Annotated in this window: 50 protein-coding genes and 1 pseudogene (1 of these 51 running past the window's edge); 37 read left to right on the forward strand and 14 right to left on the reverse strand. The window is 72.6% G+C overall.

The features are described from left to right. Together Q7L65_RS00005 and Q7L65_RS00010 are read right to left on the reverse strand one after the other, a co-directional pair. Positions 1-223: hypothetical protein (locus Q7L65_RS00005; protein WP_304718149.1), on the reverse strand; the 223-nt coding region annotated here is incomplete at its 3' end. A 3-nt stretch (positions 224-226) separates the two neighbouring features. Next, positions 227-2,137 (reverse strand): HtaA domain-containing protein, encoded by a 1,911-nt coding sequence (locus Q7L65_RS00010; RefSeq protein WP_304718150.1) that lies wholly within the window; start codon positions 2,135-2,137, stop codon positions 227-229. A 117-nt stretch (positions 2,138-2,254) separates the two neighbouring features. Between Q7L65_RS00010 and Q7L65_RS00015 the strand changes: the two genes are divergently transcribed. Continuing rightward, positions 2,255-2,686 (forward strand): SRPBCC family protein, encoded by a 432-nt coding sequence (locus tag Q7L65_RS00015; RefSeq protein ID WP_304718151.1) that lies wholly within the window; start codon positions 2,255-2,257, stop codon positions 2,684-2,686. 77 nt (positions 2,687-2,763) lie between these two features. Next, positions 2,764-3,447 carry a TetR/AcrR family transcriptional regulator gene (locus Q7L65_RS00020; RefSeq protein ID WP_304718152.1) on the forward strand — a complete coding sequence of 228 codons (684 nt, stop codon included), beginning with the start codon at positions 2,764-2,766 and terminating at the stop codon, positions 3,445-3,447. Between the two features lie 73 nt (positions 3,448-3,520). Here the strand turns inward: Q7L65_RS00020 and Q7L65_RS00025 are convergent, their stop codons facing one another. Beyond that, the gene (locus Q7L65_RS00025; RefSeq protein WP_304718153.1) at positions 3,521-6,451 is read right to left on the reverse strand and encodes an HtaA domain-containing protein; all 2,931 of its coding nucleotides are present in this window, start codon (positions 6,449-6,451) and stop codon (positions 3,521-3,523) included. 119 nt (positions 6,452-6,570) lie between these two features. Here Q7L65_RS00025 and Q7L65_RS00030 point away from each other — a divergent pair, with 119 nt between their 5' ends. After that, positions 6,571-7,227, forward strand: coding sequence for an HtaA domain-containing protein (locus Q7L65_RS00030; protein WP_304718154.1), 657 nt, complete (start codon positions 6,571-6,573; stop codon positions 7,225-7,227). A 92-nt stretch (positions 7,228-7,319) separates the two neighbouring features. On the opposite strand, the gene Q7L65_RS00035 is transcribed toward Q7L65_RS00030, so the two are convergent. Further along, positions 7,320-7,901, reverse strand: coding sequence for a TetR/AcrR family transcriptional regulator (locus tag Q7L65_RS00035; RefSeq protein WP_304718155.1), 582 nt, complete (start codon positions 7,899-7,901; stop codon positions 7,320-7,322). A gap of 178 nt (positions 7,902-8,079) precedes the next feature. Between Q7L65_RS00035 and Q7L65_RS00040 the strand changes: the two genes are divergently transcribed. The 21 genes and pseudogenes from Q7L65_RS00040 (at position 8,080) to Q7L65_RS00140 (ending at position 30,861) form a co-directional block, all read left to right on the forward strand. Beyond that, positions 8,080-9,636, forward strand: a complete 1,557-nt coding sequence (locus Q7L65_RS00040; protein ID WP_370552495.1) for a sugar ABC transporter ATP-binding protein — start codon at positions 8,080-8,082, stop codon at positions 9,634-9,636. Continuing rightward, positions 9,626-10,696, forward strand: coding sequence for an ABC transporter permease (locus Q7L65_RS00045; protein WP_304718156.1), 1,071 nt, complete (start codon positions 9,626-9,628; stop codon positions 10,694-10,696). The genes Q7L65_RS00040 and Q7L65_RS00045 overlap by 11 nt, the downstream gene beginning before the upstream one ends. Further along, positions 10,693-11,688, forward strand: a complete 996-nt coding sequence (locus Q7L65_RS00050) for an ABC transporter permease (RefSeq protein WP_304718157.1) — start codon at positions 10,693-10,695, stop codon at positions 11,686-11,688. The genes Q7L65_RS00045 and Q7L65_RS00050 overlap by 4 nt, the downstream gene beginning before the upstream one ends. Before the next feature lie 37 nt (positions 11,689-11,725). Beyond that, positions 11,726-12,751: a substrate-binding domain-containing protein gene (locus Q7L65_RS00055; RefSeq protein WP_304718158.1), complete on the forward strand. Its 1,026-nt coding sequence runs from the start codon at positions 11,726-11,728 to the stop codon at positions 12,749-12,751. 8 nt (positions 12,752-12,759) lie between these two features. Next, the gene (locus tag Q7L65_RS00060; protein ID WP_304718159.1) at positions 12,760-13,734 is read left to right on the forward strand and encodes an MBL fold metallo-hydrolase; all 975 of its coding nucleotides are present in this window, start codon (positions 12,760-12,762) and stop codon (positions 13,732-13,734) included. 34 nt (positions 13,735-13,768) lie between these two features. Continuing rightward, positions 13,769-14,662 (forward strand): sugar phosphate isomerase/epimerase, encoded by an 894-nt coding sequence (locus Q7L65_RS00065; protein ID WP_304718160.1) that lies wholly within the window; start codon positions 13,769-13,771, stop codon positions 14,660-14,662. Continuing rightward, a complete protein-coding gene (locus Q7L65_RS00070; RefSeq protein WP_304718161.1) occupies positions 14,659-15,681 on the forward strand; it encodes a mannonate dehydratase in 1,023 nt (340 codons plus the stop codon). Before Q7L65_RS00065 ends, Q7L65_RS00070 begins: the two co-directional genes overlap by 4 nt. Then, positions 15,678-16,337, forward strand: coding sequence for a hypothetical protein (locus Q7L65_RS00075; RefSeq protein WP_304718162.1), 660 nt, complete (start codon positions 15,678-15,680; stop codon positions 16,335-16,337). The genes Q7L65_RS00070 and Q7L65_RS00075 overlap by 4 nt, the downstream gene beginning before the upstream one ends. Continuing rightward, the gene (locus Q7L65_RS00080) at positions 16,324-17,220 is read left to right on the forward strand and encodes a fumarylacetoacetate hydrolase family protein (RefSeq protein ID WP_304718163.1); all 897 of its coding nucleotides are present in this window, start codon (positions 16,324-16,326) and stop codon (positions 17,218-17,220) included. The genes Q7L65_RS00075 and Q7L65_RS00080 overlap by 14 nt, the downstream gene beginning before the upstream one ends. Further along, complete coding sequence (locus tag Q7L65_RS00085) at positions 17,217-18,482, forward strand: AGE family epimerase/isomerase (protein WP_304718164.1); 1,266 nt, start codon at positions 17,217-17,219, stop codon at positions 18,480-18,482. Before Q7L65_RS00080 ends, Q7L65_RS00085 begins: the two co-directional genes overlap by 4 nt. A gap of 12 nt (positions 18,483-18,494) precedes the next feature. Further along, the gene (locus tag Q7L65_RS00090; protein WP_304718165.1) at positions 18,495-19,568 is read left to right on the forward strand and encodes a LacI family DNA-binding transcriptional regulator; all 1,074 of its coding nucleotides are present in this window, start codon (positions 18,495-18,497) and stop codon (positions 19,566-19,568) included. Between the two features lie 81 nt (positions 19,569-19,649). Beyond that, positions 19,650-20,393 carry an SDR family NAD(P)-dependent oxidoreductase gene (locus tag Q7L65_RS00095; RefSeq protein ID WP_304718166.1) on the forward strand — a complete coding sequence of 248 codons (744 nt, stop codon included), beginning with the start codon at positions 19,650-19,652 and terminating at the stop codon, positions 20,391-20,393. A 57-nt stretch (positions 20,394-20,450) separates the two neighbouring features. Next, a complete protein-coding gene (locus Q7L65_RS00100; RefSeq protein ID WP_304718167.1) occupies positions 20,451-21,998 on the forward strand; it encodes an aldehyde dehydrogenase (NADP(+)) in 1,548 nt (515 codons plus the stop codon). A gap of 184 nt (positions 21,999-22,182) precedes the next feature. After that, positions 22,183-23,082 carry a hypothetical protein gene (locus tag Q7L65_RS00105; protein WP_304718168.1) on the forward strand — a complete coding sequence of 300 codons (900 nt, stop codon included), beginning with the start codon at positions 22,183-22,185 and terminating at the stop codon, positions 23,080-23,082. Between the two features lie 55 nt (positions 23,083-23,137). Next, positions 23,138-24,289, forward strand: coding sequence for an ATP-binding protein (locus Q7L65_RS00110; RefSeq protein ID WP_304718169.1), 1,152 nt, complete (start codon positions 23,138-23,140; stop codon positions 24,287-24,289). Between the two features lie 5 nt (positions 24,290-24,294). After that, positions 24,295-24,954, forward strand: coding sequence for a response regulator transcription factor (locus Q7L65_RS00115; protein WP_304718170.1), 660 nt, complete (start codon positions 24,295-24,297; stop codon positions 24,952-24,954). An 80-nt stretch (positions 24,955-25,034) separates the two neighbouring features. Then, positions 25,035-27,329, forward strand: coding sequence for a lysylphosphatidylglycerol synthase domain-containing protein (locus Q7L65_RS00120; RefSeq protein WP_304718171.1), 2,295 nt, complete (start codon positions 25,035-25,037; stop codon positions 27,327-27,329). A gap of 91 nt (positions 27,330-27,420) precedes the next feature. Then, positions 27,421-28,959 carry a calcium-binding protein gene (locus Q7L65_RS00125; RefSeq protein ID WP_304718172.1) on the forward strand — a complete coding sequence of 513 codons (1,539 nt, stop codon included), beginning with the start codon at positions 27,421-27,423 and terminating at the stop codon, positions 28,957-28,959. A 42-nt stretch (positions 28,960-29,001) separates the two neighbouring features. Further along, positions 29,002-29,559, forward strand: a pseudogene (locus Q7L65_RS00130) (thiamine pyrophosphate-requiring protein); the annotation flags it as partial. 88 nt (positions 29,560-29,647) lie between these two features. Beyond that, a complete protein-coding gene (locus Q7L65_RS00135) occupies positions 29,648-29,794 on the forward strand; it encodes a hypothetical protein (RefSeq protein ID WP_304718173.1) in 147 nt (48 codons plus the stop codon). Continuing rightward, positions 29,794-30,861 carry an NAD-dependent epimerase/dehydratase family protein gene (locus tag Q7L65_RS00140; protein WP_304718174.1) on the forward strand — a complete coding sequence of 356 codons (1,068 nt, stop codon included), beginning with the start codon at positions 29,794-29,796 and terminating at the stop codon, positions 30,859-30,861. Before Q7L65_RS00135 ends, Q7L65_RS00140 begins: the two co-directional genes overlap by 1 nt. A gap of 34 nt (positions 30,862-30,895) precedes the next feature. Here the strand turns inward: Q7L65_RS00140 and Q7L65_RS00145 are convergent, their stop codons facing one another. Continuing rightward, the gene (locus Q7L65_RS00145) at positions 30,896-31,489 is read right to left on the reverse strand and encodes a type 1 glutamine amidotransferase domain-containing protein (protein ID WP_304718175.1); all 594 of its coding nucleotides are present in this window, start codon (positions 31,487-31,489) and stop codon (positions 30,896-30,898) included. A gap of 121 nt (positions 31,490-31,610) precedes the next feature. Here Q7L65_RS00145 and Q7L65_RS00150 point away from each other — a divergent pair, with 121 nt between their 5' ends. Further along, a complete protein-coding gene (locus tag Q7L65_RS00150; protein WP_304718176.1) occupies positions 31,611-32,195 on the forward strand; it encodes a flavodoxin family protein in 585 nt (194 codons plus the stop codon). A gap of 15 nt (positions 32,196-32,210) precedes the next feature. Here the strand turns inward: Q7L65_RS00150 and Q7L65_RS00155 are convergent, their stop codons facing one another. The 6 genes from Q7L65_RS00155 to Q7L65_RS00175 form a co-directional block, all read right to left on the reverse strand. Next, positions 32,211-33,791: a carboxypeptidase-like regulatory domain-containing protein gene (locus Q7L65_RS00155; RefSeq protein WP_304718177.1), complete on the reverse strand. Its 1,581-nt coding sequence runs from the start codon at positions 33,789-33,791 to the stop codon at positions 32,211-32,213. Between the two features lie 271 nt (positions 33,792-34,062). Next, positions 34,063-34,176: a DUF6131 family protein gene (locus tag Q7L65_RS27625; RefSeq protein ID WP_370552496.1), complete on the reverse strand. Its 114-nt coding sequence runs from the start codon at positions 34,174-34,176 to the stop codon at positions 34,063-34,065. Positions 34,177-34,233: 57 nt separating this feature from the next. Next, on the reverse strand, positions 34,234-34,749 hold the full coding sequence (locus Q7L65_RS00160) for a hypothetical protein (RefSeq protein ID WP_304718178.1): 516 nt from the start codon (positions 34,747-34,749) through the stop codon (positions 34,234-34,236). A gap of 58 nt (positions 34,750-34,807) precedes the next feature. Further along, complete coding sequence (locus Q7L65_RS00165) at positions 34,808-37,012, reverse strand: Ig-like domain repeat protein (protein WP_304718179.1); 2,205 nt, start codon at positions 37,010-37,012, stop codon at positions 34,808-34,810. Positions 37,013-37,041: 29 nt separating this feature from the next. Continuing rightward, complete coding sequence (locus tag Q7L65_RS00170) at positions 37,042-38,757, reverse strand: hypothetical protein (protein WP_304718180.1); 1,716 nt, start codon at positions 38,755-38,757, stop codon at positions 37,042-37,044. Positions 38,758-39,157: 400 nt separating this feature from the next. Further along, on the reverse strand, positions 39,158-39,904 hold the full coding sequence (locus Q7L65_RS00175; RefSeq protein ID WP_304718181.1) for a GntR family transcriptional regulator: 747 nt from the start codon (positions 39,902-39,904) through the stop codon (positions 39,158-39,160). A 143-nt stretch (positions 39,905-40,047) separates the two neighbouring features. On the opposite strand from Q7L65_RS00175, the gene Q7L65_RS00180 reads away from it, so the two are divergent. The 12 genes from Q7L65_RS00180 to Q7L65_RS00235 all read left to right on the forward strand — a co-directional run bounded on the left by Q7L65_RS00180 (position 40,048) and on the right by Q7L65_RS00235 (position 55,394). Continuing rightward, positions 40,048-42,141 (forward strand): hydantoinase/oxoprolinase family protein, encoded by a 2,094-nt coding sequence (locus tag Q7L65_RS00180; RefSeq protein ID WP_304718182.1) that lies wholly within the window; start codon positions 40,048-40,050, stop codon positions 42,139-42,141. Next, positions 42,138-43,904, forward strand: coding sequence for a hydantoinase B/oxoprolinase family protein (locus tag Q7L65_RS00185; protein WP_304718183.1), 1,767 nt, complete (start codon positions 42,138-42,140; stop codon positions 43,902-43,904). The genes Q7L65_RS00180 and Q7L65_RS00185 overlap by 4 nt, the downstream gene beginning before the upstream one ends. A 93-nt stretch (positions 43,905-43,997) precedes the next feature. Then, positions 43,998-45,239, forward strand: a complete 1,242-nt coding sequence (locus tag Q7L65_RS00190; RefSeq protein ID WP_304718184.1) for an ABC transporter substrate-binding protein — start codon at positions 43,998-44,000, stop codon at positions 45,237-45,239. A gap of 11 nt (positions 45,240-45,250) precedes the next feature. After that, on the forward strand, positions 45,251-46,003 hold the full coding sequence (locus Q7L65_RS00195) for an ABC transporter ATP-binding protein (RefSeq protein ID WP_304718185.1): 753 nt from the start codon (positions 45,251-45,253) through the stop codon (positions 46,001-46,003). 37 nt (positions 46,004-46,040) lie between these two features. Continuing rightward, the gene (locus tag Q7L65_RS00200; RefSeq protein ID WP_304718186.1) at positions 46,041-46,721 is read left to right on the forward strand and encodes an ABC transporter ATP-binding protein; all 681 of its coding nucleotides are present in this window, start codon (positions 46,041-46,043) and stop codon (positions 46,719-46,721) included. Then, positions 46,718-47,611: a branched-chain amino acid ABC transporter permease gene (locus Q7L65_RS00205; protein ID WP_304718187.1), complete on the forward strand. Its 894-nt coding sequence runs from the start codon at positions 46,718-46,720 to the stop codon at positions 47,609-47,611. The genes Q7L65_RS00200 and Q7L65_RS00205 overlap by 4 nt, the downstream gene beginning before the upstream one ends. 41 nt (positions 47,612-47,652) lie before the next feature. Then, on the forward strand, positions 47,653-48,681 hold the full coding sequence (locus Q7L65_RS00210) for a branched-chain amino acid ABC transporter permease (protein WP_304718188.1): 1,029 nt from the start codon (positions 47,653-47,655) through the stop codon (positions 48,679-48,681). A 19-nt stretch (positions 48,682-48,700) separates the two neighbouring features. Further along, positions 48,701-50,785, forward strand: a complete 2,085-nt coding sequence (locus Q7L65_RS00215; protein ID WP_304718189.1) for a hydantoinase/oxoprolinase family protein — start codon at positions 48,701-48,703, stop codon at positions 50,783-50,785. Next, positions 50,782-52,782, forward strand: coding sequence for a hydantoinase B/oxoprolinase family protein (locus Q7L65_RS00220; RefSeq protein ID WP_304718190.1), 2,001 nt, complete (start codon positions 50,782-50,784; stop codon positions 52,780-52,782). The genes Q7L65_RS00215 and Q7L65_RS00220 overlap by 4 nt, the downstream gene beginning before the upstream one ends. Next, the gene (locus tag Q7L65_RS00225; protein WP_304718191.1) at positions 52,769-53,068 is read left to right on the forward strand and encodes an acetone carboxylase subunit gamma; all 300 of its coding nucleotides are present in this window, start codon (positions 52,769-52,771) and stop codon (positions 53,066-53,068) included. The genes Q7L65_RS00220 and Q7L65_RS00225 overlap by 14 nt, the downstream gene beginning before the upstream one ends. Continuing rightward, entirely contained in the window at positions 53,065-54,198 is a 1,134-nt protein-coding gene (locus Q7L65_RS00230; RefSeq protein ID WP_304718192.1) for a pyridoxal phosphate-dependent aminotransferase, read from the forward strand. Before Q7L65_RS00225 ends, Q7L65_RS00230 begins: the two co-directional genes overlap by 4 nt. Next, positions 54,195-55,394: a cysteine desulfurase-like protein gene (locus Q7L65_RS00235; RefSeq protein WP_304718193.1), complete on the forward strand. Its 1,200-nt coding sequence runs from the start codon at positions 54,195-54,197 to the stop codon at positions 55,392-55,394. Before Q7L65_RS00230 ends, Q7L65_RS00235 begins: the two co-directional genes overlap by 4 nt. Positions 55,395-55,584: 190 nt before the next feature. On the opposite strand, the gene Q7L65_RS00240 is transcribed toward Q7L65_RS00235, so the two are convergent. The 3 genes from Q7L65_RS00240 to Q7L65_RS00250 form a co-directional block, all read right to left on the reverse strand. Beyond that, positions 55,585-56,331, reverse strand: a complete 747-nt coding sequence (locus Q7L65_RS00240; RefSeq protein WP_304718194.1) for an ABC transporter permease — start codon at positions 56,329-56,331, stop codon at positions 55,585-55,587. A 97-nt stretch (positions 56,332-56,428) separates the two neighbouring features. Then, positions 56,429-57,235: an ABC transporter ATP-binding protein gene (locus Q7L65_RS00245; RefSeq protein WP_304718195.1), complete on the reverse strand. Its 807-nt coding sequence runs from the start codon at positions 57,233-57,235 to the stop codon at positions 56,429-56,431. A 4-nt stretch (positions 57,236-57,239) separates the two neighbouring features. Then, on the reverse strand, positions 57,240-57,671 hold the 3' end of the coding sequence (locus Q7L65_RS00250; protein WP_304718196.1) for an ABC transporter substrate-binding protein. Its footprint extends 645 nt past the window's final position; only the last 432 of its 1,077 coding nucleotides appear in the window; its start codon lies beyond the right edge, outside the window; it ends in the stop codon at positions 57,240-57,242.

Consider the following 57,671-nt stretch of genomic DNA (forward strand, 5'->3'; position numbering starts at 1 on the left):
GCAGCCGCCGCGCGACCGGCCCGCCCAGCGTGAGCGTGGCGCGGTTGGCGGTGGCGGCGGTCGCCGCCGCGGGCGCCGCCTGCGCCGCAGCCGCAGCCGCAGCCGCGACAGGCGCCGGCGTCGCGGTGAGCGAAGCGGGTGACGCGCCGGCGGGCGCGGTCGCCGGCGGCACGGCGAACGCGAGCGCGGCGGCGAGCGCGAGCGCGGCGGTTGGGCGGCGCATCGCTCAGCCTCCGATCCGGATCGACAGCGTCAGTGGGTCGAGCTGCGTGCCGGCCGTGAAGACGCCGAGCCCGAGCGGGGCGCCCTCGCCCGTCAGCGCCGCTCTCACGCCGCTCCAGGTCAGCGTCGTGCCATCGGCCGAGCGCGTCGGCGGCGGCAGCGTCAGCGCAGCGACCGCGCGCCGCGCGGAGGGCACGATTCTGCTCGCGCCGCCGGGCTCGTAGCCGGAGCCGGCCTCCGAGACGGCCGAGAGCGTGCCGCCGGCGCCGTCGATCGTGACGATCGGGTCGGCCAGCCGCAGCCAGGTGCCGCGGTTGCTGGCGGAGGCGAAGCTGCCGACCATGTAACCGATCCGCAGGCCGCCGCCCAGCTCGACCGTGCCGCTTGCGCGACCGGCGTCGTAGCTGCCGCCGGTCGCCGGGAAGCGGAAGCTCGCAGCGGAGGCGTTGCGCGTCGCGCCGTCGTGCGGGAACCAGTACGGATCGGCGTAGTCGCCGCCACCGCCGCTGCCCGGGTCCGCGGGATTGACGCCCGTGTTGGCACCGTCGAGCGGGAAGATCCCGCGCAGCGCCGCCGAGAACCCCCAGTCGGCGGCGCCGCCGAGGACCGGACGCGGGTTCGGCGCCGGCTGCTGCGGGGCGGACGGGCCGCCGCCCGCGTCGCCGCCCCCGCCCCCGCCGCTCCCGCCCGAGCCGTCGCCGGATCCGGTTCTGGCGCCACCGCCCGATCCACCGCCCCCTCCGGATCTCGCGCCTGTGCCGTTGCCGGTTCTTCTCGCGCCGCCGCTTCTCCGACCCCCGGTCGCTCCCCTGCCGCCGGCGCTCGCGCCGCGCAGCCGCGCCGTCACGGTCAGCGGGTCGAGCGCGAAGCCGGCGTGGTACATCCCCAGGCCCAGCGGCTCGCCCGCGCGTGTCAGCGTCGCTCTGATGCCGTTCCAGCTGACCGTCGCGCCGCCGGCCCCGAGTACGCGTCTGGCGGCGCGCAGGTCGAGGTCGGCGAAGACCCGGCGCTTGCGCACGACCGGCGCGCTGTCGTGGAAGCCAGCGTCGGTGACGCCGGAGAGCGTCCCGCGTGCGCCGTCGAGCTCGACGACGAGGTCGGACAGCGTCACCCAGATCCCGTGCGCTCTGCCGTCGTCGACGGCGCCGCCGACCTGGTAGCCGAGCCGCACCGAGCCGCGCGCGGCGATCGTCGCGCGCTCGCCGCCGGCCTCCCAGCTGCCGCGCCCGAGCGGGAAGCGGAACGTGTCGTCGGCGTTCTGGCTCGCTCCGCCGGAGAGGCGCCGAAACGGCTCGCCGGTGTTGTAGTTGGCGCCGGTCGCGCTGAAGGCGGCGCGCACCGGCGCCGCGAAGCCCCAGTCGAGCGTCCCGCCGACGATCGCGCGGCTGCGCGTCGCGGGTGCGTCGAGCGCGCCGAGCGGGCCGGCGACGAGGCCCGGCCGCGCCAGCGCGGCGCGCAGCGCACGGGCCGCGGCCGGCGGCAGCGTCAGGCGCCCGCCGCGCAGTGTCAGCCGCAGCGGCCCGCGAATCCCGCCGGCCGCGGCCGTCAGGCTGCCCGCGCGCAGCCGCAGCCCGCGCAGCACGACCGTCCGTCTGCCCGCGAGCAGGCGCAGCCCGCCGTTGTGGACGACCGTCCCGTCGTCCCTCACCGCGCGCACCGGCACCGTGAAGTGCCCGCCCGTGCGGCGCGCGGGCGCGAGCGGCCTGACCGTCACACCGGCCGCCTGCAGCGCTCTGGCCGCGGCGCCCGCGAATCTCAGCGTGGTCGGCTGAACGCCCGTTGCGGCGGGCGCCGCCGCGGGCGCGGGTCGCGCCGCGGCGTCGCGGATGACGAGCGCTCCCGCGAATGCGAAGAGCGCTGCGAAGAGCAGCGTGCTGAGCAGCAGGCGACGGGCCTGCGAGCGACGGAACGGCATCGGCGGGACGACCCCCTCGGGACGGGCAGCGCAATTAGTTACAGATGCATTAGGGTACCCGAATAGAGGGCTCGGCACCAGCTCGAGCGCCACTCCCACAGAAAGGCGGGGTCCCCGATGGCCAGCGCTCATGTCTCCCACTCCACCGAACTGCCGGCGACGCCTCAGGACGCCTGGAAGCGCTTCGCCGACTTCTCGGTGTACAGCGCCTGGAACGTCAACCACGTCGACTTCCCCGACGGCCCGCCGACGCTCGCCTCCGGCGCCGAGTTCCGCGAGCAGCTGCAGGTGCGCAGAGCGCCCGCCGAGGTCAAGTGGGTCGTCTCGACGTTCGCGCCGGATCGCGAGATCGTGCTCGACGGCAAAGGCCCGATGGGCATCAAGCTGCGCCAGACGTTCACGTTCGAGCCCGCCGGCGAGGGCAGTCGCTTCGCCAACACGCTCGAGTTCTCGGCCGTCGCGCTGAAGCCGATGATCTCCGCGCTGGAGAAGGAGGTCGGCAAGACCGTCGCGGAGTCCGTGCAGAGATTCCGCGCGCAGCTCGGCTGAGCCCGCGCGCCCGCCCCGTCGGCGCGGCCTGCGCCCCCGGGCAGTGGCCGAGCGGCGCATCTCGTAGGCTTGGGGCAGTGCCTCGTCCGACCGCTGCCGGCACCGCCCCCAATCGCCGCAAGCCGCCCCCCACGCGCGAGCAGATCGCCGCCGCCGCGATCAGGCTCGGCGTCGAGCGCTTCACGATGCAGGCGCTCGCGCGCGCGCTGAGCGTCCAACCGCAGGCGCTCTACCGCTGGGTCGCCGATCGCGACGACGTGCTCGACCTCGTCGCCGACGAGGTGCTGTTGCGCGTCGACCTTCCGGCCGCGCCCGACGACGGCGACTGGCGCGCCTGGCTGCGGCAGCTCGCACGCGGCCTGCGACGCGAGCTGCTGGCCGTTCCCGGCGTCGCGGCGCGCGCGCTGACGCGTCTGCAGACGACGCGGCCGTTCCTCGCGCTCCACCGCGAGAGCGTCGCCGCGCTGACCGCCGCCGGCTTCGACGGCACCGCGGCGGTCCGCGCCGCCGAGACCTTCGGCACGGGCGTGCTCGGCTGGATCGCGCGCGAGCAGAGCATCCGCTCGCAGCGCGGACAGGGCCGGCGGCTCGCCGAGGAGATCGCCGAGGCGAGGCGCAGCGCCGGCCTGCGCACGAGCCTGCCGAGCGGTGCACCGGCGTCGGGCCGCATCTCCGGCAGCACCGCCGAGGAGCGCTTCGACGCCTTCGTCAGCGTGCTGATCGACGGGCTCGCAGCGACGCTCCCGCGCGCACCCGCCTGACGCCCCGCCGCCGCTCGGCGCCGCGCGCGGTGCGCGCGGCGCGACGACGAGCCGGCGGACGGGGCGCAGGGGTTCAGCCGATCGCGACGGTCGCCCGCGAAAGGTGCGCGCCTCCCGCCGCCGGCCGCAGCGAGTAGCGGCCGCTCAGCCGCACGTAGACGACGCGGCCTCTGCGCGCGGCTCTGCGCGCGACGACGAGTCGCAGCCGCCGTCCCTGAAGCGTGCCGCGCGCAACGGTCGTGCGACCGCGCACGAGCACGACCCTCACAGCGCCTCTGCGCGTGCTCAGCGCGCGTCCCAGCTGCAGGACCACGACCCGTCTGCCGGCGCCGGAGCGGACGCGCGCGGCGATCGTTCTGGGTTGCGGCTTGGGATCGCGCGGCGTCGCGGGTCTGTCGGGACGCGGGGACGGGACGACCGGGACGACCGGCGGCGCGGGATCGACCGGCGGCGCGGGATCGACCGGCGGTCTCGGTGGGTCGACCGGCGGCTCCGGATCGACGGGCGGCTCCGGATCGACCGGCGGTCTGTTCCCCTCGGCCAGTCTGACCGTGATGTCGATCGGGTCGAGCACGGTGCCGGCCGGGAAGGCGCCGAGGCCGAGCGGCGCGCCGTCCGTCGTCAACGTCACCGGAACCCCGCTCCAGGTGACGGTGCGTGCCTCCTCGTCGCGCACGGGTCTGATCGCCGAGAGGTCGAGCGCGCCGAACGTCCGCCGCTGCTCGTCGACCGGCGGCTGGCCGTGCATGCCGGCGAAGCTGAGGCCGGTGATCGTCCCGCTCGTGCCGTCGAGAAGGATCTCGAGGTCGGAGAAGCCGACGTAGACGCCGAACGCGCCCGGCGGCGGTCTGGTCGCGGCCGGACACGCGATCGGCTGCGGGCCGGGCCGGAAGCCGCCGACGCAGTAGCCGATCCGCAGCCCGCCGGCATGGCGGATCGTCGCCGTCCCGGCACTGGCGTCGTAGCTGCCGCCGGTCGCCTCGAAGCGCCAGCTCGGCTGCCCGGCGACGCGGGTCGCGCCGTCGAACGGGTACCAGAACAGCTGGTCGGGATCGTCCGGATAGCTGGAGTTGTAGTTGTTCGGCGGGTCGACGGCGAACATCCCGCGCAGCGCCGCGGCGAACCCCCAGCTGGCGCCGCCGCCGACGATCGCGGTCGCGCCCTCAGGGTCGGAGGCGGCGGTCGTGAAGGTGCCGTCAGCACCCTCGACGAGCTCCGCTCCGCCCTCGCCGTCGCTGCTGAGCACGAGCCGGTAGTGGTACTCGGTGGCCGGCGCCAGCTGCTCGAGCGCGATCGCGACCGAGCGCGCCCCGGCGCCGCCGGTCAGCGCATGCGGCTCGCTCTCGCTGCCGTACGCGGTGCTCGTGCCGTACTGCACCGTCACCGCGCCGTCGCGGCTGCCGGGGTCGACGACGCCGCGGATCGTCGTACGGTCGACGCCGACGCGGGTCGCCGCGACTGTGCTGACGGTGCCCGGCACGACCGGCGCGCCGAGGTCGCGAACGTAGGAGTGATAGCGGCGGTTTCTGTTGACCGAGGTGACCGGAACCGGGCCGTCGGGGACGACCTCGCCGGCGTTGGTGACGAAGCTGACGAAGCGGCCGTCGGCGCTGAGCGAGCCGTCGTAGACGGTCGGGTTGGTCGTGCCACCGTACGAGGCTCTGTCGATCTGCCCGCCGGCCTGGCGCAGCGTCGCGCGCTCCGTCGTGCCGGCGGCGAGGTCGCGCACGAACGTGTCGTTGACCCCGTTGGTGTCGTCCGGGACGAGATTGGTGGCTCTGGAGGAGAACGCCACCCTGCGGCCGTCGGCGCTCATCCCGGTCGCCAGCGGAGCGGCCGAGCCGTCCGGCAGCGCGCCGTCGTGGCCGACGGAGACGCGCATCGTCGCGCCCGTCTGGACGTCGTGGCGGAAGACGCCGACTGCGCCGCGGTCGTCGACGGTCGTCGAGCTTCGCGTCGTCCACGTGACGTAGCGGCCGTCGGCGCTGAGGAGCGGCTCCTGGTAGGTCTCCGCGGCGGCTCCGGCGGCGTCTCTTGCGACCGCTCTGACGACCCCGCTGGAGAGGTCGCGCACGTAGGCGGTCGCGACACCCGGCGCGAAGCCTTCGACGACGTCGTCGACGTTGGTCGTGAAGACGACGTGTCTGCCGTCGGCGCTGATCGCGCCGTAGTCGGCCCCGACCGCCGTCGCGCCGTCGGCCGCCAGCGAGACCACTGTGGTCGTGCCGGCGATGCGGTCGCGCACGAACAGGTTGTCGTCGCCCGTGCCGCCCGGCAGGTTCGCGCCGGCGCTGACGAATGCGACGTAGCGGCCGTCGGCGCTCAGTGACGGCGCGCTGGCGCGGCTCTCGCTCGCCGCTGCCGCGGCGTCGACGCTGATCCGCTCGATCGCGCCGGTGGCGAGCACGCGCGCGTAGATCTGGCTCGGCTCGGCCGCGGCTTCGCCGACGAGGTTGGTCGCGCTCGACTCGAACGCGACGACGGCGCCGTCGGCGCTGATCCCGACGTCGTCGGATCTGGTGGTCTGCCCGCGGTTGCTGTCGGCGTCGGCGACCGCGCCGGCGGTGCCGGCGGCGCGGCTGACGAGTGTCGTCTGCCCGGCCGCGTAGTCGCGCACGTAGACGTGCACCGCTGTGCCTGCCGTCCCGGCGAGTTCGGCGACGAGGCTCGGCGCCGAGGACGCGAAGACGCCGCGGCGGCCGTCGGCGCTGAGCGCCGCCGGGCTGGAGTTGTCGACGTTCGTGACCGCCGTCGACTCGAACGGCCGGCTGGTCCAGGTCGTCGTCCCGGCGGCCTCGGCCGCGGTCGCCGCGAAGCCGCCGAACGCAGCCAGCACGGTGGCGGTCGCGGCGGCGCGACGGACCGGCCGCCCGCCCACGAGCCTCCCGCGCGTCCACGCGGCGGCGCCCGCAAGCCGCGCGCGGGCCGGCGTGGCGACCTCCGCCGCACGCCCGCTCGCACCACCCTCGGCACGCGGTCGTGCCGTCCTCGTCGCTGTCTTCATGCGCCCTTCCTCACTCGTGTTAGGTAGACCTAATACATGTGTCTCTTATTAGGGTAGCCTAACGCGCGGAACCCGGCCGGGTCCGCCTCGATAACGATCAACGGAAGGACGCACCGACCATGCATTCCGCCATTCGCCGTACCCGTCGCGGCGCACTCGCGCTCGGCGCGCTGCTGACGCTCGCCGCCGCCCCCGGCGTCGCGCAGGGCGCGACCGTCGAGGACGGCTGGGCCGACTGGGGCGTCGAGCAGGGCCTTCGCGACACGTTCGTGCCCGCCTCGCTTTACCACAGAATCTGGAGCCCCGCGACGGCCAGCCCGCTCGACGGCGACATCTTCCGCTTCCCGGTCGACGCCGCCGCCGCGACGAGCTACACCTACGACGCCAGAAGACCGACCGCGGACGCCGGCACGATCGAGACCGACGGCGGCGTCGAGATCGGCTACCACCTCGGCGCGCCGAGACCGGGCAACGCCTACGGGATCTGGGTCAACTTCCAGGATCTCGAGATCGCGCTCGACGGCAGAGGCGGCGGCACGCTGACCGCGGTCACCGAGGCCGGCTTCCACGGCTCCGACCCGACCCCGAGAGTCGAGCGCACGTTCGCGACGATCGACCTCACCGCGGGCACCCGCACCTACAACCCGGCGACGAGAACCGTCACCTGGTCCGACGTGCCCACGACGCTGACGGCCGCCGGCGAGGAGATCGGCAACGGCACGTACCTCAGCGGCGACCCGCTCGACCCGATCAGCTTCTCGGTCGAGCTCGGCTGAGCGGGCGGCCGCGCCGATCCGCCGACGCCGGCGGGCGGATCGGGCGGCGACGCTGGTGAACGGCGGCGGCACTCACAGCGGTGCCGCCGCCCTCATCCGTCGGGCGACGACCCGATTCCAGCCAGCAGCGTGGCGACGTAGGCGTCGAAGCGAGCGTCGGCGTCGGCGCGCGGACGCCCGCCGGCAGCCGCCGCGAGGCCCTGCTCGCGCGCGACCCAGGCGAGCGTGCCGGTGCCGACCACCTCCGCGACCCAAACCGCCCTGCCGCGCTCGACGCCGCCGGCGACGAGGCCGGCGATCACGCGCTCGTGCAGGTTCACGAACGCGACCGAGATCTGGAACCGCGTCAGGCCGCGCGCGGCGATGCCGGGCACGGTCAGCAGCTCGGCGCGCAGCGTCCGCGTGAAGTCGAACAGCCACGCGCGCCAGTCGCCCTCGAGCGGCATCCGCGGCGGCATGATCCGCGCCACGAAGCTGTCGGCGACGAGATCCAGCAGCTCGTCGCGATCGCCGACCCAGCGGTAGAGCGCCTGCGAGGAGACCCCCAGGCGCTTCGCCACGTCCTGCATCGTCAGCTGCTCGAGCCCGATCGCAAGCGCCGCCTCGACCAGCTCGTCGGGCTTCACCAGCGGCGGCCGGCCGCGTCTGCGCGCCGATGTCGATCTGCCCGTCACCGAACGGCACACCCTACCCCGCCGGCGACGCGATCGAAGTACGCACCCACGCGCTCAGCTCTCCTCGTCTCGATTTGACAAGCGCGGACCACTCGCTAAGGTAACCGGTTACCGAAGGCGATTACGTCGTCCTGGGTCGCCGGATCGCCGTTCGCAGACGAAAGAGGAGAGAGTGCCCATGCCACAGCCAGCAGGGAGGGGAAGTGCAGCGCGCGCGCCATCGGCGGACGGCGCTCACGCCCCCTTGCTCGAGGTGCGCGGGATCGCCAAGCGGTTTGGCGGCGTCCGCGCGCTGGAGGACGTCAGCCTGCGACTCGACGGCGGGCAGGTGCACGCGCTGCTGGGCGAGAACGGCGCGGGCAAGAGCACGCTCATCAAGGTGCTCGCCGGCGTCCACCGGCCCGACGAGGGCGAGCTGTCGATCGACGGCCGCAGCGTCGAGCTGCACAGTCCCAGAGCCGCGCAGGCGCAGGGGATCGCCACGATCTACCAGCATCCGGCCTTGTTCCCCGACCTCGACGTCGCGGAGAACGTCTTCCTCGGACACACGCGCAGCAACCGCGCGGGCCGGCTCGAGAAGGCCGCGATGCGACGGGAGGCCGACGAGATCCTGGCGACGCTCGGCGTGAGGCTGCGCGGCAAGGTGCCCGTACGCGGCCTCTCGCTCGCCGACCAGCAGGTCGTCGAGATCGCACGTGCGCTCTCGCTGCACGCACGGGTCCTGATCATGGACGAGCCGACCGCGTCGCTGTCGGCGCCCGAGGTCGCGCGCCTGTTCGAGGTCGTACGGCGCCTGCGCGACCGGGGCGTCGCGATCCTCTTCATCAGCCACCGGCTGGACGAGGTCGCCGCGCTCGCCGACCGCGTCACGATCCTGCGCGACGGACGCCACGTGCTGACGCGCCCCGCCGCCGAGCTCGAGCGCTCGGACCTGATCGCGGCGATGGTCGGGCGCAGACTCGACGCGCTCTATCCGAAGGCCGCGGCGGAGATCGGCGCGCCGGTCCTCACCGTGCGAGGCCTCGCACGCAGCGGCGCCTTCGAGGGGATCGACCTCGACGTCCGCGCCGGCGAGATCGTCGGTCTCGCCGGGCTCGTCGGCGCCGGTCGCACCGAGATCGCGCGCGCCATCTTCGGGATCGACCGGCTCGACGCCGGCACGATCGAAATCGACGGCACGCCCGTGCGGATCGGGTCGCCCGCCGACGCCGTCGCCCAGGGCATCGCGTACGTGCCCGAGGACCGCCCGCATCACGGCCTCATCCTCACGTTCGACATCACCGCCAACGCGTCGCTGCCGCTGCTGCGCCGGCTCGGTCGTCACGGCCTGCGCAACCGGCCGCGCGAGCGGCAGATCGCCGCCGAGGCGATCGCCGACCTGCGGATCCGCGCGGCGGGCGCGGGGCAGCTGACGGGCTCGCTGTCGGGCGGCAACCAGCAGAAGGTGGTGCTGGCGAAGTGGCTGGCGACCTCCCCCCGCGTCCTCATCCTCGACGAGCCGACGCAGGGCATCGACGTCGGCACCAAGGCCGAGGTCCACCGTCTCATCTCCGGCCTCGCGCAGCAGGGCCTGGCGATCCTGCTGATCTCGAGCGAACTGCCCGAGGTGCTCGCGATGTCCGACCGGATCGTGGTGATCCGCGAGGGCCGCGTCGGCGGGCGCCTGACGCGCGAGCAGGCGACGCAGGAGACGATCATGCACGCGGCGACCAGCGAGGTTCCCCTTGCGGCCTGACAGACGACTGCTCGCCGCGCCGGGCGCTGCCGCCGCGACCGCCGCGAGCGCCCCGCAGCCCGTCGGCGACGGCGAGCGCCCGCGCGCGGGCCTGCTGCGCCTCGCCGCCTCGCGTGACGCCGGCCTGCTGCTCGCGCTCGCGCTCGTCGTGCTCGTCGTGACCGTGCAGGAGCCGACGTTCCTGTCGGCCGGAAACCTGCGCGAGATGCTCTCGACGGTCGCGATCCTGGCGGTGCTCGCGGCCGGGCAGACGCTCGTCGTGCTGACGCGCAACATCGACCTCTCGGTCGGCGCGGTGCTCGGCCTGACGGCGTACCTCGCCGCCGACCTCGCGCATCGGCACCCCTCGACGTCGATCGTCGTCGTCGGACTCGTCGCGTGCGCCGCCGGCGCCGGCCTCGGCGCCGTCAACGGCCTGCTCGTGACGGTCGGCCGCGTGCCGGCGATCGTGGCGACGCTCGGCACGCTCTACATGTTCCGCGGACTGACGTCGACGATCGCCGGCAGCGAGCAGATCAACGCCGGCGACCTGCCCGACCGCTACCTGTCGTTCTCCGTCGACACCGTCGCCGGGATCCCCAACGTCGTCGTCGTCGCCGTCGTCGTGCTCGTGATCTGCGCCTACGTGCTGTCGCAGACGCGCGCCGGTCGCGAGCTGTACGCGGTCGGCAGCAGCCCGGAGAGCGCGCGCCTGGCCGGGCTGCGGCCGGGGCGCCTGGTGTTCGGCGCCTACGTCGCGGCGGGCCTGCTGGCGGGCCTCGGCGGTCTGCTCTGGAGCTCGCTCTACGCCGGCGCCGACGCGACGACCGGCACGGGCCTGGAGCTGCAGGTGATCGCGGCGGTCGTCGTCGGCGGGGTCGGCGTCTTCGGCGGGACCGGCACCGTCGGCGGCGCCGCGCTCGGCGCGCTGTTCCTCGGCGCCGTCCAGAACGGGCTGCTGCTGCTGCGGGTCTCGTCGCTGTGGCTGCAGGCCGTCTACGGCATCGTGATCCTGCTGGCGGTCGGGCTCGGCGCCTGGATCGCCTACCGCGCCCGCCGCGCGCCGGGAGCGCCGTCATGAGCGCCCGTCTCGCCCGGCTGGCCCGCTGGGAGACGGCGCTCGCCGCCTGCCTCGCCGCGGTCCTGCTGTACGGCTTCTTCGCGGTGCCCGGCTTCTGGTCGAGCTCGAACATGTCGCTGGCGCTGCAGGCGAGCATGCCGACGGCGATCGTCTGCCTCGGGCTCGCGCTCGTGCTGATGACCGGCCAGATCGACATCTCGGTCGCCTCCGTGCTGGCGCTCTCGAGCACGCTGCTGGGCAAGCTCTACGGGTCGGGCGCGCCGCTGTGGCTGGCGATCGCCGCGGCGCTCGCCGCCGGCGTCGCCGCCGGCTCGCTCAACGGGCTGCTGATCGCGCGCTTCGGGCTGCCGTCGCTGGTCGTCACGCTCGGGACGCTCGCGCTGTTCCGCGGCATCTGCTTCATCGTCCTCGGCGACCAGCAGGTCAGCGCGTGGCCGAGCGGCTTCACCTCGCTCAGCTCCGGCAGCGTCGCGGGCGGCTTCCTGACGTGGTCGGTGGTGCTGTTCGCCGTGCTGCTGGCGCTGCTGGCGCTCGTCTTCGAGGCCACCTGGGTCGGTCGCACGATCCAGGCGATCGGCCGCTCCGCGGATGCCTCGCGCTTCGCCGGCATCCGCGTCGGCCGCGTCACCTTCGCCGTGTTCGTGCTGTCGGGGCTGCTGGCGGCCGTGGCGGGCGTCGTCGAGACGGCGCGGCTCTCCAGCGCGAGCCCCGCCAACGGCACCGGGCTGGAGCTGGACGTGATCGCGATCGTGCTGCTCGGCGGCATCAGCATCTTCGGCGGGCGCGGCACGCTCGCCGGCGTCGTGCTGTCGCTCGGGCTCGTGATCGCGCTGCGCAACGTGCTCGGCCTCGAGGGCGTCGGCGGAGACGTCCAGCAGGTCGTGATCGGCGCGCTGCTGGTCGGATCGGTGCTGGTCACCAACGTCGCAGCGGGCGCACGCCGCGCCCGTGTCAGACCCCTGCCGCCCCCACCGGCCCAAGCGGCCGGCTGAGCAGGGCATCCGTCTCATCATCAGGAGGAGAACGCAAGTGCGCAATCGTTGTCTCTCGCTCGCCGCGATCGGCGCGGCGCTGCTGACCTTCGGCGGCTGCGGCGCCGGTAGCGGCGACGACGCCGCCGGAACCACCGGCGCCGCCGCCGGCCCCGACGTCGTCTTCATCCCCAAGGTCGTCAACGTCGACTACTTCGACACCGCCGCCGCGGGCGCCAGAGAGGCTGCCGCGGAGCTCGGCGGCAGATTCGAGATGGTCGGCCCGTCCGACGCGACGGCCGCCTCGCAGGTTCCGTTCATCAACACGCAGGCGCAGAAGCACGCGGGCGTGATCGCGATCTCCGGCAACGACGCCAACGCCGTCGCGCCGGCGCTCAAGCAGGCAGCCGCCGCCGGCTCGAAGGTGATGAGCTGGGACTCCGACGTCGCCCCCGACGCGCGCAGCGTCTACGTCGCCGACATCACCGCGGAAGCCGAGGCGCAGAACCAGCTCGACATGCTCGGCGAGCAGATGGACTACAGAGGCGAGTTCGCGATCCTCTCCTCCTCGCCGACGGCGACCGCGCAGAACGAGTGGATCGCGGCGATGAAGGAGCTGCTCAGAACGCCCAGATACAGCGGCATGAAGCTCGTCAAGATCGCCTACGGCGAGGAGAACGACCAGAAGACGCTGCAGGAGGCGCAGGGCCTGCTGCGCGCCTACCCGAACCTCAGAGGGATCACCGGCATCTTCTCGATCGCGCCGATGGCGATCGCCCGCGCCGTCGAGCGCGCCGACAAGGTCGGCGACGTCGCGGTGACCGGCGTGGCGCTTCCCAGCGCCCTTGCCAGCTACCTGAAGAGAGGGACGATCGAGAGAGCCTCGCTGTGGGACGTCACCGACCTCGGGTACCTGACGTACTACGCTGCCGCGGCCCTCGCGAGAGGGGACATCACGGGCAGAGCGGGCGAGACCTTCAGAGCCGGGCGGATGGGCGAGCGCGAGGTCGGCGAAGACGGCCAGATCGTGCTCGGCCCGCCGCTGGTCCTCACGAAGGACAACGTCGGCGACTACGACTTCTAGGAGCGACCGTGGAAGAGACCGTGAAGACGCCGGAGCGGCGGCCGTACGAGATCGCGCCGGGCATCTGGCGCCGTGACCTGCCGCTGGCGCCGGGCATCACGGTCGCCGTGCACGTCGTGCGAGGGCCGCTCGGCGCGGTCCTCGTCGACACCGGCTCGGCCGGCGACCACGAGGCGGTCCTGGAGCTGCTGGAGGCCGCCGGGGTGCGCCCGCGCGACGTGCGCGTCGTGCTCGACACGCACAAGCACCACGACCACATCGGCGGCAACCGCCAGGCGAAGGAGCGCACCGGCGCGCTGCTGGCCGCGCCCGCCGGCGCGGTCGCGTGGATCGAGGACCACGAGCGCCACCTGCGCGAGTTCGCCGAGCACCATCCGGAGCTGCTGCTCCCGACGGCGCAGGAGCGCGCGGAGCTGGCGGCGACGCTCGACGGCGAAGTCGCCGTCGAGCTGATCGCCGGCGAGGGCTTCACGCTCCGGCTCGGCGACGGGATCGAGCTGCGGGCGCTCGCGCTGCCGGGGCACGTCGAGGACGAGATCGGCCTCGTCGAGCGGCGCTCCGGCGCGCTGCTGATCGCCGACGCGGTGCCGAACGTCGACTGGCCGCTGTTCCACGGCCATGTCGAGCCGGCCGTGCTGCGCGCGACGCTGGCGCGCCTGCGCGGGCTGGCGCACGCGGCGCGCGGGCCCGTCAGCCTCGCGCACCGCCCGGTCACCGACGGCGCCGGCCTGCGCGAGACGATCGCCGCGTGCGAGGCGTTCGTCGACGCGGTCGACGAGCAGCTGCGCGCGCAGCTGCGCGCGGCGGGCGAGCAGTCGTGCACGCTGGGCCAGCTGTGGGAGTCGGCCTGCGAGACGTTCGGCCGCGCGCGCGAGTTCCGCGGGCTGGCGATGGTCGACGCGCATCTGCGCGGGCTGTCGGCGGACGGCCTGATCGCGCGCACCGCGCCCGACACCTACCGCTGGATCGCGCCGCGCGCATGAGCGGCGCCCGAGACTTCACCGAACGAGGCAGGAGATGACGAACATGGGCAACCCGATCGGAGTCCACTCGCAGGTCTTCGCGGCCGCGTGGGAGGGCGAGCAGCGCAGGGCGGTCGCCGAGCGGGCCGCCGCGGCCGGCTTCGGCTTCCTCGAGGTCACCGTGATGGATCCGCAGCGGTTCGACGTGCCCGGCACGCGCGCGGCGCTCGACGCCGCCGGCCTCGGGATCGCGTGCTCGACGGCGATGCGGCTGGAGACCGACCTCTCCAGCGCCGATCGCGCGATCAGCGCGCGCGGCGAGGCGCACATGCGGACGATGCTCGAGCTCGCCTCCGAGCTGGAGGCGCAGTGGCTCGTCGGCGTCACCTACGGCGCCTGGGCGAAGTACCCGGCGGCACCGACGCAGGCGGGCACGGCGAACGCGGTCGAGGCGCTCGGCCGCATCGCGGCGCGCGCCGACGAGCTCGGCGTGTCGATCGGGATGGAGGTCCTCAACCGCTTCGAGAACAACCTCGTCAACACGACGGCGCAGGCGCGCGCGATCGTCGAGCAGGTCGGGTCGCCGCGGCTGCGGGTGCAGCTCGACAGCTACCACGCGCACCTGGAGGAGAACAGCCAGGCCGACGCCGTCGCCGGCTGCGGCGAGCACCTCGGCTACCTGCACGTCGGCGAGAGCCACCGCGGACGCCTGGGGACCGGCAGCGTCGACTTCGCGCAGCTGTTCGCGGCCGTCGCCGCGCAGCGGTTCAGCGGCCCGATCGTCTACGAGGCGTTCTCGGCGAACGTCGTCGGCGCGGCCGCCGCGCCGCTGCTGTGCGTCTGGCGCGACCAGTGGGAGGACAGCGACGAGGTCGCCGCCGACGCCCGCCGGTTCATCGCCGCGCAGTTGCGGACGGCGCGTGCGGCGGCAGCCGGGAGCGCATCGTGATCGAGTTCGCCGAGTACCTGCATCCGCGGCCCGACGCCTTCTGGACGACGTTGCGCCAGGTCGGCGTCGAGCGCGCGGTCAGCACGCTCGACCGCAGCCCCAACCCGATGGGCCACCGCACCGCCGACCTGCCATGGGGCAGAGGCGCCGTGCGCCAGCTGAAGCAGCGCTACGAGGACATGGGCCTGGAGCTGGTCGGGATCGAGGACTCCCCGCCGCTGGACCGCACGCGGCTCGGCATCGCCGGCCGCGAGGAGGAGATCGAGCACTTCTGCACGCTCGTGCGCAGCATGGGCGACGCCGGCATTCCGATGCTCTGTTACAACTGGATGGCGGTGATCCCGTGGCTGCGGACGTCCGTCACGCTGCGCGGACGGGCCGGCGCGCTCGTCACGGGCTTCGACGCGGAGGCGCTGCGCGACAGCGGTCCGACGTGGGCTGGCACGGTGCCCGCGGAGCAGTTCTGGGACGCCTTCGAGCACTTCATCAAGCGCGTCGCACCGGTGGCCGAGGAGGCCGGTGTGCGGCTCGCGCTGCACCCGGACGATCCGCCGCTGGCGCCGCTGCGCGGAATGGGGCGGATCATGAACTCGCTCGACGCCTTCGAGCGTGTCCTGGAGTTCGTCGACACGCCCGCGAACTCGCTCACGCTGTGCCAGGGCAACTGGACCCTGATGACCGACGACGTGCCGGGAGCGATCCGCCACTTCGGCGGCATGGGCCGCATCGCCTTCGGCCACTTCCGCGACGTGCGCGGGACGGCGGAGCGGTTCGTCGAGACGTTCCACGACGAGGGCCAGACGGACATGCTGCAGGCGATGATCGCCTGGCACGAGATCGACTTCGACGGGGTCCTTCGCTGCGACCACGTCCCGACCCTGGAGGGCGACAGCAACATGGATCCGTCGTACTCGTTCCTCGCGCGGCTGCACGCGATCGGCTACATGACGGGCTTGCGCGAGGCAGCCGTGGCCGCGCTCGCCGCGAACGGGCCGACCGGGATGGAGGTGGCGGGATGACCGCGCCGGAGCCGATCGACCTCGGCCGCGTCCAGCGCGAGTGCTACGCGGCGGTCGTCTCCGACTGCTGCGACGCGCTCGGGCTGCGCGCGCAGACGCTCGAGAGCGGGATCGTCCCGCTCGTCGGCGAGGGCGTGCTGGCCGGCTTCGCGCGGCCGGTCCGCTCAGCCGCGGTCGAGCGGGCGCCGGAGCGCCACTACGGTCGCGAGATCGACTTCATCGACTCGCTGCTGCCGGGCGACGTGGTGATGGCGCGGTGCACGCCGCCGGCCGCGTTCTGGGGCGAGCTGTTCTCCGCCGCCGCGCGGGGACGCGGCTCCCATGGCGCGATCGTCGACGGACTGGTGCGCGATCGCGCCCGTGTCGGGAGCGTTGCCGGCTTCACGCTCTTCGGACGGGGGGCGCGGCCGACCGACAGCCTCGGCCGGATCTCGATCGCCGAGCACGACACGGCGGTCGTCGTCGGCGGGGTGACGGTCCGTCGCGGCGACCTCGTCGTCGCCGACGCCGACGGCGTCGTGGTCGTCCCGGGCGACGTCGCGCCGGAGGTCGTCGATCGAGCGCTGGAGAAGGCGAGCGCGGAGAGAAGCTCGTTCTCGATGCTGCTCGGCGGCGCGTACCTCAGAGAGGTGTGGGAGCGTCATGGCGTCCTCTGAGCGCACGACGGCGCTGTTTCGGGTCGAGCTGCCCGACGGCGCGGGCGCGCTCGCGCGCGGGCGTGCCGACACGGGTCCGGCCGAGCTGCTGGATCCTGCGCTGACGCTCGCCGACCTGCTCGCCGCGGGCGGCGGCGCGCTCGCGCGGGCGCTGGCAGGACCGGGCCACGGCCCGCTCCCCTCGGCCGCGCTGCTGCGCGCGCCCGTCGACGTGCAGGAGGTGTGGGCCTGCGGCGTGACCTACCTGCGCTCGCGCGACGCGCGGATGGAGGAGTCCGAGGCGCAGGCGGACGCCTACAGCCGCGTCTACGCCGCCGACCGTCCCGAGCTGTTCTTCAAGGCGACGGCGGCACGCGTGCGCGGCGACGGCGAGCCGATCGCCACACGCGCGGACTCGAGCTGGGACGTGCCCGAGCCGGAGCTCACGCTCGTGCTCGACGCGCGCGGCGAGATCGCCGGCTACACGATCGGCAACGACGTCTCCTCGCGCAGCATCGAGGGCGAGAACCCGCTCTACCTCCCCCAGGCCAAGTGCTTCGAGGGCGCGTGCGCGATCGGTCCGGGGATCGTGCCGACCGACGCGGCCGGCGGCCCCTTCGCGATCCGCCTGACGATCACTCGCGACGGGGCGGCGGTCTACGACGAGGCGACCTCGACGGCCGAGATGAAGCGGACGTTCGCCGAGCTGGCGCGATACGCGACGCGCGCGCTCGCCTTCCCGGCCGGCGTGCTGCTGATGACCGGAACGTCGCTGGTGCCCGACCCGCCGTTCACGCTGCTGCCGGGCGACGAGGTCGCGATCTCCGTGCCGGGCCTCGGACGACTGCGCAACACCGTCGGCGAGCCGGTCGGCCGTCGCGACGAGGAGAGGAGCCTCGCATGACCAGTCCGATCGCCGACGGCGACCTCGGCACGCGCTGGTCGCAGCGCCGCGCGCACCAGCGCTGGCTGCACGACCACGCGATCTCGCTGCTGGACTTCTACCAGCACCGCAGCATCGATCCGGATGGCGGCTTCTTCGAGCTGGAGGACGACGGCAGCCGGCGCCCGACGGCGGCGCGGCAGCTGTTCACCTCGACGCGGATGGTGCACGTCTTCGGGATCGCCGAGCTGCTCGGCAAGCCCGGCGCGCGCGCGATCGTCGACCACGGGATGCGCCACCTGCGCGAGGCGCTCGCCGATCGCGAGCACGGCGGCTGGTACTGGAGCGTGGGCGCCGACGGGCCGGTCGACGCGAGCAAGCAGCACTACGGGCACGCGTTCGCGATCCTCGCCGGGGCGACCGCGTCGCAGGCGGGCCATCCCGACGGCCCGGCGCTGCTGGAGGACGCGCTGGCGATCCACGAGCAGCGCTTCTGGGACGAGCGCGCCGGCGCCGCGCGCGAGTCCTTCGCGGCCGACTGGAGCGCGCCGGAGGCGTATCGCGGGCAGAACGGCAACATGCACCTGACCGAGGCGCTGATGGCCGCGTTCGAGGTGACCGGCGACGACGTGCTGCTGGAGCGCGCCCACCGCATCGCCGACAAGCTCGTCAACGGCGCCGCGCGCGCGAACGGCTGGCGCCTGGCCGAGCACTACACGCAGACGTGGGAGATCGACTTCGGCTACAACCGCGAGGACCCCTTCAACCTCTTCCGGCCGTACGGCTCGACGACCGGCCACTGGCTGGAGTGGGCGCGCCTGGTGCTGCAGCTGTGGGAGCTGCGCGGACGCGCCGACGCGTGGATGCCGGAGGCTGCGGCGCGCCTGTTCGACCGCGCGGTGCAGGACGGCTGGGACGCGCGCGCGGGCGGCTTCTGCTTCACCGTCGACTGGGACGGCAGACCGTTCAACCGCGACCGCTACTGGTGGACGGTGACGGAGGCGATCGGAGCCGCCTCGTTCCTCGCCCGGATCGACGGCGACGAGCGCTTCGAGCGGCAGTACCGGCGCTTCTGGGACTATGCCGACCGCTGCCTGATCGACCACGAGCACGGCAGCTGGTTCCACCAGCTGACGCCCGAGAACCGGCCGACGCGCGACCCGTGGTTCGGCAAGCCGGACGTCTACCATTCGTTTCAGGCCTGCCTGGTGCCGTTGATCCCGACCGACGTCGGACTCGCGCGCGGCGTGCGCGACGGCTGGTACGGACGCGACGAGAGATGACGAGGGGGGTCGATGGCGGATAGGGGGGCGGTGAGAGCGCCGGCGGCGGGCGGCAACGGCCCGCGCCGGGTGCGGCTCGCCGACGTGGCCGAGCTGGCCGGCACCTCGAAGCCGATCGCCTCGCGGATCCTCAACGAGGATCCGAGGCTGTCGGTCAGCGACGCGCTGCGCGCCCGCGTGAGGGACGCGGCCAAGCAGCTCAACTACCGGCCGCATGCGGCGGCGCGCGGGCTGCGCAGCCTGACCGCGGGCGCCCTCGGCCTGGTGATCCCGGACCTCACCAACACGATCTACGCGACGATGGTGCGCGGTGCGTTCAAGCGCGCCGCGCAGCGCGACTACGCGGTGCTGCTGACGGAGGACCTGGAGGACGGCACGGCGGGCGTCGAGCTGCCCGTGCTGGTCAGCTCCGGCCGGATCGACGGCCTCATGATCGCAACGGCGGCGAGCGGCAGCGACCTGCCCCGCGAGCTGGCGCGGACGGGCATCCCGCACGTCTTCCTCAACCGCGCGGTGCGCGGCAGCGGCCGCAACGCGGTGATGGACGACGCGGCCGCGACGCGGCTGGCGCTCGACCATCTCGCCGAGCTGGGGCACCGGCGCGTCGCGCACATCGCGGGCCCGCCGGGCATCGATCCCGCGACTCGCCGCCGGCGCGCCTTCGGCGCGCACGCGCGCAGACTCGGCCTCGACGCCGCTGTCATACGGTCGGCGAACCTCTTGCAGACGGGCGGCGCCGAGGCGACGCGCGCGCTGTTGCGCGACGATCCGGAGATCACCGCGATCTTCGCCAGCTCGGTGATGCAGGCCGCCGGTGTGTTGAGCGAGGCGTGGCGCAGCGGACGCGGCGTTCCGGAGGACCTGTCGGTGATCGCCTACGCCGACTCGCCGCTGGCCGCCGCGCTCGTGCCGCCGCTGACGGCGGTCGAGATGCCGCTCGAGCGGCTCGGGGGGATCGGCGTCGACCTGCTGCTGGAGCAGCTCGCCGGCGCGGCGCCCCACGACGCCGTCGTCGACGACGCGCCGCGCGTCGTGTTGCGCGCGTCGACGGGCCCGGCCCCCTCCGCCGACAGGGCGCGCGGATGAGCGCGCGCGCCGGACGCGGCTGACCGGAGCGCGGTCCTCGTGGCCGTGACGGACAGCAGATAACCGATTATGGAGAGAGTGATGACAGAGATCAGATGCGCCGTCGTGACCGGCGCGGCATCCGGCATCGGCCGCGCGATCGCGCAGCTGCTGGCGCAGCGCGGCTGGCACGTGCTGGCCGTCGACAAGGACGCCGCCGTCGAGGCGCTGGCCGACGCCTGGACCACGCCGCTGGTCGCCGACCTCACGCGCGCGTCCGACTGCGATCGCATCCCGGACGCGGCGCGGGCGATCGGACCGCTGCGGGGGATCGTCAACTGCGCCGGCGTCGAGCTGCACGGAACCGTCATCGACATGCCGGAGGCCGACTGGGACCTCGTGATGGCGACCAACCTCAAGTCGATCTTCCTGGTCGGGCGGGCCTGCCTGCCGCTGATGGAGCAGGCCGGCGGCGGAGCAGTCGTCAACATCGGCTCGATCCAGGGCATGGCGACGCAGCGGTCGGTCGCGGCGTACGCCGCGACGAAGGGCGCGATCATCGCGCTGACGCGAGCGATGGCGCTCGATCATGCGGCGCAGGGGATCCGCGTCGTCTGCGTCTGCCCGGGCACGATCGACACGCCGCTGGTACGCGCCAACGCGGAGTACTTCACGCCCGGCGACCCGGACAGGTCGCTGCGCGAATGGGGCGCGCTCCACGCGCTGAACCGCATCGGCACCACGCGCGAGGTCGCCACGGCGGTGGCCTTCATGCTGTCCGACGACGCCTCCTTCATCACCGGCTCCTCCCACCTCGTCGACGGCGGCCTGCTCGCCTCGTTCTGAACGGCGCGACGTCGCGCCGCCTCCTCCCCCGCCTCCGACCGAAGGACCGACACCCCGATGACCCCCTCCTCCACCCTGACCGCCGTCGACCCCCGCACCGGCGAGCCCGGCGAGTCGCGGCCGGCGACGCCGATCGCGGCGATCGACTCGCTCGCGGCCGCGGCGGCGGCCGCCTTCGCCGACCCCGCGCTGCGCGACGTCGCGCGGCGTGCCCACGCGCTGCGAGACGTCGCCGCGCGCCTGCGCGCCGACGGCGAGCGGCTGCGCGCGCGCTTCCAAGCCGAGTCGGGGCTGCCGGCCGGCCGCGCGGCGGGAGAGCTGGAGCGGACCAGCGGGCAGCTGGAGGCGTTCGCCGACGTGATCGAGGCCGGCGACCAGCTGGAGGCGATCATCGACCGCGCCGATCCGCAGGCGGTGCCGATCCCCCGTCCCGATCTGCGTCGCATGCTCGTGCCGATCGGACCGGTCGCGGTCTTCGGCGCGAGCAACTTCCCGTTCGCGTTCGGCGTCGCCGGCGGCGATGTCGCGGCGGCGCTCGCGGCCGGCTGTCCCGTCCTCGTCAAGGGTCACCCCTCGCAGCCGGGCGTCAACGCGCTCGTCGCCGAGCACGTCGCGGCGGGGATCGCCTCCGCGGGCCTTCCGAGCGCGACGTTCGCGCTCGTCCAGGGCGGCTCGGCCGAGCTCGGCGCGGCGCTCGTGCAGGCGGAGCCGGTGCGGGCAGTCGCGTTCACGGGCTCGACCGCCGGCGGACGGGCGCTGTTCGACGTCGCCGCGCGGCGACCGCTGCCGATCCCCGTCTACGCGGAGATGGGCAGCGTCAACCCGATCGTCGTGACGGCTGGTGCGATCGCCGCGCGCGGCGACGCGATCGCCGCATCGCTCGTGACCGCGGTGACCGGCGCCGCCGGCCAGCTCTGCACCAAGCCCGGCGTCGTGCTCGTGCCGGCCGGAGCGGAAGGCGACGCATGGTGCGCCGACGTCGCCGAGCGGCTCGCGGCGAGCGAGCCGCTGGTGATGCTCAACGAGCGGATGCGCGACGCGCTGGCGACGCAACTGGAGCAGCTGGCGAGGCAGGGCGGGGTCCGCGCCGACGGCGCGGCGCCGCGACCGCGAGGACCGGGCTTCCGCCTGTCCGCCGCGGCCTACCAGGTCGCCGCGTCGCAGCTGGCGCGGCGGGAGGAGCTGCGCGAGGAGCGCTTCGGGCCGTTCGTGCTGCTGGCCCGCTACGGATCGGACGAGGAGCTGCTCGCGACGATCGCGTCATTCGACGGGCAGCTGGCGACCGGCCTCCACGCCGACGCCGCGACCGAGCGCGAGCTGGCCGCCCGCGTCGCCGACGCGCTCGCCGGCCGCTGCGGACGGCTCGTCTTCGACGGCTTCCCGACCGGCGTCGCCGTCAGCTGGGCGATGCAGCACGGCGGTCCCTACCCGGCCACGACCGCCCCCGGCGAGACGTCGGTCGGCATGACCGCGACGCGGCGCTTCCTGCGACCCGTCTGCTGGCAGGACGCGCCGCAGGCGCTGCTCCCGCCGCCGCTGCGCGACGCCAACCCGGCCGGGATCTGGCGCCGCGTCGACGGACGCCTCACGAGAGACGGGATCTGACCGCCGCGGCGCGACGCTGCCGATCGACGGGACGGTCCGGGCGCTCGAGCGGTTCGCGATCTGCATTTTGTCGTAGCGGGAGTTCATGCCGTCCAGGATCGGCGTGGTCTTGACGGCGCATCTCAGGGCTCAATCAGGGTGCTCACGGATGGTGAGCCGGGCGGGCGGGACGGAGACTCGTCGCATGGACTTCTCGCTCGAACTCGGCGTACTTTTCGCACTGCTGTGCGCGTTCGTCACCAACCTCGCGTTCCTCTTCAAGCACCGCGGCGCGGCCGCTGCTCCGCCGGTGGACATGCGGCATCCGCTCGCGTCCGCCGCCGGGCTGTTCCGGTCGCGGTGGTTCATGATCGGATGGCTCGTCGCGGTCGTCGCGTGGATCTTCCACGTGCTGGCGCTGGCGCTGGCGCCGATCTCCGTCGTGCAGGTCGTGCTCGCCAGCGGCCTCGTGCTGCTGGCCGTGATGGCAGACCGCCTGTTCGGCTTCACCGTCAGCAAGCGCCAGTGGGCGGGGCTGATCGCCATGGCGGTGGGGCTGGGGCTGATCGTCATCACGCAGCCGGTCGTGCACGGGTCGCACTCCTCCTACTCGGTGCCCGCGATGGTCGCCTTCGAGGGTGCGCTGCTGGGCGTCGGTGCGCTGCTGATCATCGGGCCGCGCGTCGTCGGCGCCCACGCCAAGGGACAGGGGCTGGCGCTCGGCGCCGCCGCGGGCGTGCTGTTCGGCGTCTCGGACGTCGCGCTCAAGGCGCTCACCGGCCTGCTGGCCACCGACGGCGCCCTCGGCCTCGTGTCGCCCTGGGTGCTGGTCGCGGCCCTCGCCTCGGTCAGCGCGTTCTACGCTTCGGCGCGCGCGCTGCAGGACGGCGATGCCGTGCCGGTCATCGCCATCACGGGCACCGCGGCGAACATCGTGGGCATCGCCGGTGGAATCGTCGTGTTCGGTGACCCGGTGCCGGGCGACACCGTCGGCATCGTCCTGCAGGTCGTCGGCTTCCTCCTGGTCGTCGTCGCCGCCGCGCTCACGCCGGCTCCGGTCCGCGCCGCGGGCGTCGAGGCCGCTGCCGGATCGTGTGAGGGCTAACATCCCCACGCGTGCGGAAGATCGGCGCGAGCGGCTGGTCGGTCGAGGTGCGGACGTGAAGCTCCCGGCCGTGCAACGGGCCGCGGACGACCGCCTCGCGTTCGGCGTCTGCGCCGGCATCGCACGCGACCTCGGCGCAAACGTGCTCCTGGTCCGTCTGGCGTGCGCGGCGCTGCTCGTGGTGAGCGGCGGGGTCGGCCTCATCGTCTACGGGGCGCTCGTGCTGCTGGTGCCCGCCGAACCGGGACCGATCGTGCCATGGTCGGCGCGATCGCCCACCACGCTGGGCTTGCTGCTCCTGCTCGGCGCGGCGATGTACGCCCTCGGGCTGCAGGTCGTGACCGCACCGCTGAGCGTGCTGGTCCCGGCGGCGCTGCTGACTGCCGGCGTCGCGCTGGTGTGGCACGAGATGATCAGTGCCTGGGACGCCGGCAAGCGACTGGAGCGAGGCGAGCTCATGCGCGTCGGCGCGGGCCTGGCGCTGCTGGTCGGCGGCGCGGTCTCGTTCCTGACCGACAGCAACAAGCTGGCCGGGCTGTCGAGCGCGCTGATCGCCGCGGCCGTCGTCGCTGCCGGGCTGGGGCTGCTCGTCGGCCCGCGGCTCGCGCAGGCCCGGGCGGAGGCGGAGGAGGAGCGGCGCCGACGCATCCTCGCCGACGAGCGGGCTGACCTCGCCGCGCGGTTGCACGACTCGGTCCTGCAGACGCTGGCGCTGATCCAGCGCGAGAGCGACCCGCGCCGCGCCCAGGCGCTGGCGCGCCGCCAGGAACGCGAGCTGCGCGGCTGGCTGTACAGGGGCGAGGCGCCGGGCGAGGCGGCCACGCTGGCCAGCGCGCTGCGCACGGCGACCGCCGAGGTCGAGGAGCACTATGGCATCGAGGTGGATCTGGTGCAGCCGTCCGACGGGGCGCTGGACGAGGGCCTGGCCGCGCTGGCCGCCGCCGCACGGGAGGCGATGACCAACGCGGGGCGCCACGCCGGCGTCGAGAAGATCTCGGTCCTGGCGCGCGTGGCCGACGACGAGGCGTCGGTCTACGTGCGCGACTCCGGCCGCGGGTTCGACCCGGCCCGGGTGGCCGAGGACCGCCGGGGCGTGCGCGAGTCGATCGTCGGCCGCATGGAGCGCTGCGGTGGGCGGGCCACCGTTCTCACCGCGCCCGGGGCGGGCACGGAGGTGGAGCTGGTGTTGCCGCGAATGAGAAGCTGACCACCATGGCGCTCCCGCTGCTCAAGGTCGTCATCGTCGACGACCACGCGATCTTCCGGGCCGGCCTGCACGCCGGCCTCGGCCCCACCGTGCAGGTCGTCGGCGAGGCCGGCACCGTCGAGGAGGCTGTCCCGCTGATCCGCGCTCAGGACCCGGACGTCGTCCTGCTCGACGTCCACCTGCCCGACGGCGGCGGCGACGCGGTGATCGCGCCGGTCCATGCCGAGCGCCCGGGCGTGCGCTTCCTCGCGCTCTCGGTGTCCGACGCGCCCGAGGACGTCCTGGCGACGATCCGCTCCGGTGCCCGCGGGTACGTGACGAAGTCGATCACCCCCGAGGAGCTCGTCGCGGCGATCCACCGCGTGGCCAACGGCGACGCGGTCTTCTCGCCGTGGTTGGCCGGCTTCGTGCTCGACGCCTTCACGGGCAGATCGGCCTCGCCCGAGCCGGCGGCGCGGATCGACCCCGAACTCGACTCGCTGACCGCGCGCGAGCAGGAGGTCCTGCTGCTGATCGCCCGCGGCTACACCTACAAGGACATCGCCGCGCGGCTGCACCTGTCTGTCAAGACGATCGAGACCCACGTCTCCAACGTCCTGCGCAAGCTGCAGCTGACCAACCGCAACGAGCTCACCCGCTGGGCGGCTCAACGGCGGATGATCTAAAGCGCTCAGGGTCCGATCAGGGCGTTCACCGATGGTGGGAGGCGCCGTCGCAGCGGAGGCTGGGTCGCATGAGCTCTCGCATGCGTATCGCCCTCGTGTCGCCGTACTCCTGGACGTATCCGGGCGGCGTGAACCGGCACATCGAGGCGCTGGCCGGCCAGTACCTCGCCCGCGGGCACGACGTCCGGGTGCTCGCGCCTTTCGACCCCGACGATCAGCGCTCGGCGCGCCGGCACAGCGGCGCCCGTCCACTGGCGCGCGAGCTGCCGGACTACCTGGTCTCGCTGGGGCGCACCCTCGGCCTGCGGGCAAACGGTGCGATCTCCAACCTCGCGCTGACGCCCGCCGCCGCTCTCGTCGCGCGCCGCGAGCTGCGTAGCGGCGGCTACGACGTCGTCCACCTGCACGAGCCCGTCGCCCCGGCCGTTTGCTGGGACGCACTGCTCTCGACCGACGCCCCGCTCGTGGGCACCTTCCACGTCTACTCCGAGCATGCGGTGTCGCACGGGCTGGCCGCACTGGCCGGCGCCCGGCGACGCATGGACCGCCTGGCCGTACGCGTCGCGGTCTCTGAGGCGGCCGCCTGGACCGGGCGCCGCTTCTGGGGTGGGCGCTACCGGGTGATCCCCAACGGCGTCGACCTGTCCCCGCTGCGCCCACCTACCCCGCGGGCGCCGGGCCAGCCGCTGCGCATCGCCTTCGTCGGGCAGCCGGTGCAGCGCAAAGGGCTGCCGGTCCTGCTGCGCGCCTTCGCGGCGCTGCGCGAACAGGTCCCGGCGCACCTGACGATGGTCGGCGTGCGAACCGAAGACGCCCGGATGTGGCTGGACGACCTCCGCGGCATCGAGGCCTTGGGCCAAGTCGACGACGCCCGCAAGCGGCAGGTGCTCCAGGAGGCGGACGTGCTGTGCGCCCCCTCGCTGGGCGGCGAGTCGTTCGGGATGGTCCTGACCGAGGCGTTCGCTGCCGGTACGCCGGTCATCGCCTCGGACATCGCCGGCTACCGCGACGTCGTCCGGCACGAGGTCGACGGCCTGTTGATCCCGCGCGAGGACGCCACCGCGCTGGCCGAGACGCTGCGCGCCCTCGCCGTCGACCCGACCCGCGCGCAGGCGCTCAGCGGCAACGCCGCGCAGTCCGCCGAGCGCTTCGCTTGGCCTGGGATCGCCGAGCGCGTGCTGGAGGCCTACGACGACGCGATCGCCGCACCCGCTCCGGAGGGCGGGCTGCGCAGGCTCGGCCACAAGTACGGGCTCGTGCCCGCCGACGGCCAGCCGCACGTGCCCGCCCGACGACTGCCCAGCCTCGAGCCCGCCGCGGCCGGCCGGCAGCGCCGCGGCCGGCCCAGGATCGCCCGACGCGGCGCCGTCGTCGCTGCCGCCGCGGCCGGCATCGGCCTGTCCTGGCGAGCGCTGGAGCGCATCGGGGTCGACCCGCTCACCGACACGCTGTCCCGCGCGTCACCGACGTGGGTGGTCACGGGCCTGGCGCTGATGTGCCTGTCGATCGTCGTGCGCTCCGTGGCCTGGCGCGCAATCCTGCGCGCTGCGCTGCCCTCCTTGCGCATCCGGCGGGGCGACATACTGCTCGGCACGTCGGTCGGCGTGCTCTTGTCCGCCACGCTGCCCGCCCGCCTGGGCGAGCCCGCCCGTGCGCTCGTGGTGTCGCGGCGCATCGGCGGCCGCCGGCGCGACGTGCTCCCCACCGTGGCCGGCACGATCGTCTCCCAGACGCTGCTGAACGTCGTCGCGCTCGCACTGCTGGGCGGCGTGACGGTCGCCTCGCTCGGCCTCTCGGGCGGCCGTGGCGGCGTGCTGATCGCCGTCGTCGTCGCGCCGCTGGCGCTGGTGGCCGCCGTGCTCCTCGGGCCGGTGCTCCTGCGCGCAAGAGCGCCATGGCGACGCGTGCGCGGCGCCGAGGCGAGCCTCCGCGCCGCTGTCACCCGGGCGCGCGAGGGCCTGCGCGTGTTCCGCAACCCACGGCTGGGCGTGGAGGCCGCCGCGATGCAGCTGCTGGCTTGGGGGATCCAGTGGAGCTCCTGCTACGTGCTGCTCGTGGCCCTGGGCCTCGACGCCCACGTCGGCCCGGCCGCCGCCGCGGCCGTCCTGTTCGCGGTCAACGTCACCGCCGCCGTGCCGATCACACCATCGAACATCGGCGTCTTCCAGGCTGCCTGCGTCGCCGTGCTCACCGCCGGCTACGGCCTCTCGTACGCCGACGCACTCGCCTACGGGATCGTCCTCCAGGTCGTCGAGCTGGCCACCGCACTCGTGCTCGGCGTTCCGGCGCTGATCACGACGGGATTGTCCTGGAACGACGTCCGCCCGCGTGCGCCGCACGCCGCGCCCGGCCGCCCATCTCTCGGCGCCGAATGACGCGTGGCTGGGCATCGGCGGCGGGCGACGGTATATTCGCCCTCCCCCTCGGTCGATCCAGATCGGCCTCATCTCCGCGAAAGGACTCGCGATGCCGCTCAGATCGCCCGTCGTGCCCCGCATGCTGGCGTTGGGCGCCGGTGTCGCATGCGCAGCAGCCCTCTCCGCCCCGCCGGCATCCGCCGCGCTCTCCGACGCGCCGCGCCTGCAGGCGACGACCGTGACGAGAACGTTCACCTCCACCGGCGACACACAGCAGCTCGACCTGCCGGCCGGCGTCACCAGCGTCCGCATCGAGGCGGTCGGCGGCCGCGGCGGCGGCAACTACGGCCAAGGCCAGTGCGGCGGCGGCGGCATCGGCGGCGTCGGCGCGAAGGTGACCTCGACCGTGCCGCTGCCGTCCGGCACCCGCTCGCTGCAGATCTTCGTCGGCGGCAACGGCGACAACGGCCACACGCTCGGTCCCGCGACCGGCGGTTGGAACGGCGGCGGCGCCAGCGGCACCGGCCTCGGCGCCGGTGGTGGCGGCGGCGGCGCCTCGGAGATCCGCACCTCGCTCGCGATCTCCTCGCGGCTGGTCGTCGCGGCCGGCGGCGGCGGTGGCGGCGGCTGCGCCGAGGAGCACGTCGGCATCGGCGGCATCGGCGGCAGCAACGGCGGGGACGGCGGGACGTCGCACTTCTACCAGTCCTACGGCCGCGGCGGCGGGGCTGGCAGCAACACCAACGGCGGCGGTCGCGGCGGCGACAGCCCGGGCGCTGGCGACGGCGTCGGCGGCGCGGTGCTCGTCGGCGGGCGCGGCGGCTACACCGTCGTCGGCAGCTCCGGCGGCGGCGGTGGCGGCGGCTACTTCGGCGGCGGCGGCGGGGGCGGTGGCGGTGGCGGCGGCGCCGGCGGCGGAGGTGGCGGCAGCAGCTTCAGCGTCGCGGCCGCCAGCGTCGAGACCGACACGAACCCGCGGGTCTCGGTGAGCTGGGAGGAGGCGACGCCGCCGAGCCCGGCGAGGCTGGAGTGCAACCGCGGTGTCAGCGGCCGCGTCGGCGAGAGCTGGACGGGCGACAGAGTCCACATCTGCAACGCCTTCGGCTCTCCGGTCGTGCCGCTGTCGATCGTCGACGGCGCGCTGCCGCCCGGGATCTCCTACACCCGCTTCCCCGCCCCGGACGGCATCTGGATCGTCCTGCAGGGGACGCCGACGCGCGCCGGCACCTTCAACTGGACCTTCAACCTGCCGGTGCAGGGCGGCGGCGGCTACACGATCCCGATCGCGGCGACGATCGCCCCGGCGACGGCCAGCCGCCGCGGCGACACGCTGATCGGCTCGCCGCGCGGCGAGACGATCGACGGCAGGGGCGGCAACGACCTGATCGAAGGCCGCGGCGGCGACGACCGGCTGCTCGGCGGCGCCGGCAACGACCTCCTGCTCGGCGGCCCCGGCAACGACGTCCTGCTCGGCGGCCCCGGCAACGACCGGCTTGACGGCGGCCCTGGCGACGACCGCCTCGACGCCCGTGACGGCAGCAGCGGCCGCAAGGCCGACCAGATCGCGTGCGGCACCGGCCGCGACGTCGTCCTGGCCGATCGCGGCGACCGTGTCGGGCGCGACTGCGAGGTCGTCAAACGCGGCTGAGCGTCCCCGGCCTCACCCCTCCTCCCCGGGCGGCAACCGCGGCTCGGCGCCGGCATCGCGAAGGCGTTGCTCGGAAAGGCCGCGGCGCCCGACGAGCTGCCGTTCGTGACCGGCTCGATCGGGCTGCTCGGGACGAAGCCGAGCTGGGACCTGATGCAGGAGTGCGACACCCTGCTGATGGTCGGCACCGGCTTCCCCTACGCCGAGTTCCTGCCCGAGGAGGGCGCGGCGCGCGCCGTGCAGATCGACATCGACGGCCGCATGCTCGGCCTGCGCTACCCGACCGAGGTCGATCTCGTCGGCGATAGCGCCGCGACCCTGAGCGACTACGCCCGCTGGGCGCAGCTGATCGGCCTGCGCGGGATCCGCGTCGAGGATCCCGACGCGCTCGGCGCCGCATGGGACGAGGCATTCGCCGCCGGCGGACCCGTCGTGCTCGACGTCGTCACCGACCCCGAGGTCCCGCCGCTGCCGCCCCACATCACGCTCGAGCAGGCGAAGGCGTTCGCCTCCGCCACGCTCGCCGGAGACGTCGACCGCCGCGCCATGCTCGGCCACTCGATCCGCCAGAAGCTCGCCGAGCTGCTGCCGCACCGCTGAGTCACGCGCGCTGACCGCCGCGGACCCGACCGCCGCCGCTGAGCACGCTGATCGTTAGCGCGTACCGGTGACGGGTACCTCTCTCTCGATGACCGAACAGACGACAGCGCGGCCGCTGTGCGTGCTCGTCCTCAACGAGCCGATCTGGCTGGCAACGGCGGGCCGGCAGGCACCCACCTCCTTTGCCGCAGCGCAGGGTCGCAAGCCCGTGCCGAGCCGCGTCCGGGTGCCTTGATGCGCGTCGTGATCACGGGAGCGACGGGGAACGTCGGCACGAGCGTGCTGGCGGCGCTGCGCGGCGAGCCGGGCGTCGAGGAGATCGTCGCGCTCGCGCGCCGGGCCGCCACGTTCGACGATCCGCGCGTTCGCTTCGTCGCGGCCGACGTCGCGCGCGACGACCTGGCCGACGCGCTGCGCGGCGCCGACGCCGTGATCCACCTCGCCTGGCTGATCCAGCCCTCGCGCGACGACGCGGTCACCCGCGCGACGAACGTCGACGGCAGCGCCCGCGTCTTCACCGCCGCCGCCCGCGCCGGCGTCAGAACGATCGTCTATGCCTCCTCGGTCGGCGCCTACTCTCCCGGTCCCAAGGACCGGCGCGTCGACGAGTCATGGCCGACCGACGGGATCTCGACGCTGTTCTACTCGCGCCACAAGGCCGAGGTCGAGCGGATGCTCGACCGCTTCGAACAGGCCCAGCCGCAGATCCGCGTCGTGCGGCTGCGCCCCGGCCTGATCTTCAAACGCGAGGCCGCGACCGGCATCCGGCGGCTGTTCGCCGGACCGTTCCTGCCCAACCCGCTCGTGCGCCGCGCGCTGATCCCCGTCGTGCCCGACATCCCCCGCCTGCGCTTCCAGGCGGTCCACTCACGCGACGTCGGCGACGCCTACCGCCGCGCGCTGCTGACCGACGACGCGCACGGCGCGTTCAACATCGCCGCGGAGCCGGTGCTCGATCCCGAGCGGCTCGCGACGACGCTCGGAGCACGCCGCGTCCCGACCCGCGGCGGCGTCGTGCGCGCGCTCGCCGACCTCTCCTGGAAGCTGCGACTGCAACCGAGCCCGCCCGGCTGGCTCGACCTCGCGCTCGGCGTCCCGCTGATGGACGCCGGCCGCGCGCAGGCGCTGCTCGGCTGGCGCGCGACCGTCACCGCCGACGACGCGCTGCTGGAGCTGCTCGACGGCATCCGCGACGGCGCCGACCACCCCACCCCTCCACTCGCCGCAAGCAGCAGCGGCCCGCTGCGCAGCACCGAGCTGGCGACCGGGGTCGGCAAGCGCGACCCCGGGTCCGCTCGCTAGGGCTGCAGCACGACCTTGAAGCAGTCGTCTTCCTTCATCGGAGACTCGCCTTTGCCGTCGCGCCTTCGTCGTGGATCTGGTGGCGGCCTTCGGCGAACTCCTCGATCAGCTTGGCGCAGAAGGCGGGGAGGTCGTCGGGGCTGCGGCTGGAGACGAGGCCCTGGTCGGTGACGACCTCCTTGTCGACCCAGTTGCCGCCAGCGTTGACGATGTCGGTTCTGATGCTGGGGTAGGAGGTGATCGTGCGCCCGCGCACGAGGTCGGCCTCGACCAGCGACCACGGGCCGTGGCAGATCACGCCGACCGGCTTGCCGGTCTTGAAGTACGCCTGCAGAAACGCGATCGCGTCGGCATCGAGGCGCAGGTTGTCGGGGTTGGCGACGCCGCCGGGCAGGATCAGCCCGTCGTAGTCGCCGGGCGAAGCGTCGCCGACGAGCTTGTCGACGGCGAATCTGTCGGCCGGGTTGATGTCGTGTCTGGTCGCCTGGATCTCACCGTCGTGGATCGACAACAGCACCGTCGTCGCACCAGCGTCGGTGACCGCCTTACGCGGCTGCTCCAGCTCGACCTGCTCGACGCCGTCGGCGGCGAGGATCGCGATCGTCTTGCCGTCCAGTGCGTTTGCCATTGGTGGCTCCTCTCGCTCGTTCACGTGAACCGGCTCTGCGCACCAGCAATTGCCCGGATCCGCTCGTCGCAACCTGCGAGCTGTCGTCTGAACGCGCGTGGACGCGGGTAGCGGTCCGAGCATGAGAGCCACACTGCTCAACTGCACCCTGAAGCGCTCGCCGCAGCCATCGAACACCGAGCGGCTGCTCAGCGTCGTGCGCGCCGCATTGGAGCGCGAAGAGGTCACGACCTTCACCTACCGCGTGGTCGACGAGAACGTGTTCGAAGGAGTCGCGTCGGAGCCGCAGGGCTATGGCGACGGCTGGCCGGCGATCCGCGCAGCGATCGTCTCCAGCGAAATCCTCGTGATCGCGACGCCGACCTGGCTCGGACAGCCCTCCAGCGTCGCCAAGCGCGTGCTGGAGCGGATGGACGCGCTGATCTCCGAGACCGGCGACGACGGCGAGCCGATCGCCTACGGCCGCGTTGCCGGCTTCGTCGTGACCGGCAACGAGGACGGCGCCCACCACGTCATCGCCGAACTGGCGCAGGGCGCGATCGACATCGGCTTCACCGTCCCCGGCCAGGCGTGGACCTACTGGAACATGGGCCCCGGCCCCGGACCGTCCTACGGCGACACCGACCACGGCCATGAGTGGTCTCGCAGAACCGGCGAGACCGCCGCCCGCAACCTCGTCCGCACCGCCAAAGCGCTCACCGGCTGAGCGGTCGGCCACCGTCTATGGGTTCAGCGAGAGGTTGCTGATGCCGTACGTGCAGAGGCCCTCGACGTATCTCGCGTTGACCTTGCCGCCGGCCGCGGTGAGCGTGCCGCTGACGTTGTTGCCGTTCTGCGGCGCGTAGATCGGGTACAGGAAGCCGACCTCGGCCGGCTTCACGACGAGGTTGTGGCCGGCCTGGCCGGGGTCGAGCAGCTGGCTTCTGAGCAGCAGCTTCGCCGGGCCGACCCAGTTGCCGCCGGCGCCGGTGCAGACCGGCATCGACTTCCAACTGATCGACAGCGCCTGCGAGGACGGCCGCCAGCTGATCTCGAAGTAGTTGAGGCAGTCTCTGTTACCACCTCTCCACGTCCCGCCGTTGACCGCCGCCGTCCCGGCCAGCGACGAGCCGATCCCGCACCCTTCGAAGGCCGCGCTGCCGGTTCTTCTCCGCTGCACGTCGACACGCTTGCTGCGCGTCTCCAGCTGCAGCGGGCCGGCATCAGCTGTGACGGTGTAGAGACCCTTCTCGACACCCAGCTCGAAGCGGCCCTTCTCGTCGGTCTCGCCGGTGAAGGTCCGCTTCGGCGAGCCGCCGACCGCTTTCACGGTCGCCCCCTTGACGGGCAGTCTGCGGCACATGCGGCCGCTCGACGCGCAGATCAGCATCACGCGCCCGTCGATCACACGCTCGGCCGGCACAGCCGTCAGATACCTGTAGACCGGCTCCGCGTCTCTGCCGAAGTAGTCGGGACCCGGCGCGACGTCGACCGCACCCTCGCCACAGGTCTTCGCCTGCACACCGAGCTTCTTCGCCGCTCTGCCCAGCAGGCCCAGCGGCACGCGAAAGGTCATCTGCCTGCCGACGACGGTGACGGTCCCCGCCCCGCGACTGGTCGCACTGCCGTTGGGGGTGCTGACGCTACCGTCGTCGCCGACCACGAACTCCGGCGCGGAGCTGCCGCCGCCCGTGGTGTTGATGCGCAGCTGAGCGCTGCCGGTTTCGCCGACCTCGCCGCGCGACGTGACGATCGCCTGCAGCGTCGACCCCTGGATTGTCGCCTCGAGCGAGCTGATGTCGCAGCGGGCCTCGATCCTCGGGTCGTCGTAGCCGGTCCCACTCGACCGCTCGTCCTTGACCTTCCCCTCCTGCGCGGCAGCGGCCACCGCCGCACGGACCGTTTGCTTGCGCGCGTAGAAGCTGATGTGGCAATCGCCGGGCAGCTCGGCCTTGCCGCTGTCCACCCGCTTCCCGGTCTGGTCGAACAGCAGCAGCAGTCTGCCACCCACCGCTCTGACACCGCGCTTGAACGTGACGCCCGTCGGCACGAACAGCCCCGCTCTGATGCGACCGAACGCATAGCGCCCGTTGACGGTCGCGTACGACCTGATCTTCGCTCTGGTCACGAGCCGGATCGACTGCGACCCGCATTGGTCGACGCTGTCCTCGCCTGGCGTCAGCACGAGCTTGACGACCGTGCCGCCGTCTTGCGAGAGCGTGAACGCACCGCTTCTGGTGTCGTCAAAGAGGTTCTCGAAGATCCATCTGCCACCGGCCGGCCGCTCGTAGGCGAGCGCACTGGAGCTCAGGCCCAACAGCATCAGGGCAACGAACGCAAGCGCGACAACGAACGCGCTGCGGGAAAGGCGACGCAAAAGCGATCTCATGTCTCCGTCGGGTTGCTCGATCCAACACAGGCGGAGACTGCGACCGTCCGCCGCACGGTACACCGCGGCAACCTACCCCAACAGTCGTCGCCGCTGACCTAGGACCCCACCCAGACATTGGGCGCCCTCCCACGGCCTGACGGCCACGGGCACAATCCCCTTGATCGAGGCCGGGTGCGCCGTCATCGAGTGTCAGCGCTGCGCGTCAGCACCAGCGCTCTCGTCCGCCGACGGCGCGGCCGGTCGCACCCAAGATCCACAAGACGATGCCGACCAGCACGAGCACGATCCCGATCGTCCACAAGATGCTGCTGCTCACCACCAGTCCGATCAACAATCCGAGCATGCTCGGCGACCGGCGATTCGATGCGGCCGCCTAGCCCCCGCCGCTCGTCTGTCCGCGCGCCTCGATCGGGTCCGCTCTCAATCTGCCCTGCGGGGAGTAGACGACGCACATCGCGCTGCGGTCTCTGTCCTCGTTCCACGAGCGCCGCGTCGGCAGCGCCGGGTAGTAGCTGAACGGGCTCGAGGCTCTCGGTCCCCACAGCTCCCCGAATGCACGCCCGCACTGCCTCCACCCCGCGCGCGCGACCGCCGCCGCGTCCCACGGGCCGTCCGGCAGCGTCTCGAACGTGTAGACCTCGTTCTGCGCCCCGACGCACTCGACCGAGTTCAACTCGGCCTCGCCGAGCGCCTCGTTGGTCGCCGGGTCGCGGAAGCAGTCGCCGTTCTCGAACGTCAGCACGCCCGGGTCGTCGGCGTTCAGGAAATGCTCGTCCTTGACGATCGGGGTGCCCGCCGTCGTGGCGAAGGCGGCCGTCGTGCGCGCCGCGGAGCCGTGCTCGTCCCCGCCGCACGCGGCGAGGAGGAGCACGATGGCGATCGCGGCCACGACAGCCGCGATCGCCCCCGCGGCGCGCGGGAGCCGTGCGGTTCCCGCGCGCCGCACCTCAGTGCACGACCTGCAGGCGCACGCTCGCCGAGGCGGTGCCGAGGCCGCTCGCACCGCTGTACCGCACCGCGATACGGTGCACGCCGCTGCCCGACAGGGGCGGCGAGCTGACCTTCACGCGACCGTCGCGCAAGCGCGCCGCCCCGCTCCAGGTCAGGCCGCTGCGGGCGTCGGTGACGCGGACGGTGCCGGTCGCCGCCGCGCTGCCGCCGTGCACCGCGACCGTCAGCGCGACGCGCTTGCCCTGTCTGACCTTCGTGCTCGCCAGCTTCGCGCTGACGACGGCCTTCGCCGTAGCGGGCGCGGGAGCAGGCACCGGAGCCGGCACGGCGGCGGGTGCCGGCACGGCCGGCGCCGGCAGCGCCTTGATGACCGGCGGGAGCACCGACAGCGGCGCGCCCGCCGAGCTCGACGCCGTGAACGGCGCGCCCGGCGCAGGCGAGAAGCGCGCCGTCAGCGCGTGCGCGCCGACGGCGAGATCAGCCGTACGCAGCTGCGCGACGCCGTCGATCACCCGGGTTGCGCTGCCGACCTGCGCCGCGCCGTCGAAGAAGCTGACAGCGCCCTTCGGCGCGCCGCCGCCGACGCTCGCGCGCAGCGTCACCTGCTGACCGCTGGTCGCCTGCATCGGCGTGACCGTCAGCGAGGTGTCCGTCTCCGCTGCCGGCGCGGCCGGCGGGTCGGTCGCATCGGGATCGCGCTTGAGGTCGAGCACGTCCTTGTGCGCGTCCCAGCCGCCCGGCTTCGTGATCTGGTAGCCGTCGAGGAAGCCGCCGTTGGACACGCGCGACTGGTACGTCAGCGTGTCCCTGTCGACGTCGATCAGCTGGTACGCCTGCACGTCCTCGGCCGCCATCCGCCGGTGCGCGCCGTTGTCGCTCCAGTTCCTGCCGTCGCTGAGCTTGTACATCTTGCCGCCGGAGACCGAGATCGAATACACGGTGCCGTGCGACAGGTCCGGGTTGACCGGGTCGTCGTCGACCGTCCGGTTGCCGCGGTTGTAGACGTGGTCATGGCCCTGCAGGACCAGATCCACGTTGTATCTCGCGAACAGCGGCGTCCAGTTCTCGCGCACCGTCGCGTAGTCGCGCGTGCCGGTGCCGTTCCAGGCCGGGTGGTGGTAGGAGACGACGGTCCACTTCGGCCGCGCCGGATCGCTCAACACGTCGACGAGCCATCTGTTCTCGGCATCGAGCACGTCCTGCTGCGTCGGGCCGTTCTCCAGCGGGCTGGAGTCCAGGCCGATGAAGCGCACGCCCTGGTAGTCGAAGTAGTACGCGCTCTGCTCGACGGCGGGCAGCAGCTCGCCGTCAGCGCCTCTGGGGCCGTTCAACGGGTATGGGAACTGCGGGCGCCAGAACGGGCTGATCGTGTCCGAGCCGTTGTACTCGTGGTTGCCCGGGATCGCCATCACGTTGCGCGTCTGGTTCGCGAAGCCGCCGGCCGCGTACCACTCACCCCACTCCTTCTCCTGCACCGCGAGGTCGCCGGAGCCGGTGCCCGTCTGGTTGATCAGATCGCCCGCGTTCAGCAGCAGCTTCGCGTCGGGACGGTCCAGCAGCGACGCGTTGAAGACACGCGGCAGCGCCGACGCGAGGTGGTTCTGCGCGTCGCCGTAGTAGATGAAGGAGAACGGCTGCAGGCCCGCCGCGGCGGTCGTGAAGTCCTGCCACGGGCTCCAGTTGTTGATGTTGCCGGCGCCCGAGCCGCCCAACGACGGATCCGGGTTGGTGCTGTCGCCGACACGGTAGGAGTAGCGCGTGTTCGGCTCCAGGCCGGTGAACTCGACCATCTGGTAACGGTCCGTGTAACCGGTCCCGATGTCACCGGGAACGGTGCTCGTCACACCGTCGACATAGCCCAGTCTGGCGAAGTCCGGGCGCGGGAAGTCCGGCCCGATATGCGGCTCCAGGCGCTTGGTCATGACGTCGCCGAAGGCAACCGGCGCCTCGACGATCTGCGCCCGCGGCGTGGTCGTCGTCGAGCGCCAACTGATGCGCTGGCTGTGCGCCGGATCGTCGGTCGGGATCAGCGTGACGCGATCCGGCACCGGCGTCGGCGCGTAACGCTGGTTGGCCGGGTAGATGCTGTCGGCCGCCTGCGCTGTCGCGGCCAGCGCCGGCACCGCCAGCACACCGGCCAGCAGCGTCACCGCAAGCGCGCCGCGCGCGCGGCTGCGCAGCGTGGTCGTGGGAGTGTTCATCGCGACGGTCTCTCGGATCGAAGTGGTGGTCATCTGCGCGCCGAGCGGGCGACGGGACGCACGACGGCGCTGACGTTCGCGCCGCCCGCGGCGATGCGCACGGCGAGCGCACCTCTGCGCGCGACGGCGCGACGGGCGGCGGGCGACAGGGCGACGCGCACGGACACCGTGCGGCCCTCGCTCACCGTCACCAGCGCGCTGCGACCGAGCTGGCCGTCGCGGCCGGCGACCGTCGCACGCACGCGGCAGTCGGCACCCTTCGCGCAGCGCAACCGCAGCGCGATCCCGCCCCTCGCGTCGAGCCGCAGCGTGCGCGGCACGACGACGGTCGCGCGAGCGATCTCGCCGACGGCGGTCGCGGCCGGGGCCGGGGCCGGCGTCTGCGGCGTCGGAGCCTGAGCCGCGGACGCCGACGGCGCGGGCGTGACCGGCGCGACGGGCGCGGGATCGACCACCGGCGGCACGTCGACCAGCGGCGTATCCGCCCACGGCTCGCCGATCTCGGGGATCACCGGCTCGAGCACCGGGTCGGTGCCCGGCAGTCTCGTGTCCGGCGTTCTCGCCGTGACGATCGCGGACGACATCGCGAAGACGTGGATCGCATCAGCCCACGGGGTCTCGGCCTGGATCCAGACGGGCTGCCTGCTGGGGTCGACCGGTACCTCGACGGAGAAGAGGCGCGTCGGGTAATCCTGCGTGCCGTCGGACGACAGCCGCGTTCTCATCGTCGTCAGGATCGTGTTGCCGGTCGACGGCGGATCCATGTCGCCGAGGACCCAGTCGCTGACGACCAGCTCGCCGTTGCCGGTCGTGCCGTCGGCGTAGCCGATCGTCGTTCTCGCGAACGCCGGCCCACCGGGCGCGGCGGCGACGAAGCCGAGGTGCGTCGCGCCGGCAACGGCGTCGACGGCGACCCGCTGCCCCCACCAGTCGAGATTGTCGGGCGCGCCGTCGGCGACCGTCGGCCACGTGTAGGTCATGTCGCCGGCGCTGACGCTGGTGCCCGCGGTGATGCCGCTGTCAGCCAGCGAGGCCTGCGAGAAGGCCCAGCGGTCGACGCCGAACTCAGCGTCGCCCTGGCCGCCGGTCGGTACCGCGCCGATCGAGTTCTCGTTGAACGACTGCTCCAGCGGCTTCGGATCGCCCGACGCGAGCGCGACCGAGTAGATGTACGGCCAGGCCGAGTCGCCGGGCGTGAACTTCGCCCACTCGACCGTCTTGGAATCGTCGATCTGCGCCGAGGTCGAGAACCAGTACGCGCCCTGCGTGGTTCTGCTGCCGCTGCCGTCGTTGGCGTACGCGAAGCGCGCGGCCTCGACAGTGCGCTTGGTGCGCGCGCCGTTGGGCGCGCCGTTCCACTCGGCGCTGCGCCACCAGTCGGTCACACCGAGATTCGCCGTCGACTCGCTGCCGTCGGTGTAGTGGACGGTCATGTTGACCGACGTGTTGCCGTAGCCGGACGCCGCGAGGATCCCGATCCGATTGGCATGCGTGACAGGCGGCAGCGACAGCTCCTCGCCACCGGGGTAGAGCGTGTCCTGTCTGCCCGCGCCGACGGTCGGCAACTGGTAGTCGAAGCCGTCGACCGACAGCGTTCCGCCGTTCTGCAGGCCCGCGGCCTGCAGCGCCTCGACGGAGTAGCCGGCTCCGTTGGAGCCGTGCGGGAAGCCGCCGCCCGCGGTCCCGTCGAGCGAGAATGTCGTGCGGTTGTAGGAATCTGAGAGAGGAGTGGCAGCCTCAGCCACCGCGATGCTCGCGAGGCCGAAGGTGGATGCGATAGCGAGCACGCCGACGGCGCGCGCGATCGCTCTTGCAGTGCGCAACGATTGCTCCAGGGGGTAGGACCTTGGGTGGAACAGCGATGGTTGACGAGCGAACGACCCGGGATGTTTCCCGCTCGTGAACCAAACAAGATCGTGTCTCATCAGGTTTAAAGTGCGTTCACTGCCAGGCGCAGGGCACTTCGCCTGAGATTCGCGGCAGCCGGCGGTCGAGCCACGCGGCATCCACCATGCCGTTCTGCCGAGCAGGTACAGCACCGCCGGCACCAGCACGAGCCGGATCACGAACGCGTCGAACAGGATCGCCGCCGCGAGCCCGAGGCCGCCGGAGCAGGCGGCGCCTCACGAGGTGGGACGGTCCCGCTCAGTCGCGACGGATCGAGGCGCTATGGACGGACTCCGTCGAGATCAGCGAGTCGAGGATCTGTCGCTGCGAGTGGCGCATGCGAGCCGCCATCGCCGAGCGCGCGCGCTCGGCGTCTCGATCGACGATCGCGGCGAGGATCGACTTGCGCTGCTCGTGCGCGGACGCTGACCAAGGGAGCGTCTCGAGCACGATGCGCAGCACGCGCTCGAGCTCGTCGAGCAGATCGGAGACGAGCGCCGCGAGCCGGTCGTTGCCAGACGCCTGGGCGACGGCCGCGTGGAAACCGAACGTCGCGCGCATGAACGGCTCGATCGTGTCGCGGTCGCGGTTGTCGTAGCGCACGTCGAGCGATGCGTCGAGCTCGCGTGCGAGACCGTCCTCGATACCGCGGACGGCCGCCGCGGCGGCCGCCTCCTGTTCGAGCGGCGCGCGCACCGCGCAGAGGTCCTGCGTGCCCTTCAGCGTGATCGGGGTGACGCGGTAGCCGGAGCGCGGCAGGGCGCTGACGAGTCCGTCGCGCTGAAGCCGCACGAGCGCCTCGCGCACCGGCGTCTTGCTCGTGCCCCATTCGCCGGCGAGCTTCTGCTCGCTGATCGCCGCGTCCGGGGCGTAGTCGAGATGGATGATCCGCTGCTTGATGCCGGCGTAGACGCGATCGACTTGGCTGAGCCTTCTCGCCGGCTGGGTCGGCGCGACGAGCGTCGGCACCCGGGCGGGGCCTGCTGGTCCGTCGCTGCGGGTCATCGCGTGCCTTCTTCCTAGTCGCTGGACGTGCGATCGAAGATCGCGGGTGGATCCTACAGTCGGAAGGATCTGAACGGCTCTGTTCGCAGCTTTGGAATGCCATTTCTTGCATCTGAGATCTTAGTTCTGTACCTTGCCCGGCCATGGAACAGGCAGCTCAAGCGGATTGGCGCGTCGGTATCGACATCGGCGGGACGTTCACGGACGTCCTGCTGATCGGCCCGGCCCGACAGCTGGTCGCCCTCAAAGTGCTTTCGACGCCGCCGCATTTCGAGACCGGTGTGATGAACGGATTGCGAGCGGCCCTCGAGGCGGTCGCGCAGACCCCGGACAGGCTCGCGGCGATCACGCACGGAACGACGGTCGCCACCAACGCGGTGCTCGAGTCCGACGGAGCGGTGACGTCGCTGGTCACCTCCGACGGCTTCGTCGACGTGTTGGAGATCGGGCGTCAGCGACGTCCCTTCCTCTACGACCTGCTGTGGGAGAAGCCCAAGCCGCTCGTCCCCCGGCGACGGCGGTTCGGCGTCGCCGCACGTGTGGAGGCGGCCGATCCAGAAGGCGGATCGACCGCGCCGTTGGAGCTCGAGCCGCTCGTCGAGCAGCTGCGCGCCGCCGGGTCGCAGGCGGTGGCGGTCTGCCTGATCAACTCCTACCTGCAACCGGAGCTGGAGCGGTCGCTTGCCGAGCAGATCAGCGCGCTGATGCCCGGTGTGTACGTCTCGGCCTCCGTCGACGTCTCTCCCGAGATCCGCGAGTACGAGCGCACCTCGACGGTCGTCGTCAACAGCTATGTCGGCCCGATCGTCTCCACCTACGTCGAATCGATGCGCCGGTCGCTCGCCGACGCTGGCGCCGCGGCGCCGCTGCTGATCATGCAGTCGAGCGGAGGGCTGATGGAGTCGTCGCTCGCCGTGCAGCGACCGGTTCAGCTGATCGAGTCCGGTCCAGCCGCCGGCGTCGTTGGCGTCCGCGACCTCGCGCGACGCAAGGATCTCCCCCTGGTCGTCGCGTTCGACATGGGCGGCACGACGGCGAAGGCGTCGCTGATCGAGCGCGGCGAGCCGTTCGTCGCGCCTGACATGGAGGTCGGCGGCGGCATGAACGCCCCGCGCGGTCTGAGCCAGGGCGCCGGACATCTGATCCGCGTGCCGTCGATCGACATCGCGGAGGTCGGCGCGGGCGGCGGCAGCATCATCCGGATCGATTCGGGCGGCGCGTTGCGCGTCGGCCCCGAGAGCGCGAGCTCCGATCCGGGGCCTGCGTGCTACGGGCTCGGCGGCAGGGAGGCGACGCTGACGGACGCCAACGTCGCACTCGGATACCTGAACCCGGTCGCGATCGCCGGCGGGCGGGTCGCGATTCAGCCGCGGCTCGCGGAGCGTGCGCTCGCGCCGCTCGTGCAGACGAGCGGCCTCGACGCGCTCCGGCTCGCGCGCGGGGCGTACCTGGTCGCGGTGAGCACGATGACGCGCGCGGTGAGAGCCGTCACGAGCGAACGCGGCCGCGATCCACGCGGCGCGACGCTTGTCGCGATCGGCGGGGCCGGGCCGCTCTACGCCGCGGAGCTCGCGCGCGCGCTCGGGATCCGGCGCATCCTCGTCCCGGTCCACAGCGGCGTCTTCAGCTGCGTCGGACTGCTTGCGGCAGACGTCGAGCGCCAGGAGGTCCTGCCGTGGGGCAGGCGGCCGATCGATGCGACGGCGATCGGCGACGCGTTCCGGCGGCTGGAGGCCGACGCGGTCGCGGTGCTCGACGACGGCGGCTTCGCGACCGATCGCGTTCGCCTCCAGCGTCTGGCCGACATGCGCTATCGCGGCCAGCGCCACAGCCTGCGGATCGGCAGCGAGACGGAGGCGCCGACCGCGGCGCTGCGGCAGCTGCGCGAGCGCTTCCACGACGAACACGAGCAGACCTACGGCCGGCGCGCGGCGGACGAGCTCGTCGAGCTCCTCAACCTGCGTGTGCGCGCCACGATCGACGGCAGCGCCGACCGCGTCGGCGCGCAGCTCGACGAACCGGTCGCGAAATCCTCGCGGCTGTGCTTCTTCGACGAGGGCGCCGGTCCTGTCGAAGCGCTCGTCGGCTCCCGCGCCGCGCTCGCCGCCGGGCGCGTCGAGGGTCCGGTGATCGTCGAGGACAGCGGCAGCACGACGGTCGTCCCGCCCGGGGCCGCCTGTTGGCTGGACGAGGAGCGCAACATCGTGATCGAGTGGAACGACGGGGAGGCGGCATGACCGCGCAGCGCAGCCAGGTCGACCCGATTCGCCTGGAGGTCTTTCGCAACGCCGTGACCGGGATCGCCGATGAGATGGCGATCACGATCATCCGCACCGCGCACTCGCAGATCGTCGCGGAGAGCATGGACTTCTCGACAGCGCTGGCGGACGGCGACGGCCGGCTGCTGGCGCAGGGCAACTGCACGCCGATGCACATGGGCTCCGTGCCCGAGGCGATGGAGCAGCTGATCGCGCGCCTCGGCGACGACATGCGCAGCGGCGACGTGTTCGTCTTCAACGACCCCGACGAAGGCGGGATGCATCTTCCCGACGTGTTCGTCGTGCGCCCCGTCTTCCACGATGACGTGCGGGTCGCGTTCACCGTTGCGATCGCGCACCAGTCGGACATCGGCGGGCGCGTCCCCGGGGGCAACGCGGTCGACTCGCGCGAGATCTTCGAAGAAGGCCTCCAGATCCCGATCCTGCGGCTGGAGCGCGACGGGGTCCGCAACGAGACGCTGCTGCGGATCCTCCGCAAGAACGTTCGCAACCCCGAGGTCGTACTCGGCGACATCGAGGCAGAGGTCGCGGCGTGCGCCGGCGGCGCCAGGCAGCTCGAGCAGCTCGTCCGTCAGCACGGCATCGAGCGCTTCAACGCGCTGGTCGAGGAGCTGATGGACTACAGCGAGGCGCTCGTTCGCAGTCGCCTCGCGGCATTGCCGAACGCGACCACCGCGTTCGTCGACTGGCTCGACGACGACGGCATGGGCAGCGCCCCTGTGCCCTTGCACGTCCGCGTGACGATCGCCGACGACGAGGCGCACTTCGACTTCACCGGCAGCGCGGACCAAGTGCGCTCGGCGCTCAACTGCACCGGTGCCTTCACGAAGTCGGCGAGCTTCGCGGCGCTGCAGGCCGCGCTCGGCGGCGACATCCCGGCGAACTCCGGCCTCTACCGGGCGGTGCGCTTCACGCTGCCGGAGCGCTCGATCGTCAACGGACGCCGCCCGGCCGCGCGCGCCGCGCGCGGCCTCGTCGGATACCGGCTGGTCGACGCGATCTGGGGCGCGATGTCGGAGATCCTGCCCGACACGATCCCCGCGGCCGGCGACGGCGGACCCAACAACCTCACGCTCGGCGTCACGCACGCGGACGGCAGCCAGTCGATCATCGTCGACGCGCTCTTCGGTGCGTGGGGCGGCGGCTTCGGCCGCGACGGCCTCGACGGCGCCAGCCACCTCGCGGGCAACCTCTCCAACAGCCCGGTCGAGGAGCTGGAGCAGTCGGGCATCGTCGAGGTGCGGGAGTTCGCCTACGTCCCGGACACCGGCGGCGCCGGGCGCTGGCGCGGCGGCCTCTCGATCGCGCGCGAGATCCGCCTGCTCTCGCCCGGGATCCTGCAGGTGCGCTCGGACCGGCGCGAGCACCGGCCGTACGGGCTCGCCGGCGGCGAGCCCGGCGCGCCGTGCCTGAACATCCTCGATCCCGGTCCGGGCGAGCGGCTGCTGCCGAGCAAGGTCGTGATCGAGCTGGCACCCGGGCAGATCCACCGTCACGTGACGGCTGGCGGCGGCGGCTACGGCAGTCCGCTCGCGCGCGATCCGCAGCGCGTGCTCGACGACGTGCTCGACGGCAAGGTGACCGCCGCCGCCGCGGCGCGCGACTACGGGGTCGTGATCGGTCCGGACCTGGCCGTTGACGAGTCCGCGACGCGCGCGCGGCGCGCTGTCGACGGCGGGGCGCACGCGACGCCGCTCACCTTGGACAAAGGGACAAGATGACCACCCCTCCAACTTCGTATGTTAGATCAGCGATCTGGCATATCAAACCCGCAGTGCTGACAGCGACCACAGCCGGCGAGAGGTGACAAGCTAATGGGCTTCGAAGATGCAACGACACGACGGGCGTTCGTGCGCGGCGGAGGGCGTCTCGCGCTGACCGCGGCGCTTGGCGGCGTGGGTGCGAACCTGCTCGCCGGCTGCGGCAGCGACTCGGGCGAGGCGGGCGCCACGGGCGCCACGGGCGCGGCCACCACCGCCGCGACGGCGCTCAAGCTCGGCTTCGCGATCGGCGAGTCGGGGCTGATGCAGCCGTTCGACGTCTCGGCGATGAACATGGCGAGACTCGCGATCGGCGACGGCCCGTCCGACCCCGCGTTCAGCACCACCGTCTCGGACACGAAGTCGAAGGTCGCAAACGCCGCGCGCGCCGCCGTCGACGTGCTGTCCGCGGGCGCCGACGTCGTGGTGGCGACCAGCGACTACGACCTCGGCGCGCCGATCGGGTTGACGTGCCAGCAGAGAGGCGTGCTCGCGATGTCGCCGTCGGCGGCGACGACCAAGTGGGGGCCGACCGGCATCGGCGACGTCGCCTTCACGATGTCCAACTGCGCGCCGGCGCAGGCCGCCTGCGTCGCGCAATGGGCGTTCGAGCAGATGAGATGGCGCAGTTGCTACGTCCTGTGGGACACGAGCATCGCCTATCAGACCGACTTCAAGGCGGCCTTCGAGCAGGAGTGGACCAAGCGCGCTGGCAGAGCGGGCATCGTCGGCATCGACACGTTCTCGGCCAACGACGCCTCGATCGCCACACAGGTCAGCACGATCGGTCGCCTCGCCTCGCCGCCGGACTTCATCATGCTGATCTGCTACCCGCCACCGGCGGCGACCGCGCTGCGCCAACTGCGCTCCGGCGGTGTCGGCGTGCCCGTCGTGGGAGGCATCTCGATGGGCGGCGACTACTGGCTGAAGACCGTTCCGAACCTCAGCGACTTCTACAACCCCGCGTACGCATCGCTGTGGGGCGACGATCCGAATCCGAGAGTGAATCAGCTCGTAGAGGCGTACAAGACGAAGTACGGCGAGGTCCCGCTGGTCTCCGACGCCTTCCTCGGCTACGCGATGGTCGAGGTGCTGCGCGCCGCCGCGCTGAAGGCGAAGTCAGGCGACAGCAAGGCGCTTGTCGCCGCGATGCCGACGCTGAGCGATGTCGACACGATCGTCGGCAAGACGAGCTTCACCGCCGAGCAGCACTATCCCGCGACGCGTCCGATGATCATCGAGGGCGTCCAGGGCGGCAGACGCACGTTCGTGGCGACCGTCGCGCCCGAGTCCTGAGCGAAGCCGCGATGGTCCCTCCTGCTGACCCTCTGCTGCAGGTCGCCGGCCTCACCGTGGCCTTCGGCGGCGTGCACGCGCTGCAAGACGTCTCGCTCGATGTCGCACGCGGCGAGACGCTCGGGCTGATCGGTCCCAACGGTGCGGGCAAGACGACGTTCCTGAACGCCGCGACGGGCTTCGTGCGTCCCACCGCCGGAACGATTCGGCTCGCGGGGACCGACGTCACGCGACTGTCAGCGCACAGACGCGCTCGCAGCGGCCTTGCGCGGACCTTCCAGGACGTGCGGCTGTTCGGCGCGCTGTCGGCCAGAGACAACGTCGCGGCCGCCGCGATCGGCGCCGGTTCGCGGCGGCGAGCGGCCGAACTGCAGGCCGATCGCCTCTTGGACCGTCTTGACCTCGGCGATCGCGCGGACGTCCAGGCGTCGGCGCTCGCTTACGGCGACGCGCGGCGGTTGAGCATCGCGCGGGCGCTCGCGATCGACCCGCAGGTCCTGATGCTCGACGAGCCCGCTGCCGGGCTCAACGACAGCGAGACGCGACGGCTCGGGCTAGCGGTGCGAGCGATCGTCGAGCAGCACGCGTGCGCGCTCGTCGTCGTGGAGCACGACATCGACTTCATCATGAGCGTCTGCACGCGGATCCACGTGCTCGATCACGGTCGCACGCTGACCTCGGGCGATCCGGCGACGGTGCGAGCCGATCCGCAGGTCGTGGCCTCGTACTTCGGGGCGCGAGCGGAGGTGCCCTCGGATGCTTGAAGTCAGCGGCCTACACGCGGGCTATGGATCGAGCAACGTGCTTCACGACGTCTCGCTGGACGTCGCCAGCGGCGCGGTCAGCGCCGTGGTCGGACCCAACGGAGCCGGCAAGAGCACGCTGCTGAACACGATCGCGGGCGCCGTCAGACCGCGTCGCGGAACGATCGTGTTCGACGGCGCCTCGACCGGCCGCGCAGCGCCCGAGGACCTCGCTGCACAAGGGATCGCGCTCGTCCCCGAGGGACGGCGCATCTTCGCGGGCCTCACCGTCGGTGACAATCTGAAGGTCGCCGCGGTCAGCTGCGGCCATCGCGGCGCCGAACTGGAGGCGTTGCGCGAGGAGGTGTTTGCGCTGTTCCCCGTTCTCAAGGAACGTCTCGGATCGGCCGGTGGCAGCCTCTCAGGCGGCCAACAGCAGCAGCTCGCGCTCGGTCGGGCGCTGATGACCAAGCCCCGGCTGCTGCTGCTGGACGAACCTTCGCTCGGCCTCGCGCCGCGCGTGGTCGACACCGTCTACGAGGGCCTCGCTACGTTACGCGCGCGCGGCATGTCGATGCTGCTGGTCGAGCAGAACGTCGGGCGCGCGCTCGAACTCGCGCAGCACGTCTTCGTGCTCAGCTCCGGGCGTGTGACGCTGTCGGGGACCCCGGCGGAGGTCGACGTCGGCGATCGGCTGGAACAGGCGTACTTCGGCGTGCGGGAGACGATGCCGTCGTGACCGCCTTCGTGCAGGACGTCGTCAACGCGCTCAGCCTCGGCTCGGTCTACGCGCTCGTCGCGCTCGGCATCTCGCTGCAATTCGGCATCATGAAGCTGATCAACTTCGCGCACGGTGAGCTGATCATGATCGCCGGCTACACGCTCGTCGCGTTCGGCGGGCACGTCTGGCTGCTGGCGGTCTTCGCCGCGGTGGCGGCCGCCGGCGTCGCCGCGGTGGTGATGGAGCGCGTCGCGTTCCGTCCGGTGCGCGGCTCAGACCCCTCGACCATGCTCGTGACGTCGTTTGCCGTCAGCGTCCTGCTGCAGTCGCTCGCGATCTTCGCGCTCGGCGCGCAGAGCCGCCCGATCGTGTGGCCGGGCTTCGTCGGGGACTCGCTGCACGTCTTCGGGATACAGCTGCAGCTCCTCGATCTGATCGGGATCGCGGTCGCGGCGCTCGCACTCGCCGCGGTGAGCCTCTTCCTCTTTCGCACCTCGGCCGGCGTGCAGATGCGCGCCGTCGCCGAGGACTTCGGGATGGCTCGCCATGTCGGGGTGCGCGCGAACCGGACCGTGGCGACGGCGTTCGGGCTCAGCGGCGTGCTCGCGGGGCTCGCGGGCGCGATCTACCTCGCTCAGACGGCGAGCGTCAATCCGACCGTCGGCCTGCAGATCGTCGTGGTCGGCTTCGTCGCCAGCGTCCTCGGCGGTATCAGCTCGCTGCGCGGGGCGGTTGTCGGCGGACTGCTGCTGGGGGCGCTGACGGTCGCGCTGCAGGTCGTCCTCCCGGAGAGCGTCCGCGGGGCGCGCGACGCGTTCGTGCTGCTGATCGTGCTCGGCGTGCTGGTCCTGCGACCGCAAGGTCTCTTCGGCGACCGGGCCGTGTTCGGGCCGCTGGGCCGCTCATGAGCTCGCGTCTGAAACAGCTCGCTCCGTGGCAGACGCCAGTCATGCTCGTACTCGTGCTGCTGCTGATCACGTTCGTCGCGCAGCTGTTCGGTTCCGCGTCGACGCAGAACACGATCGTGGAGCTGCTGGTGCTCGTCGTCGCCGTCGTGGCGCTGCATCTCTTCATCGGGCTCAGCGGCGTCTACTCCTTCGGGCACATGGCCTTCGCGGCGCTCGGCGGTTACGCGGCGGGGTTGCTGTCGATCCCATCGACGTTCAAGGGGGTGCTGCTGCCGCAGCTTCCCGGCTGGATCGCGTCGCTGGACGTGAGCACTCCGCTGGGACTGCTGATCGGAGGCGCCGTCGCGACGCTGTTCGCCGCGATCGTGGGACCGGCGGTGGTCAAGGTGAGCGGCGCCACAGCGTCGATCGTGACGCTCGCGATGCTGCTGATCGTGCGCGTCGTGCTCGGCAACGCCGACGACTTCACCGGCGGCTACCGCTCACTCACGGGCATCCCGCTGGACCTCGGCGTCTTCGGCGTTCTGCTCGCGGCGGCGATCGTGATCGTGCTCGCGTTCGCGCTCCAGCGCTCCCGTCTGGGCGTGCGGCTCGTGGCGGCGCGCGAGGATCCCGCAGCGGCGCGTGCCGCCGGGATCGACGTCGATCGCGATCGCTACCTCGCGCTGCTGGCGAGCGCGTTCGTGATGGGCGTCGCTGGCGGCCTGTACGCGCACTACCTCGGCGCCATCAGCCCGGACACCTTCTACCTGCAGCTGGCGTTCCTGACCATCGCGATGCTCGTGGTCGGGGGTGTCGGCACGCTCTCGGGCGCGGTGCTCGGCGCCGCCGCGATCACGATCGTGACCGAGTTGCTGCGCAAGCTCGAAGGCGGCCATGACCTGCTCGCCCTCCATCTCGACGTGCCGGCCGGACTCGCAGAGGTCGTGCTCGCCGCGCTGATGCTCGTCGTGCTGATCGCCCGTCCGCGCGGAGCAACGGGCGGACGCGAGCTGCGCTTGGCGCGCGTGCGCAGGCGCGCACCGGCCATCGTCAGCTCGACGCCGGACAATCCAAGACCAGGACGTTGACTTGCCATACATATGTGGAGTGGACATCGGCGGCACGTTCACGGACTGCGTCGTGATCGACGAGCGCGGCGCCGTCACCCTTGCAAAGTCGCCGACGACCCCGCACGACTTCAGCGAGGGCTTCTTCGACGCGTTGGATCTGTGCGCGACGAAGCTCGGCCTCGAGGTCGAGCAGTTGCTGGCGCGCAGCGACGCGCTGTCGCACGGCACCACGGTCGCGACCAACGCCGTCGTCCAGGGACGCGGCGCGAAGGTCGGCTTGATCGCCACCGCCGGCCACGGCGACGCGATCCTGATGATGCGCTCGATCGGTCGCGTCGCCGGGCTGCCGCCGGCCGAGCTGCTGAGCTTCGCGCACACCAAGAAGCCCGCGCCGATCGTCCCGCGCGAATTGATTCGCGAGGTGCACGAACGGATCGACTGCGACGGCGAGGTCGTCGTCGCGCTCGACGAGGACCAGACGCGAGCGGCGATCGCCGAGCTCGTCGAAGCTGGTGTGGACGGCATCGCGATCGCGCTGCTGTGGTCGTTTCGCAACCCCGATCACGAACGCCGAGTCGCGGAGCTGATCGCCGAGCAGGCACCCGACCTCTACGTGACGCGTTCCTCGGCGCTCGTCCCGATGCTCGGCGAGTACGAGCGGACGGCCGCAACGGTCTTGAACAACTTCGTCGGTCCGGAGACCAGCAGCTACATCCGCAGCATCGAGCAGAGAGCGCGCCGGCGCGGCCTGCGGGCGCCGTTCCAGCTGATGCAGTGCAACGGCGGGCTGACCTCCTCAGCGGAGGCCGCGAAGGCGCCGCTGCTGCTGCTCGAGTCGGGGCCGTGCGGCGGTGTGATCGGCTCCCAGTTCCTCGGCCGCGAGCTCGGCTACGAGAACGTGATCGCAACCGACATGGGCGGCACGACCTTCGACGTCGGGATCATCCACGCGGGACGCGCCGAGCGCACCGACCTCAGCACGCTCAACCAGTACCAGTACTACGTCCCTGCGATCGACATCCAGTCCGTCGGCGCCGGCGGCGGCAGCCTCGCGTGGTTCGACGAGACGAGCGCGACGATGCGCGTCGGCCCGCAGAGCGCGGGCTCCGAGCCGGGACCCGTCTGCTACGGCGCCGGCGGTACCGAGCCGACCGTTACGGATGCCGACGTCACGCTCGGCGTGATCGACCCGGCCTACTTCCTCGGCGGCGCCAAGACACTCGACGGCGACGCGGCGGTCGCCGCGGTCGCGCGCCTCGGCGAGCGCCTCGGGCTGGCGGCCGTGGAGACGGCCGCCGGCATCGTGCGGATCGCTGACCTTCACATGGCCCAGCTGATCCGCCGGCTGACGATCGAGAAGGGGCACGACCCGCGCGACTTCGTCATGTTCAGCTACGGCGGCGCCGGCCCCAGCCACGCGAGCACCCTCGCACGCGAGCTGGGGATCGGCACCGTCGTCGTCCCACTCGCCAGCGCCGCATCGGTCTGGTCCGCATGGGGCGTCGCGTCCTCCGATGTCGTGCACGTCCATCAACGTGAGCAGCTGGCCGACTTCCCGCTCGACCTGCAGGCGCTCGCACCTGTCGTCGACGAGCTCCGTCGCGACGCGCGCGAACAGCTGCGGTCCGAGGGGTTCGCGGACGAGCAGATGAGCTTGCGGCTCGTCGCCGACGTGCGCCATCGCCTGCAGATCCATGTGATCGAGGTGCCGTTCCCCGCCGGGCCGCTCGATGTGTCGACGTCGGCAGCGTTGCTGACGGCGTTCGAGCAGCGCTACGAGTCGCTGTACGGCGCGGGGACCGCAAACGTGGAGGCCGGTGTCGAACTCGTGCGGTTGCGCTGCACCGCCTCCGCGGCAGCGGTGAAGCCCGTCCTGTCGGCGGCGCGAGCCACCGGTGACGACGCACCGCCGCCGCCCGCGAGCCGAACCGTCTGGTGGCCGGAGATCGGCGCTGCCGCCGAAACCGCGATCTACCGCGAGCACTCGCTGCGGCCCGGCGCGACGCTGCCCGGCCCGGCGATCGTCGAGCTCGACGTCACGACGATCGTCGTGCGCCCAGGCGACACGGCGACGGTCGACGACCACGGCAACATCGTCCTGACGATCGGGAGAGAGAGATGACGCAGATCCAGACCGACGGCTCGGGCCGCCCGCTCGCCGAGTGGGACGGCAAGGTGCTGCCGTACCGCCCGGTCGACTTCGCCCCCGGCGACGGCGAGCAGCGCGAGCAGATCGATCCGATCACGTTCGAGATCGTCAAGCACGGCCTTTGGAACGTCAACGACGAGCACGGGATGACGATCACGAAGGTGTCAGGCTCGCCGTTCTCCAACGACGCGTACGACTACAACACCGTGCTGTTGACCGCAGCCGGCGAGTACGTCTTCTTCGGGCCGAGCATCCAGCACTTCGCCGGCACGATGGACTTCCCGATCCGTTGGATCCTCGAGCACCTCGAGCCCGATCTCGGCATCGCGGACGGCGACATGTTCCTCTCCAACGATCCGTGGATCGGCGCGATCCACCAGTCCGACGTCCAGGTCGCCTGCCCGGTCTTCTGGCACGGCGAGCTGTTCTGCTGGGTCGCCAACGCGCTGCATCAGTACGACATGGGCGGCAAGACGCCGGGCAGCTTCTGCGCCGACGCGCGCGACGTGTTCGACGAGCCCACGCCGATCAGTCCGATCAAGATCGTCGAGCAGGGCAGGCTGCGGCCGGACCTCGAGCGGATGTACCTGCGCCATTCGCGCCGGCCCGAGATGCTCGCGCTGGACCTGCGCGCGCAGATCGCCGGCAACCTCGTCGCCCGCGACCGCATCCGCGCATTCCTGCAGCGATACGGAGCCGAGGTCGTCGGCGCAACGATGCAGAAGGTCATCGACGACACTGAGCAGAGCTTCGTCACACGGCTGCGACGGGTCCCCGACGGCACCTGGCGCCACGAGACGCACGTCGAGGCCGCGCTGCCCGGAGACCGGGCGATCTACAGAGTCGCGCTGAGCGTCGAGAAGCGCGGCGACATGCTGCGCTTCACCAACGAGGGATCGCACGACCAGGCCGGCGCGCTCAATGCCTCCTACGCGGGCTGGCGCGCCGCGATCCTGTCGATCGTCAACCCGCTGCTCTGCCATGACCAGATGTACGCGATCGGCGGCGCGCTGCGACATCTGCGCTTCGACGCGACGCCGGGGACGATCAACTGCCCCACCTTTCCCGCGTCGGTCACCAACGCCCAGATCGGGACGCTGATCGCCGGCACGCTCGCGACGATCGTGATGGGCAAGCTCGCGGCGAGCGACGACGAGCTTCGCAACCAGGTCTTCTCGACCGGGGCGACGCTGTATCCGATGAGCGCGATCAGCGGGCTCGACCAGTTCGGACGCTCCTTCGGCAGCGGCTTCCTCGATCCGATGGGCGGTGCGATCGGCGCGTCGGCCAGCTCGGACGGCGTCGACACCGGCGGCGTCGTGTGGTCGCCGCGATCGCTGATGCCCAACGTCGAGCAGGTCGAGGCGGCGTTTCCCGTGCTCTACCTCTACCGGCGAGAGCTCAGCGACTCCGGCGGCGCGGGCCGCTTCCGCGGGGGCAACGCGGCGACGTTCGCGTTCGTGCCGCACGGCACCGACGCGATCGTGCACGCGCCGGCGGCGTCGGGCTGCGCCTTCCCGCCGACGGCCGGCCTCGCCGGCGGCTATCCGGCCAACCCCAACGCCTTCCGGCTCAAGCGCGGCACCGACGTGGCGGAGCGGTTCGCGCAGTCGCGGATCCCGCAGGAGCTCGATCTGCTCGCGGGCGAGTCCGTGCTCGTCGACCCCAAGCGGAGCGGGCTGATCCAACGTGCCGACGACGTGTGGGAGGTGACGTGGGGAGCGGCGACCGGGTACGGCGATCCGCTCGAGCGGGAGCCCGCGCGGGTCCTCGACGACCTGATCCACGGTCGTGTCACGCCGCAGAGCACGATCGCGCTCTACGGCGTCGTGCTCGTCCGCGACGGCGCCGGGCGGCCGGCGATCGACGATGCCGCGACCGCCGCCGAGCGCGCTGCGCGGCGAGCGGCCCGATTGCGACACCCCCTGCTCACGACGTCCAGCGAAGGAGTCGACGATGCGAGTCACTGAGACCGTCGCCGTGCGCGACGCGGATGGCGGGCGGACGTATTGCTGCGTCGCGTGCGACCGCGCGCTCGCCGCCGTCACGGCGACCTACAAGTCGGGGTGCCTCTGCGAGCAGGCGCCGCTTTCGGCGGCGAACCCGCATGCCAGCGACCGCAGTCCGCTGATCGACGACGAGCTCGTCTTCCGCCGCTACTACTGCCCCGGCTGCGCCGTGTTGATCGAGAGCGAGATCGCGCCGCTCGGGAGCGAGCCGATCTGGGACGTCGACGTCCGCGGCGACGCGTCATGAGGATCGCCACGCTGCCGTCGTTCGCGGTGGCCGACCGCGTCACGCGCGCCTCAGAGCCGCTCGCGTTGATCGGCGCGCCGATCGTCGAGATGCCCGCGCATGTGCGCGCGGCGGCATCCGCCGCACTTGACGGACCGCTCGTGCGCGAGCCCCGGGGGCTGCCGCGGCTGCGCGCGGCGATCGCCGCTGACCTCGCCGCGACGTTCGGGATCGCGGCCGATCCCGAGACGGAGCTGCTGATCACGCACGGCGCGATGCACGGGCTCTCGCTCACGTTGCGCGCGCTCCTGCGGCCCGGCGACGAGGTGCTCGTGCCGAGTCCCGCGTTCTTCTTCGACTTCGCGATCGAGCAGACGGGAGCCCGCGCCGTCTACGTCCCCGCCGGCGAGCGCGACGACTGGGCATGGGACGTCGAGGCGCTGCGTCGCGCCGTCACGCCGCGCACGACGGCGATCGTCGTCTGCAACCCCAACAACCCGACCGGCTACGTGCCGGACGCCGGCGCCGTCGCGGCGCTCGTCGAGGTCGCCGCCGAGCACGAGCTGACGATCGTCACCGACGACTCATGGCAGCGCTTCGTCCACGACGACGCGGAGTACGTCCCGATCGCGGGCCATGCCGACCGCTGGTCACGGATCGTGACCGTCACGAGCCTCAGCAAGGCCTACGCGTTCGCCGACTGGCGCATCGGCTACGTGCTCGCGCAGCCCGCGACGATCGCCGCAATCGGCGATCTGCTGGGCTGGGACGCCGCCTGGGTCTCGCACGTCAATCAAGCTGCCGCCGGCGCGGCGGTCTCCGGCCCCGCCGGCTGGTGGGAGCAGCCGCTGCGCGGTTACCAGGCCAGACGAGACCGGCTGCTGGCCGCGATCCGCGCAGCCGGCTACGCCGCCGCGACCCCGCGTGGAGGCGCATTCGCGCTTGTCGACTGCTCCGTGCAGCAGCGCACTCCCGCCAGCCGCGACGAGCTGCTCGCGAGGGCCGGCATCCGCGCGATCCCCGGCCCCGCTTTCCACGCTCCCGAGCAGTATGTGCGGCTGTTGTTCGGCGCCGAGGCGCCGGTTCTCGACGAGCTCGCGCGCCGCCTGCGCCGCCTCACCGACGATCCCCCGAAGGAGCCGCTCACGTGACCGCATCGACGGATCGCACGACTGCGCACGGACTCAACCGCGACCGCTTCCCAGGGCTTCGCGACGGTTGGATCCGTGCCGACGCCCCAGGCGGGACGCAGCCCGTCGACAGCTGCATCGCCGCGATCGGCGAGTACATGGCATCGGGTCGCTCGGCCAACCTGCACGGCCGCTTCGCGGCGTCGCGCGCGACGGACGCACTCGTCGCTCAGGCGCGAGCGCGCGTGGGCCGGCTGCTCGGAGCGGATCCCGGCGGCGTCGTCTTCGGAGCGAGCATGACTGCGCTCACCTTCCGGCTCGCGCACGCGGTGAGCGCGACGCTGCGAGCCGGCGAGCGCATCGTCACCACACGCCTGGAGCACGACGCGAACGTGCGCCCGTGGGCAGGCGCCGCGAGACGCGCCGGCGCCGACCTGGCGTTCATCGAGCTGGACCCGCGGACGCTCGAGCTCTCGCCCGAGAGCATCGCGTCGACGATCGACGAGCGGACACGCTGGGTCGCCGTCGGCGCCGCCTCCAATGCGGTCGGGGCCGTCGCAGACCTCGCACCCGTGATCGCGCGGGCGCACGAGGTCGGCGCGCGCGTCTTCGTCGACGCGGTCGCCGCCGCCGCGCACATCCGCTTCGACCTCGCCGATCAGGGAATCGACGCGCTCGCCTGCTCGGCGTACAAGTGGTTCGGGCCGCACGTCGGCATCCTTTGCCTCTCGCCGCAGCTGACCGAGCTGCTGAGGCCCGAGAAGCTGATCCCCTCGCCGAGCCGGCCGCCCGAGAGCTGGGAGTTGGGCACGCTGCCGATGGAGTCGCTGGCAGGGGTGATCGCCGCCGTCGACTACCTCGAGGAGATCGGCATGGACGTGATCGCCAGGCACGACGACGCCCTGACGGCCCGGCTGATCGGCGGACTCGAGGCGATCGCAGGCGTCCGCGTCCTCGGCCAACCTGCGAGACGCACGCCGACGGCCTTCTTCACCGTCGAAGGACTCCGCCCGCGCGACGTGGCGAGCGGGCTCGCCGAGCGCCGCATCGCCGCCGCCGACGGCGACGTCTACGCGCACGAGCTCTGCACGCTGTTGGGATTCGGCGCGGAGGGCGCCGCACGGCTGGGCTTCGCGCACTACAGCGGCCTGGAGGACGTCGACCAGGCCGTGGCCGCCGTCGCCGCGATCGCGTCGGCATCGCGCAACGGAGTGTAGCCCGCGCCGCGCCCAGGCCAGCACGACGCGACCGCTCTGGATGGTTCATGGGTGCGTTCGGCGCCGCGGTGGGCGTGCCCGGCCGGGCCTGCGTGGCGAGCACCAGCTGCGCGGGCGGCAGCCATCCGGGCTACGACTCGCGCAGGCTCGCGCAGCTCCTCGTCGCCGGGCTGTGCCGGTCCGGCGACCCTCAGAGGTAGGCCCACCGTCGTACGAGGCGCTCGATCAGTGTCAGTGCGAGGTTCAGGGCGTAGCCGATGACGGCGAGGGTGAGGACGCCGACGTAGAGGTTGACGACGTCCAGCTGCTGCTGGCTGAGCAGGACGAAGTAGCCCAGGCCGGTGTTGCCGGAGGTCATCTCGCTGAAGACCGTGATGATCAGCGCGATCGCGATCGCGAGGCGGAGGCCGACGAAGATCGCGCCCGACGCGCCGGGGATCGTGATCTCGACGAACTCGCGCCAGCTGCTGAGCCGGAAGGTCCGGCCCGTGTCGCGCGCGACCGTCGAGACGCCGCGCACGCCGGCCGCCGTGTTGAGCATGATCGGGAAGAAGACGGCGATCGCGACGGCGACGATCTTCAACCGGTCGCCGATGCCGAGGAACAGCACCAGCAGCGGCACGATCGCGGTCAGCGGGATCGGGCGGATCAGCTCCGTGAGCGGCTCCAGCAGGTTGAAGACGAGCAGGAAGCGCCCCATCAGCAGGCCGATCACGAACCCGGCCGCGCCACCGGCGAGGTAGCCCCAGCCCATCACCCGCAGGGTCTCCCCGATCGCGGTCGTGAGCGTCCCGTCGGAGAGCTGCGAGCGCCACGCCGACAACACGTCGCTGAGCGCCGGCAGCTCGGGCGTGTCGATCCAGCCGCGCTTGACCGACACCTGCCACAGCACCAGCAGGAGGATCACCGGGATCCAGCCGATCGCGCGCGTGCGCACCAGCCACCTCAGCGTCGGACGACGACGACGCGGCACGGGAGACGACCCGGACGCGGAGGCCGCGGCAGCTGTCCCCGTCGGCGAGACCTGCCGCGTCTCAAGGCCGGGCATCGCCAGCTCCGATCGGCGTCGCCTCGCGCGCGAGCACCAGCTCGACCAGCTCGCGCCGCAGCGCCAGGAACGCCGGATCCTCGCGCGTGTCGAGCTGATGGCGCGGACGCGCGAGCGACACCTCGAGATCCCCGATCAGCCCCTCCGCCCCCTCGCCGAGCACGACGACGCGGTCAGCCAGGTAGATCGCCTCCTCGATGTCGTGGGTCACGAGCAGCACCGTCAGCCTGCGCTCGGCGGCGATCCGCAGCAGCAGGTCCTGCAGTGTCGCGCGGTTGAGCTCGTCGACCGCGCCGAACGGTTCGTCCATCAGCAGCACGCCCGGCTCGGCCGCGAGCGCCCGCGCGATCGCGACGCGCTGCTGCATCCCACCCGACAGGTGCGCCGGCCACTGACGGGCGACCTCCGGCTGCAGCCCGACGGCGCCCAGCAGCTCCTGCACGCGCGCCTGCGTCTCGCTGCGGCGAAACTGCCCGTCGCCGTGCCGCAGGCCGAAGCGGATGTTGGCGCCGACCGTCAGCCACGGAAACAGCGAGTTGGAGTAGTCCTGGAAGACGTAGCGGACGCCCTGCGGCGGCCTGGAGACCGGCTGGCCGTTCGCCAGCACGCGTCCTGCGCTGGGGCGCGCGAGACCGGCGACGAGCTTGAGCAGCGTCGACTTGCCGCTGCCCGAGCGCCCGACGAGGGCGACGATGCGGCCGGCCTCGACCGACAGGTCGACGTCGCGCAGCACGTCGGCCTCGCCGCGGGCGGAGCGGAACGTCTTGCCGACCTGCTCGAGCTCGATCGCCATCGCGCTATCTCTGCGCCGTCGGGGCGAGGTGGTCGGCGATCTCGACCGCTCTTCTGAGCAGGCCGATCGTCGAGCCGACGTCGATCCATCTCTGCGTCGCGTCGAGGTCGATCGGCCCCGTGATCCACGGCTCCCACTGGATCTGTCTGATCAGGCCCGGAAGTCTGGCGCTGAGTCTGGCGTAGTCGATCCCGGCGTATCTGGCGGCCAGATCGGCCTTCTCCTGCGAGGGGGCGTCGTTGAGCCAGACCGACGCCTCGCGCAGCGCGGTCGCGGTTCTCTGCGCCAGTTCGGGGTCGTCCTGCACCCACTGCGCGTTGGCGAAGTAGTTGGCGTTCGCGGTGCCCTGCGGCTCGGCGTCCAGCGGGCTCTGGAGGTCGACGCCGCCGTAGTTTCTGGTGAGGTCGAGGTTCTGGGCAGTGTTGCGCGTCTGCAC

The organism is Conexibacter sp. CPCC 206217, assembly GCF_030646165.1.
Lineage (GTDB): Bacteria > Actinomycetota > Thermoleophilia > Solirubrobacterales > Solirubrobacteraceae > Conexibacter.

Bases quoted from the DNA above. Each gene is read 5' to 3' on its own strand.
- Q7L65_RS00090 (WP_304718165.1), top strand. From the start codon at position 18,495: ATGGCGGATAGGGGGGCGGTGAGAGCGCCGGCGGCGGGCGGCAACGGC.
- Q7L65_RS00175 (WP_304718181.1), bottom strand. From the start codon at position 39,904: ATGACCCGCAGCGACGGACCAGCAGGCCCCGCCCGGGTGCCGACGCTC.
- Q7L65_RS00025 (WP_304718153.1), bottom strand. From the start codon at position 6,451: ATGAAGACAGCGACGAGGACGGCACGACCGCGTGCCGAGGGTGGTGCG.
- Q7L65_RS00150 (WP_304718176.1), top strand. From the start codon at position 31,611: ATGAGAGCCACACTGCTCAACTGCACCCTGAAGCGCTCGCCGCAGCCA.
- Q7L65_RS00095 (WP_304718166.1), top strand. From the start codon at position 19,650: ATGACAGAGATCAGATGCGCCGTCGTGACCGGCGCGGCATCCGGCATC.
- Q7L65_RS00065 (WP_304718160.1), top strand. From the start codon at position 13,769: ATGACGAACATGGGCAACCCGATCGGAGTCCACTCGCAGGTCTTCGCG.
- Q7L65_RS00225 (WP_304718191.1), top strand. From the start codon at position 52,769: ATGCGAGTCACTGAGACCGTCGCCGTGCGCGACGCGGATGGCGGGCGG.
- Q7L65_RS00075 (WP_304718162.1), top strand. From the start codon at position 15,678: ATGACCGCGCCGGAGCCGATCGACCTCGGCCGCGTCCAGCGCGAGTGC.
- Q7L65_RS00190 (WP_304718184.1), top strand. From the start codon at position 43,998: ATGGGCTTCGAAGATGCAACGACACGACGGGCGTTCGTGCGCGGCGGA.
- Q7L65_RS00050 (WP_304718157.1), top strand. From the start codon at position 10,693: ATGAGCGCCCGTCTCGCCCGGCTGGCCCGCTGGGAGACGGCGCTCGCC.
- Q7L65_RS00195 (WP_304718185.1), top strand. From the start codon at position 45,251: ATGGTCCCTCCTGCTGACCCTCTGCTGCAGGTCGCCGGCCTCACCGTG.
- Q7L65_RS00185 (WP_304718183.1), top strand. From the start codon at position 42,138: ATGACCGCGCAGCGCAGCCAGGTCGACCCGATTCGCCTGGAGGTCTTT.
- Q7L65_RS00120 (WP_304718171.1), top strand. From the start codon at position 25,035: ATGCGTATCGCCCTCGTGTCGCCGTACTCCTGGACGTATCCGGGCGGC.
- Q7L65_RS00155 (WP_304718177.1), bottom strand. From the start codon at position 33,791: ATGCTGTTGGGCCTGAGCTCCAGTGCGCTCGCCTACGAGCGGCCGGCC.
- Q7L65_RS00105 (WP_304718168.1), top strand. From the start codon at position 22,183: ATGGACTTCTCGCTCGAACTCGGCGTACTTTTCGCACTGCTGTGCGCG.
- Q7L65_RS00135 (WP_304718173.1), top strand. From the start codon at position 29,648: ATGACCGAACAGACGACAGCGCGGCCGCTGTGCGTGCTCGTCCTCAAC.
- Q7L65_RS00010 (WP_304718150.1), bottom strand. From the start codon at position 2,137: ATGCCGTTCCGTCGCTCGCAGGCCCGTCGCCTGCTGCTCAGCACGCTG.
- Q7L65_RS00140 (WP_304718174.1), top strand. From the start codon at position 29,794: ATGCGCGTCGTGATCACGGGAGCGACGGGGAACGTCGGCACGAGCGTG.
- Q7L65_RS00040 (WP_370552495.1), top strand. From the start codon at position 8,080: ATGCCACAGCCAGCAGGGAGGGGAAGTGCAGCGCGCGCGCCATCGGCG.
- Q7L65_RS00080 (WP_304718163.1), top strand. From the start codon at position 16,324: ATGGCGTCCTCTGAGCGCACGACGGCGCTGTTTCGGGTCGAGCTGCCC.
- Q7L65_RS00220 (WP_304718190.1), top strand. From the start codon at position 50,782: ATGACGCAGATCCAGACCGACGGCTCGGGCCGCCCGCTCGCCGAGTGG.
- Q7L65_RS00115 (WP_304718170.1), top strand. From the start codon at position 24,295: ATGGCGCTCCCGCTGCTCAAGGTCGTCATCGTCGACGACCACGCGATC.
- Q7L65_RS00230 (WP_304718192.1), top strand. From the start codon at position 53,065: ATGAGGATCGCCACGCTGCCGTCGTTCGCGGTGGCCGACCGCGTCACG.
- Q7L65_RS00210 (WP_304718188.1), top strand. From the start codon at position 47,653: ATGCTCGTACTCGTGCTGCTGCTGATCACGTTCGTCGCGCAGCTGTTC.
- Q7L65_RS00030 (WP_304718154.1), top strand. From the start codon at position 6,571: ATGCATTCCGCCATTCGCCGTACCCGTCGCGGCGCACTCGCGCTCGGC.
- Q7L65_RS00125 (WP_304718172.1), top strand. From the start codon at position 27,421: ATGCCGCTCAGATCGCCCGTCGTGCCCCGCATGCTGGCGTTGGGCGCC.
- Q7L65_RS00180 (WP_304718182.1), top strand. From the start codon at position 40,048: ATGGAACAGGCAGCTCAAGCGGATTGGCGCGTCGGTATCGACATCGGC.
- Q7L65_RS00015 (WP_304718151.1), top strand. From the start codon at position 2,255: ATGGCCAGCGCTCATGTCTCCCACTCCACCGAACTGCCGGCGACGCCT.
- Q7L65_RS00165 (WP_304718179.1), bottom strand. From the start codon at position 37,012: ATGAACACTCCCACGACCACGCTGCGCAGCCGCGCGCGCGGCGCGCTT.
- Q7L65_RS00100 (WP_304718167.1), top strand. From the start codon at position 20,451: ATGACCCCCTCCTCCACCCTGACCGCCGTCGACCCCCGCACCGGCGAG.
- Q7L65_RS00085 (WP_304718164.1), top strand. From the start codon at position 17,217: ATGACCAGTCCGATCGCCGACGGCGACCTCGGCACGCGCTGGTCGCAG.
- Q7L65_RS00145 (WP_304718175.1), bottom strand. From the start codon at position 31,489: ATGGCAAACGCACTGGACGGCAAGACGATCGCGATCCTCGCCGCCGAC.
- Q7L65_RS00245 (WP_304718195.1), bottom strand. From the start codon at position 57,235: ATGGCGATCGAGCTCGAGCAGGTCGGCAAGACGTTCCGCTCCGCCCGC.